This window comes from Cryobacterium zongtaii, from assembly GCF_002909375.1.
Taxonomy (GTDB): domain Bacteria; phylum Actinomycetota; class Actinomycetes; order Actinomycetales; family Microbacteriaceae; genus Cryobacterium; species Cryobacterium zongtaii.
On the sequence record NZ_PPXD01000024.1, the window covers coordinates 57,539 to 112,765 of the forward strand.

At 62.2% G+C, this 55,227-nt stretch carries 62 protein-coding genes and 6 pseudogenes (1 of these 68 running past the window's edge); 41 read left to right on the forward strand and 27 right to left on the reverse strand.

The features are described from left to right. The first annotated feature begins 119 nt into the window (after positions 1-119). The 6 genes from C3B61_RS14980 (at position 120) to C3B61_RS15005 (ending at position 6,524) form a co-directional block, all read left to right on the forward strand. The gene (locus C3B61_RS14980) at positions 120-398 is read left to right on the forward strand and encodes a hypothetical protein (RefSeq protein WP_103461392.1); all 279 of its coding nucleotides are present in this window, start codon (positions 120-122) and stop codon (positions 396-398) included. 6 nt (positions 399-404) lie between these two features. Further along, positions 405-1,535, forward strand: coding sequence for a M23 family metallopeptidase (locus C3B61_RS14985; protein WP_133160321.1), 1,131 nt, complete (start codon positions 405-407; stop codon positions 1,533-1,535). Between the two features lie 90 nt (positions 1,536-1,625). After that, positions 1,626-1,853, forward strand: a complete 228-nt coding sequence (locus tag C3B61_RS14990; protein WP_133160322.1) for a hypothetical protein — start codon at positions 1,626-1,628, stop codon at positions 1,851-1,853. Between the two features lie 117 nt (positions 1,854-1,970). After that, positions 1,971-3,983 carry a hypothetical protein gene (locus C3B61_RS14995; protein ID WP_244285955.1) on the forward strand — a complete coding sequence of 671 codons (2,013 nt, stop codon included), beginning with the start codon at positions 1,971-1,973 and terminating at the stop codon, positions 3,981-3,983. 245 nt (positions 3,984-4,228) lie between these two features. Beyond that, complete coding sequence (locus C3B61_RS15000; protein ID WP_103461396.1) at positions 4,229-5,638, forward strand: ParB/RepB/Spo0J family partition protein; 1,410 nt, start codon at positions 4,229-4,231, stop codon at positions 5,636-5,638. Positions 5,639-6,128: 490 nt separating this feature from the next. Beyond that, positions 6,129-6,524, forward strand: coding sequence for a hypothetical protein (locus tag C3B61_RS15005; protein ID WP_133160323.1), 396 nt, complete (start codon positions 6,129-6,131; stop codon positions 6,522-6,524). Between the two features lie 45 nt (positions 6,525-6,569). Here the strand turns inward: C3B61_RS15005 and C3B61_RS15010 are convergent, their stop codons facing one another. After that, a complete protein-coding gene (locus tag C3B61_RS15010; RefSeq protein ID WP_103461398.1) occupies positions 6,570-7,136 on the reverse strand; it encodes a DUF4232 domain-containing protein in 567 nt (188 codons plus the stop codon). Between the two features lie 533 nt (positions 7,137-7,669). Between C3B61_RS15010 and C3B61_RS19770 the strand changes: the two genes are divergently transcribed. From C3B61_RS19770 to C3B61_RS20300, 7 genes are all read left to right on the forward strand, one after another. After that, the gene (locus C3B61_RS19770; RefSeq protein WP_165791189.1) at positions 7,670-7,822 is read left to right on the forward strand and encodes a hypothetical protein; all 153 of its coding nucleotides are present in this window, start codon (positions 7,670-7,672) and stop codon (positions 7,820-7,822) included. A 15-nt stretch (positions 7,823-7,837) separates the two neighbouring features. Further along, on the forward strand, positions 7,838-8,026 hold the full coding sequence (locus C3B61_RS15015; RefSeq protein ID WP_103461399.1) for a hypothetical protein: 189 nt from the start codon (positions 7,838-7,840) through the stop codon (positions 8,024-8,026). Next, the gene (locus C3B61_RS15020) at positions 8,026-8,961 is read left to right on the forward strand and encodes a DUF3560 domain-containing protein (protein WP_103461400.1); all 936 of its coding nucleotides are present in this window, start codon (positions 8,026-8,028) and stop codon (positions 8,959-8,961) included. Before C3B61_RS15015 ends, C3B61_RS15020 begins: the two co-directional genes overlap by 1 nt. A 133-nt stretch (positions 8,962-9,094) precedes the next feature. Beyond that, positions 9,095-9,529: a hypothetical protein gene (locus C3B61_RS15025; protein ID WP_103461401.1), complete on the forward strand. Its 435-nt coding sequence runs from the start codon at positions 9,095-9,097 to the stop codon at positions 9,527-9,529. Between the two features lie 360 nt (positions 9,530-9,889). Further along, positions 9,890-10,309, forward strand: coding sequence for a DUF3846 domain-containing protein (locus C3B61_RS15030; protein WP_103461402.1), 420 nt, complete (start codon positions 9,890-9,892; stop codon positions 10,307-10,309). Between the two features lie 323 nt (positions 10,310-10,632). Next, positions 10,633-11,556 carry a ParA family protein gene (locus tag C3B61_RS15035; protein ID WP_103461403.1) on the forward strand — a complete coding sequence of 308 codons (924 nt, stop codon included), beginning with the start codon at positions 10,633-10,635 and terminating at the stop codon, positions 11,554-11,556. Between the two features lie 200 nt (positions 11,557-11,756). Further along, on the forward strand, positions 11,757-11,963 hold the full coding sequence (locus tag C3B61_RS20300; protein WP_425266425.1) for a ParB family protein: 207 nt from the start codon (positions 11,757-11,759) through the stop codon (positions 11,961-11,963). Positions 11,964-12,085: 122 nt separating this feature from the next. On the opposite strand, the gene C3B61_RS20375 is transcribed toward C3B61_RS20300, so the two are convergent. From C3B61_RS20375 to C3B61_RS15060, 6 genes are all read right to left on the reverse strand, one after another. Then, positions 12,086-12,538, reverse strand: a complete 453-nt coding sequence (locus C3B61_RS20375) for a hypothetical protein (protein WP_244285956.1) — start codon at positions 12,536-12,538, stop codon at positions 12,086-12,088. 116 nt (positions 12,539-12,654) lie between these two features. Further along, positions 12,655-12,876, reverse strand: a complete 222-nt coding sequence (locus C3B61_RS15045; RefSeq protein ID WP_103461405.1) for a hypothetical protein — start codon at positions 12,874-12,876, stop codon at positions 12,655-12,657. A gap of 226 nt (positions 12,877-13,102) precedes the next feature. After that, the gene (locus C3B61_RS15050; protein WP_103461406.1) at positions 13,103-13,759 is read right to left on the reverse strand and encodes a coiled-coil domain-containing protein; all 657 of its coding nucleotides are present in this window, start codon (positions 13,757-13,759) and stop codon (positions 13,103-13,105) included. A gap of 877 nt (positions 13,760-14,636) precedes the next feature. Beyond that, positions 14,637-15,110, reverse strand: a complete 474-nt coding sequence (locus tag C3B61_RS15055) for a hypothetical protein (protein WP_103461407.1) — start codon at positions 15,108-15,110, stop codon at positions 14,637-14,639. After that, positions 15,103-15,312, reverse strand: a complete 210-nt coding sequence (locus tag C3B61_RS19925) for a hypothetical protein (protein ID WP_208858835.1) — start codon at positions 15,310-15,312, stop codon at positions 15,103-15,105. The genes C3B61_RS15055 and C3B61_RS19925 overlap by 8 nt, the downstream gene beginning before the upstream one ends. Before the next feature lie 290 nt (positions 15,313-15,602). Continuing rightward, a complete protein-coding gene (locus tag C3B61_RS15060) occupies positions 15,603-16,229 on the reverse strand; it encodes a hypothetical protein (protein WP_133160325.1) in 627 nt (208 codons plus the stop codon). Between the two features lie 495 nt (positions 16,230-16,724). Between C3B61_RS15060 and C3B61_RS15065 the strand changes: the two genes are divergently transcribed. Continuing rightward, positions 16,725-17,942, forward strand: coding sequence for a hypothetical protein (locus C3B61_RS15065; protein WP_133160326.1), 1,218 nt, complete (start codon positions 16,725-16,727; stop codon positions 17,940-17,942). Between the two features lie 143 nt (positions 17,943-18,085). Here C3B61_RS15065 and C3B61_RS15070 read toward each other — a convergent pair whose 3' ends face one another. Beyond that, a complete protein-coding gene (locus C3B61_RS15070; RefSeq protein WP_103461410.1) occupies positions 18,086-18,451 on the reverse strand; it encodes a VOC family protein in 366 nt (121 codons plus the stop codon). A 92-nt stretch (positions 18,452-18,543) separates the two neighbouring features. Between C3B61_RS15070 and C3B61_RS15075 the strand changes: the two genes are divergently transcribed. Further along, positions 18,544-19,503, forward strand: a complete 960-nt coding sequence (locus C3B61_RS15075; protein WP_103461411.1) for a helix-turn-helix transcriptional regulator — start codon at positions 18,544-18,546, stop codon at positions 19,501-19,503. A gap of 235 nt (positions 19,504-19,738) precedes the next feature. On the opposite strand, the gene C3B61_RS15080 is transcribed toward C3B61_RS15075, so the two are convergent. Next, a complete protein-coding gene (locus tag C3B61_RS15080) occupies positions 19,739-20,263 on the reverse strand; it encodes a putative immunity protein (protein ID WP_103461412.1) in 525 nt (174 codons plus the stop codon). A gap of 257 nt (positions 20,264-20,520) precedes the next feature. Between C3B61_RS15080 and C3B61_RS15085 the strand changes: the two genes are divergently transcribed. Continuing rightward, positions 20,521-20,934: an NUDIX hydrolase gene (locus tag C3B61_RS15085; RefSeq protein WP_165791191.1), complete on the forward strand. Its 414-nt coding sequence runs from the start codon at positions 20,521-20,523 to the stop codon at positions 20,932-20,934. A 55-nt stretch (positions 20,935-20,989) separates the two neighbouring features. On the opposite strand, the gene C3B61_RS15090 is transcribed toward C3B61_RS15085, so the two are convergent. The 3 genes from C3B61_RS15090 to C3B61_RS15100 form a co-directional block, all read right to left on the reverse strand. After that, the gene (locus tag C3B61_RS15090) at positions 20,990-21,472 is read right to left on the reverse strand and encodes a GNAT family N-acetyltransferase (RefSeq protein WP_341866778.1); all 483 of its coding nucleotides are present in this window, start codon (positions 21,470-21,472) and stop codon (positions 20,990-20,992) included. After that, positions 21,423-21,893 (reverse strand): GNAT family N-acetyltransferase, encoded by a 471-nt coding sequence (locus C3B61_RS15095; protein WP_244285957.1) that lies wholly within the window; start codon positions 21,891-21,893, stop codon positions 21,423-21,425. Before C3B61_RS15095 ends, C3B61_RS15090 begins: the two co-directional genes overlap by 50 nt. 390 nt (positions 21,894-22,283) lie before the next feature. Next, on the reverse strand, positions 22,284-22,883 hold the full coding sequence (locus C3B61_RS15100; protein WP_103461416.1) for a TetR/AcrR family transcriptional regulator: 600 nt from the start codon (positions 22,881-22,883) through the stop codon (positions 22,284-22,286). A 109-nt stretch (positions 22,884-22,992) separates the two neighbouring features. On the opposite strand from C3B61_RS15100, the gene C3B61_RS15105 reads away from it, so the two are divergent. From C3B61_RS15105 to C3B61_RS15145, 9 genes are all read left to right on the forward strand, one after another. Continuing rightward, positions 22,993-24,033 carry an NAD-dependent epimerase/dehydratase family protein gene (locus C3B61_RS15105; protein WP_103461417.1) on the forward strand — a complete coding sequence of 347 codons (1,041 nt, stop codon included), beginning with the start codon at positions 22,993-22,995 and terminating at the stop codon, positions 24,031-24,033. Between the two features lie 47 nt (positions 24,034-24,080). Further along, complete coding sequence (locus tag C3B61_RS15110; RefSeq protein ID WP_103461418.1) at positions 24,081-24,488, forward strand: nuclear transport factor 2 family protein; 408 nt, start codon at positions 24,081-24,083, stop codon at positions 24,486-24,488. Positions 24,489-24,869: 381 nt separating this feature from the next. After that, positions 24,870-25,106, forward strand: a complete 237-nt coding sequence (locus C3B61_RS15115; RefSeq protein ID WP_103461419.1) for a hypothetical protein — start codon at positions 24,870-24,872, stop codon at positions 25,104-25,106. Next, positions 25,106-25,945, forward strand: a complete 840-nt coding sequence (locus C3B61_RS15120) for a Fic/DOC family protein (RefSeq protein ID WP_103461420.1) — start codon at positions 25,106-25,108, stop codon at positions 25,943-25,945. Before C3B61_RS15115 ends, C3B61_RS15120 begins: the two co-directional genes overlap by 1 nt. Beyond that, the gene (locus C3B61_RS15125) at positions 25,945-26,277 is read left to right on the forward strand and encodes a transcriptional regulator (protein WP_208858837.1); all 333 of its coding nucleotides are present in this window, start codon (positions 25,945-25,947) and stop codon (positions 26,275-26,277) included. Before C3B61_RS15120 ends, C3B61_RS15125 begins: the two co-directional genes overlap by 1 nt. Further along, a complete protein-coding gene (locus C3B61_RS15130) occupies positions 26,274-27,107 on the forward strand; it encodes a nucleotidyl transferase AbiEii/AbiGii toxin family protein (RefSeq protein WP_165791192.1) in 834 nt (277 codons plus the stop codon). Before C3B61_RS15125 ends, C3B61_RS15130 begins: the two co-directional genes overlap by 4 nt. A 6-nt stretch (positions 27,108-27,113) precedes the next feature. Beyond that, positions 27,114-27,695, forward strand: coding sequence for a recombinase family protein (locus C3B61_RS15135; RefSeq protein ID WP_103461422.1), 582 nt, complete (start codon positions 27,114-27,116; stop codon positions 27,693-27,695). Next, entirely contained in the window at positions 27,692-28,246 is a 555-nt protein-coding gene (locus C3B61_RS15140; RefSeq protein ID WP_103461423.1) for a hypothetical protein, read from the forward strand. The genes C3B61_RS15135 and C3B61_RS15140 overlap by 4 nt, the downstream gene beginning before the upstream one ends. 126 nt (positions 28,247-28,372) lie before the next feature. Further along, positions 28,373-28,954 (forward strand): uridine kinase family protein, encoded by a 582-nt coding sequence (locus C3B61_RS15145; RefSeq protein ID WP_244285960.1) that lies wholly within the window; start codon positions 28,373-28,375, stop codon positions 28,952-28,954. Between the two features lie 117 nt (positions 28,955-29,071). On the opposite strand, the gene C3B61_RS20310 is transcribed toward C3B61_RS15145, so the two are convergent. The 3 genes from C3B61_RS20310 to C3B61_RS19525 all read right to left on the reverse strand — a co-directional run bounded on the left by C3B61_RS20310 (position 29,072) and on the right by C3B61_RS19525 (position 30,249). Then, complete coding sequence (locus C3B61_RS20310; protein WP_103461425.1) at positions 29,072-29,305, reverse strand: helix-turn-helix transcriptional regulator; 234 nt, start codon at positions 29,303-29,305, stop codon at positions 29,072-29,074. Beyond that, complete coding sequence (locus C3B61_RS15155; protein ID WP_279628314.1) at positions 29,296-29,583, reverse strand: glutaredoxin domain-containing protein; 288 nt, start codon at positions 29,581-29,583, stop codon at positions 29,296-29,298. Before C3B61_RS15155 ends, C3B61_RS20310 begins: the two co-directional genes overlap by 10 nt. 327 nt (positions 29,584-29,910) lie before the next feature. Continuing rightward, positions 29,911-30,249 (reverse strand): hypothetical protein, encoded by a 339-nt coding sequence (locus C3B61_RS19525; RefSeq protein ID WP_133160327.1) that lies wholly within the window; start codon positions 30,247-30,249, stop codon positions 29,911-29,913. Positions 30,250-30,488: 239 nt separating this feature from the next. On the opposite strand from C3B61_RS19525, the gene C3B61_RS15160 reads away from it, so the two are divergent. The 4 genes and pseudogenes from C3B61_RS15160 to C3B61_RS20315 all read left to right on the forward strand — a co-directional run. Continuing rightward, a complete protein-coding gene (locus tag C3B61_RS15160; protein WP_103461427.1) occupies positions 30,489-30,881 on the forward strand; it encodes a plasmid mobilization protein in 393 nt (130 codons plus the stop codon). Then, positions 30,878-32,536: a relaxase/mobilization nuclease domain-containing protein gene (locus C3B61_RS15165; RefSeq protein WP_088458283.1), complete on the forward strand. Its 1,659-nt coding sequence runs from the start codon at positions 30,878-30,880 to the stop codon at positions 32,534-32,536. Before C3B61_RS15160 ends, C3B61_RS15165 begins: the two co-directional genes overlap by 4 nt. A gap of 15 nt (positions 32,537-32,551) precedes the next feature. After that, the gene (locus tag C3B61_RS15170) at positions 32,552-33,400 is read left to right on the forward strand and encodes a hypothetical protein (RefSeq protein WP_103461428.1); all 849 of its coding nucleotides are present in this window, start codon (positions 32,552-32,554) and stop codon (positions 33,398-33,400) included. Between the two features lie 1,925 nt (positions 33,401-35,325). Next, positions 35,326-35,413 (forward strand): annotated as a pseudogene (locus tag C3B61_RS20315) (DUF1232 domain-containing protein); the annotation flags it as partial. A gap of 139 nt (positions 35,414-35,552) precedes the next feature. Here the strand turns inward: C3B61_RS20315 and istB are convergent. Continuing rightward, positions 35,553-36,365: an IS21-like element helper ATPase IstB gene (istB, locus tag C3B61_RS15185; RefSeq protein WP_103461430.1), complete on the reverse strand. Its 813-nt coding sequence runs from the start codon at positions 36,363-36,365 to the stop codon at positions 35,553-35,555. A gap of 209 nt (positions 36,366-36,574) precedes the next feature. Here istB and C3B61_RS19530 point away from each other — a divergent pair, with 209 nt between their 5' ends. The 4 genes and pseudogenes from C3B61_RS19530 to C3B61_RS15205 all read left to right on the forward strand — a co-directional run bounded on the left by C3B61_RS19530 (position 36,575) and on the right by C3B61_RS15205 (position 40,338). Further along, entirely contained in the window at positions 36,575-37,360 is a 786-nt protein-coding gene (locus C3B61_RS19530) for a hypothetical protein (protein WP_133160328.1), read from the forward strand. Between the two features lie 65 nt (positions 37,361-37,425). Further along, positions 37,426-37,548: pseudogene (locus C3B61_RS20100) on the forward strand (recombinase family protein); the annotation flags it as partial. A 636-nt stretch (positions 37,549-38,184) separates the two neighbouring features. Further along, entirely contained in the window at positions 38,185-39,351 is a 1,167-nt protein-coding gene (locus C3B61_RS15200) for an LCP family glycopolymer transferase (protein ID WP_240632539.1), read from the forward strand. Between the two features lie 750 nt (positions 39,352-40,101). After that, complete coding sequence (locus C3B61_RS15205) at positions 40,102-40,338, forward strand: hypothetical protein (protein ID WP_133160329.1); 237 nt, start codon at positions 40,102-40,104, stop codon at positions 40,336-40,338. A gap of 185 nt (positions 40,339-40,523) precedes the next feature. Here C3B61_RS15205 and C3B61_RS20320 read toward each other — a convergent pair whose 3' ends face one another. Together C3B61_RS20320 and C3B61_RS15210 are read right to left on the reverse strand one after the other, a co-directional pair. Beyond that, entirely contained in the window at positions 40,524-40,709 is a 186-nt protein-coding gene (locus C3B61_RS20320; protein ID WP_370028327.1) for a hypothetical protein, read from the reverse strand. Then, a pseudogene (locus C3B61_RS15210) lies at positions 40,639-41,182 on the reverse strand (IS110 family transposase); the annotation flags it as partial. The pseudogene C3B61_RS15210 and the gene C3B61_RS20320, both read right to left, overlap by 71 nt. A 740-nt stretch (positions 41,183-41,922) precedes the next feature. Here C3B61_RS15210 and C3B61_RS15215 point away from each other — a divergent pair. After that, the gene (locus tag C3B61_RS15215) at positions 41,923-42,162 is read left to right on the forward strand and encodes a peptidoglycan-binding domain-containing protein (protein WP_088458276.1); all 240 of its coding nucleotides are present in this window, start codon (positions 41,923-41,925) and stop codon (positions 42,160-42,162) included. A gap of 169 nt (positions 42,163-42,331) precedes the next feature. On the opposite strand, the pseudogene C3B61_RS15220 reads toward C3B61_RS15215, so the two are convergent. Next, positions 42,332-42,727 (reverse strand): annotated as a pseudogene (locus C3B61_RS15220) (transposase family protein); the annotation flags it as partial. Positions 42,728-42,731: 4 nt separating this feature from the next. On the opposite strand from C3B61_RS15220, the pseudogene C3B61_RS20105 reads away from it, so the two are divergent. Together C3B61_RS20105 and C3B61_RS20380 are read left to right on the forward strand one after the other, a co-directional pair. Beyond that, a pseudogene (locus tag C3B61_RS20105) lies at positions 42,732-42,890 on the forward strand (ATP-binding protein); the annotation flags it as partial. Positions 42,891-43,109: 219 nt separating this feature from the next. Further along, a pseudogene (locus C3B61_RS20380) lies at positions 43,110-43,247 on the forward strand (thioredoxin domain-containing protein); the annotation flags it as partial. 142 nt (positions 43,248-43,389) lie between these two features. Here the strand turns inward: C3B61_RS20380 and C3B61_RS15230 are convergent. Genes C3B61_RS15230 through C3B61_RS15240 form a run of 4 tightly spaced genes read right to left on the reverse strand, consistent with a single transcriptional unit; the run spans position 43,390 to position 45,653 of the window. Continuing rightward, complete coding sequence (locus tag C3B61_RS15230) at positions 43,390-44,244, reverse strand: CPBP family intramembrane glutamic endopeptidase (protein WP_103461432.1); 855 nt, start codon at positions 44,242-44,244, stop codon at positions 43,390-43,392. Beyond that, a complete protein-coding gene (locus C3B61_RS20325; protein WP_425266424.1) occupies positions 44,199-44,717 on the reverse strand; it encodes a putative immunity protein in 519 nt (172 codons plus the stop codon). The genes C3B61_RS15230 and C3B61_RS20325 overlap by 46 nt, the downstream gene beginning before the upstream one ends. A gap of 46 nt (positions 44,718-44,763) precedes the next feature. Further along, complete coding sequence (locus C3B61_RS15235; protein ID WP_198415053.1) at positions 44,764-45,345, reverse strand: TetR/AcrR family transcriptional regulator; 582 nt, start codon at positions 45,343-45,345, stop codon at positions 44,764-44,766. 17 nt (positions 45,346-45,362) lie between these two features. Beyond that, a complete protein-coding gene (locus tag C3B61_RS15240; RefSeq protein ID WP_208858838.1) occupies positions 45,363-45,653 on the reverse strand; it encodes a VOC family protein in 291 nt (96 codons plus the stop codon). A 201-nt stretch (positions 45,654-45,854) separates the two neighbouring features. Between C3B61_RS15240 and C3B61_RS15245 the strand changes: the two genes are divergently transcribed. Beyond that, positions 45,855-46,742, forward strand: a complete 888-nt coding sequence (locus C3B61_RS15245) for an SDR family NAD(P)-dependent oxidoreductase (RefSeq protein ID WP_103461434.1) — start codon at positions 45,855-45,857, stop codon at positions 46,740-46,742. Positions 46,743-46,928: 186 nt separating this feature from the next. Then, positions 46,929-47,342, forward strand: coding sequence for a RidA family protein (locus C3B61_RS15250; RefSeq protein ID WP_103461435.1), 414 nt, complete (start codon positions 46,929-46,931; stop codon positions 47,340-47,342). A gap of 89 nt (positions 47,343-47,431) precedes the next feature. Here C3B61_RS15250 and C3B61_RS15255 read toward each other — a convergent pair whose 3' ends face one another. After that, positions 47,432-48,076 carry a recombinase family protein gene (locus tag C3B61_RS15255; RefSeq protein ID WP_103461448.1) on the reverse strand — a complete coding sequence of 215 codons (645 nt, stop codon included), beginning with the start codon at positions 48,074-48,076 and terminating at the stop codon, positions 47,432-47,434. A 318-nt stretch (positions 48,077-48,394) separates the two neighbouring features. Here C3B61_RS15255 and C3B61_RS15260 point away from each other — a divergent pair, with 318 nt between their 5' ends. Next, positions 48,395-48,970 (forward strand): DUF4232 domain-containing protein, encoded by a 576-nt coding sequence (locus C3B61_RS15260; protein WP_103461436.1) that lies wholly within the window; start codon positions 48,395-48,397, stop codon positions 48,968-48,970. Positions 48,971-49,295: 325 nt separating this feature from the next. Here C3B61_RS15260 and C3B61_RS19535 read toward each other — a convergent pair whose 3' ends face one another. Continuing rightward, a complete protein-coding gene (locus C3B61_RS19535; RefSeq protein WP_133160330.1) occupies positions 49,296-49,796 on the reverse strand; it encodes a hypothetical protein in 501 nt (166 codons plus the stop codon). 612 nt (positions 49,797-50,408) lie between these two features. Then, entirely contained in the window at positions 50,409-51,308 is a 900-nt protein-coding gene (locus C3B61_RS15270; RefSeq protein WP_103461438.1) for a hypothetical protein, read from the reverse strand. Positions 51,309-51,899: 591 nt separating this feature from the next. Here C3B61_RS15270 and C3B61_RS15275 point away from each other — a divergent pair. Both C3B61_RS15275 and C3B61_RS15280 read left to right on the forward strand, forming a co-directional pair. Next, positions 51,900-52,496, forward strand: coding sequence for a recombinase family protein (locus C3B61_RS15275; protein WP_088458267.1), 597 nt, complete (start codon positions 51,900-51,902; stop codon positions 52,494-52,496). Positions 52,497-52,503: 7 nt separating this feature from the next. After that, a complete protein-coding gene (locus C3B61_RS15280; RefSeq protein WP_244285958.1) occupies positions 52,504-52,812 on the forward strand; it encodes a helix-turn-helix domain-containing protein in 309 nt (102 codons plus the stop codon). 543 nt (positions 52,813-53,355) lie between these two features. Here C3B61_RS15280 and C3B61_RS15285 read toward each other — a convergent pair. Beyond that, positions 53,356-55,227: the 3' portion of a GH25 family lysozyme gene (locus C3B61_RS15285; protein ID WP_240632544.1), read on the reverse strand. 102 nt of this gene lie beyond the right edge of the window; the window shows 1,872 of its 1,974 coding nt (coding positions 103-1,974); its start codon lies beyond the right edge, outside the window; the stop codon is at positions 53,356-53,358.

Genomic DNA, 55,227 nt, shown 5'->3' on the forward strand with positions numbered 1-55,227 from the left:
GCGCGGCACCAACAGAGTCGGCACCAGTTGACGACCTACACGACGGAATCGAGATTGCCACGGCGGCGCCGGCTGACGAGACGAGCATTGCTGCCGCGGTGACCGTCGCAGAGAAACTAATGACTGCGTTCGCTCGCCCAGGCGTCGATGAAACGACGTGGATCAATGGCCTGTATCCATACCTCACCCAGGAAGCAGGCGCGGCATACGCCGGTACCAACCCCGCCAAGGTGCCCGTGACCGAAGTCACAGGCGTAGGATCCGTCGTTGACGGAGCCACCGAATACGCGCTGCTCGTGAGCGTCCCGACGAACATCGGGCCCTACGTCGTTTCACTCACCCGCCAGGCCCCGACCGACGCGTGGCTGGCCGACCGACTCACACCCCCAGCCAGGTAGATAACCGTGGGGGAAAAGAACGGCTCTGGGGGCGCAATCGTCTTGTTGCTAGTACCTGTCCTAGTAATCGGCGGGCTTTTCGGGATCTTGCTGCTCATCATGGGCGGTGGCAGCAGTGCCGCGGCCGCGTGCGGCGGCGGCACGGCCTCAACTGTCGACGTCTCCAAAATCCCTGCGGGACCGATAGCTGGCTACAACCACGACCAGCTTGTGGTCGCCGCGGGGATTATGAACGCGGCCCAGCAGCTCGGCCTAAACGCGCGGGCGCAGCAGCTCGGCGTCATGACGGCTATGGGTGAATCCAGCCTCCAATCGCTCACCTACGGTGACAACGCGATTAATCCAGACGGCTCAATTGCCGATTCAATCGGTCCTTTCCAGCAGCAAAGTAGCTGGGGAACCACCGAAGAGCGTCTCGACCCGTTCACATCCGCCACCAAGTTCTACGAGCGACTCCCTGCCGTCGAGAACTGGGAAACGATGGAACCGACGCTCGCGGCACATGCCGTCCAGGAAAACGCGGATCCCTACTTCTACACAACGTACTGGGACGGAGCTGGACAGATCACCGCCGCGCTCAACGGTGACACCACCGCTGCCCTAATCGGCGGCGGACTCGACCCCACACTGACTCTGGCCGTGGGCAACTGCGCCAACGGCCCCATCGGCTTTCCGCTGACCAAACCGTTCAACATGAGCGACAACTTCGGCCCCCGGCCGGGTCGCGTGGAAGGTGCCAGCACCTACCACCCCGCCGACGACCTAGTCGGCGCGTGCGGAACCCCTGTCTACGCAATCGCACCTGGCACAGTAACGGTCTCGGACCGGCTCACCCTTTCGGTCAAGAGCCCGGAGGGCTACACCGTGTCCTACCTCCACAGTCACGTCAGCGATCGAACCGTTGCAGAAGGCGATCCGGTCACCATGGGCCAGCAAATTACCGCCATCGGAAACGAATCGCCCAGCACCGGATGCCACCTCGATATCCGAGTCAACACCCTTGGAACCACCAACACTGACGTTGCAGCACTGGCAAATGACCCGTTCGCCCCGAACTGGGTCGACCCCGAAAAGTTCTACACCCTCTTCGGTCAGACCCTATGCGACGACACCTGTGCAAGAAGCTACGACGAATGAGCACCAAAAGCAGCGCATGACCAAACTTAGATCCCGACACACCGCGCCGAATATGGACACGTCTATACATGCAGCATTAACCTTCTCGGTATGACCCATCCACGCCTTCCGCGTAACACGCGCACGAAGCCCGTGCGGCTCGGCTACGCGATTGAAAAAGCCGACAAGCTTGAACTCGAGCGAATCGCGGCCAAAGGCGGCGTTTCAGCGGCTGTCTTTGTCGAGCTAATGATCCGGAACCTCCCGCTCACAGCCGAGGGCCTGCCCGAGTGGATGCCAACTTCGAGCAACGAGGAGTTGCCTATTAGCCCCGATTAACGCATAAGGCCCGTCGTTTTCACGACGGGCCTTGAAGCATTGGCGCTCAAACCCTCTTCTGCTTGCCGGCTACGAGGTTCGAGCTATTTCCACCAAAGATCCGGTTGAACCGGGCCTTTGAAGTACCACCATCCGGAGGAAGGTGATGACCTGATAGTACCTGATAACGCTGTTTTCGACCGCAAAAACACGCAAAATACTTTCGGCGTGTCCTCTAAAGAGTGGACGGCCTGGGATTTGACGCGACGAATCAGCCCCCGCGAGCAGGTGCGCGTGATGAAGCGAGATGCCTACGGCCGTCTCGATGAGAACAGTTACCCGAGCGTGCACCGCGTCGGGCCGCACTCCCCCACGACGCCGTGGGCGATGAACCTGGCTGACGAGCGCGGGTTCTTCCGCGTCCTCTGCTTCGACTTTGACGGCAAGATCAAGGGCGAGGTCGACGTCGACCTCATGGAACAGGCTCACGACGAGTGCGACGCTCTCTCCCGCGTCCTTGACAGCCTGTCGATCGCTCATGTTGTCTGCCAGTCCTCCGGCACCGGCGGCCGGCACATCTGGATAACCCTCCGCGACGGCGCGGCTGCTGAGCGCATGATTGCCCTCTCCGGCGCCGCGCACGCCAATTTCGGCACCCTCGACCATGGCATGCTCAACAACCCGCGTACCGGCGCCGCGCGTCCGCCTCTGTCGCCGCACCGCGACGGCAGCAGTTCCACTGTGCTCTGGGGCGATCTCGACGCCCTCACGGACCCCGCGACGACGCTTGACGACCTCGACGCCCTCACCGTGGCTCTCGACAAGCGCAAGCCGGCGCTACGCGCGGCCGACAGCGCGCCGGCCGGTCCAGTGAATGAGCATCACAGGGCGCACCGCGCCCTCAGCCGTGCGGGCACCGCTCACATGGCCACGGTCGGCGGCGGCAGCAACCCCAGTTGGACCGGGTTTGCGTGTCTGCTCTCCGCGGCCAACGCCGGATGGACGTTTGGCGACGTCGAGCACGCAGCGAAGAGTGCGCCGGGCATGGAGCACTACCGCACTAAGAACAACGGCCGAGGCAGCCGACACAGCCGCAGCAAGGGCGAGGCCCGCGCTCGGCTGGAACGTCAGTGGGCCAAGGCCCTGCAGTTCGCGGCTGTGCAACGTCCGCTGCCGGCTTCCCGTGAGCCCGCCGACCTGACGGAGCTGAACGCCCTCGTCACCGACGTAGACGTGCTCCTGAGCCGTCTGGCGGCTTCTCCCGGCCGTTGGGGTCGCACCGAGAAGGCAATCTCGCAGCGCACGATTCTGCTCTCCCTGGCCTACCTCACCTTGCAGACCGGGAAACGGGTCGTTGCGGCCTCCACCCGCGACCTGGCGCTCATGGGAGGGCTCGGCCGCACCACGGCCGCAGACGCGCTTACAGCGCTCGCTCGGGACGGGTTCATCGAACGAGTGACGCCCAGTGATGACGGCAACGCCGCCGAATGGCGCCTACTCCGGGAGTTTTCCACAACCCCCGGTACAGTCCGGCCACAACCACTCAATAACCCCCGCCCCCCTTCCGAACTCTTTAACCTCAGAGCCTCGTTGGTCACTGCGCTTGAGAACCAACTCACTGACCAGCGACACGACTTGTTCACCCGTGCTGGACTTGGACACCTCGCGGGGAAGGTCTACGCACTCTTACGTCAGATTCCCGCACTGACCGTTGAAACAGCTGCACGCCTACTAGGGGTCTCGACCAGGCACACCGCCACCATCCTCAGCCGGCTACGTCGTCACAAGCTCATCGTCAAACACCCCGAGGGCTGGGCCAGGTCCAAGAGGGATCTTCGGGACCATGCAGCTGTCAGCGAGGGAGTATCCGGCACCTTGGCTGATCGAGCTGAACGGTATCGAGCCGAACGTGAAGTGTGGGCGTGGTGGCACGCTGAAATCGACCGGATGACTACAGCGCCGAGAGCCCGTACGCGTCGACTCCATGTCACCAGCCGCACTCTTGAATTTACCGACGGCCGACCAGGTGAGCGTAGCTGGCCGCTCTACCCCCGTGACAGTGAAGGCCGGGGCGATCACCGTATGGCTCGCTATTGGGCCGTCAACGGAATGTTGGCCCCTGGGTCGCTCTGGTGGTCGAGCGCAGCCTAATCGGCAGACAAAACCACCTCCGGTGAGCCCTTTGGGCCTGGGACCGCTACGCGGCCGCTTTTTTCCCTTTTTTTCGTCTGTCTGGCCGGTCATCGTAGTTCGCTTGCGTGCCTTCGTTCCGGGCTTTCGCGGCATATCCTCGCTGCGCTTGCGGTATTCCACGTCCCTGCACTTCGGCACTCCCGCTCTCAATCGATTTCTCTTGCCAGACAGGCAAAAAAATCAGTTGATGGAGAGAGAACCCAATGACTATCACCACCGTAAGTGTCGGCACTATCGAGCACGTTGACCCGAACCTGATCGTTGTCGAAGCGAACGTGCGCACCGAAGCTCAGTTGGGCCGCGAGTTCGTGGCCAGCATTAAGGCAAACGGCGTCCTGACGCCGATCCTCGCCCGCCGCGACGGCCAGGGCAACATCATCGTGCGAGCCGGTCAGCGCCGCACCCTGGCCGCTCGGGAGGCCGGTTTGGCTACGATCCCGGTTTACGTGGTCGCCGCCGACGAAACCACCGTCGAGCGCATCGTGCAGCAAATGGCCGAGAACGATCACCGCGAGGCCGTCACCGACGCCGACCGGGTTACCGCGTTCCAGCAGTTGGCTTTCGAGGGCCTGACCCCCGCCGTGATCGCCAAAAGACTGGGCAGCAAGCCCGCCACAGTCAAGGCCGGAATCGCAGTCGCAGAGAACGCCGTCGCGGCATCCGCCATTCTCAGCCACTCGCTCACTCTCGACCAGGCTGCCGCGCTGATCGAGTTCGAGGGCGACGACGAAACCGTGTCCGTGCTCATCGACATCGCCACCACCAGCCCCGAGCAGTTCGCCCACGCCGCGCAGCGCGCACGCGACGACAAGCGCGTAGCGACAATGAAGGCCGACGCGACCGCCGACCTGATCGCGCGCGGCTTTGAGGTTCTGGACCGGGAGCGGGGATCCTACGAAAACGACTACACGAGCATCAGCTACCTGACCACCGCCGACGGCGAGACAGTCACCCCGGAGCACATCGCCGCGAGCGAAGGCCGCGCCGCGTACGTGTACGCGTACAGCACCAGCGACACCGCCACCGTGCGTTACTACCTGAAAGACCCCAGGGCCGCCGGATTCCGCAAGTCCAGCGGCAGCGGAGCCACCACCAGCGGTCCGATGACTGACGAGCAGAAGGACGAACGTAAGACCCTGATCGCCAACAACAAGGCGTGGGCCAGCGCTGAGGTCGTGCGCCGCGAATGGCTGGCAGAGTTCCTGAGCCGCAAGACGCTGCCGAAGGATGCCGCTACGGCCATCGCAGTTGGCCTGACCGTGCACCACAGCATGGTCGGCAAAGCCATCCAGAACGGCAACGTGCTCGCGCACACCCTGCTCGGATTGAAGCGGGCCGACTACTGGTCGCGTGACAAGCTCTCCGCGCTGGTGGAGCGCTCCCCCACCAAGGCGCAGCACGTCACCCTCGCAATCGTCCTGGCCGGTATCGAGGACAGCACCAGCAAGGAAACCTGGCGCTACCCGAACGCTACTAGCGCCCGTTACTTCGAGCAGCTGGCCGCGTGGGGCTACGGCCTGAGCGGCGTTGAGCAGATCGTGATCGACGCGGTTGCAGAGAAGGCCGCGACCAAGGCAGCCGAAGCCGTAGCTGCTAAGGGCACTCAGGAGTAGCTTCTGTCCCGGCCCGGCGTGACAGTACCCGAAACTGCCGCGCCGGGTTCTTCCGTCCCCGGCCCCGGCACGGAGGCCGGAACCTGCACCCAGGCACACGCTCCTGACGGGTCGTGACCGAACAGCGGCGCGGCTGCTGTACCCGTCCCCGATGTTGAGCCGCTGCGCGGCCGGGGAGAACAGAGCGACATCACCTGAAGGGTGACGAGAGATCACCCTTTCAGGGTGACAAGAGATCACCCCTTCAGGGTGATGCCCGCCGATGCCGTCGAAAGCAACTCGGAGCGGCTGCGCACAACCCCACGTACAGTCCGGCCACAATCACTACATAACCCCCGCCCCCCTTTGCCGCCGATCTGGCGCTGGAGCTCGTGGCTGCCGGCAACCTCAATCCCGAGAGCCGCTGGCAATACTTGGGAGATGCCGCCGAGCGGGCCAGTCCGTGCGGCGGAGATGCCCACGCGACGGCGAAGTTGGGTAGCGTGCTGAGATGACTGAATCGGCGCTTCCCACTGTGGGTCCCGGCCAAGATGCGGCAGTACCGGCGCCGATAACGAGGAGAGAATTCGTTAGACGCATTGTGCTGGTTGACGCGGTCGCAGTTTTTGTCGCGTTGCTGCCTCTTCTGTTTCTGGGGATAGGTATTCAATCGTTGGGAGCGCAGAACGGGTGGTGGGCGGGGGATCCAAACTCCAACGATGGCGAGGAGTTCTTTGCCACCGTCCTGGGCGGATTTGGTCTGTTCAGCGTGACTGTCCTTGCGGCGATCCCAGTGTCCGTGCTTGCTGGGCGCCACGGCTTTCCCGTGTGGCGTTCGGTCATGGTGAGCACGCTTGGAATCCTGGGGTCATGCCTGATTCTGGGCGTTACCGCCAGCATCTTCTAGGCGGCTCTCCCCTAACGCCTGCAGTGGCCGGATGACACATTTGTTTTAGGGGTGTGGCTTGATCGGGGTGTCGGCGAGGTTGTAGATGAGCCAGCCTGATGTCGCGGCGTCGCAGATGGTGAGGTCGATGACATCAATCAGGATCTCCGCGCTGGATTGTGGGAGTCCGATCCGTAATGATCCAGCCCCAAGCAGCGGACAGTCTGGATAGAGATTCTGGCCGGCCACTCTGACCAAGAGGTAAGCGGCGTCCTGGGGTGTGACGGTGATGGTGTGGGCGGGAATGGTGTCGCGTTTCGTGGCCGGGTTGTCGATGACTTGCCCTGCGGCGTCGAGAAGGGCGACCTCGGGGAATCCTGAGACGGTGCAGCTGGTCGCCCCGGTGTTGGTGAGCTTGACGTAGAACAGGGCCGTGTTATGGGGGTGGTTCGAATTAGAGGATTCCCGGGTGGCCGTGAACTCGCAGGTGCCAGAGTCAGCGTTCTTGTCCGCTGCCGGCGTTCGAGCGTTTCCTTCAGCCGGGCTCAGTGAACACCCCGTTAGCGCGCCCAGCATGAGCAGCACTGTCGCGGCCACCAGTGCCTTGGTGGATCTACGAGATCGAGTGTTCATTTATTGTTCCCCCCGGCACCGATGCTACTCGGCTGCACCGCACGTCTGATCGGCCAGAAAAGATCGACTGATCGGAATGTCAGCGTCGCTGCAGCTGACCAAATTTCCGGGCATGTCGCGCACGACGACGGGCCAGGCGGCCCGAACCCCGGAACGCACGTCTTGAACCGGCGATGACTAGGCACCCGCCCCTGACGGGTCGTGACGGAACAGCGACGCGGCCGCTGTACCCATCCCCCATTTTGAGCCGCTGCGCGGCCGGGGGATAACAGAGTGATGCCACTTTCGAATCCGTGACGGCGATGCCGTCACGAGCATATTGGAGCCGCTGCGCGGCACTGTTCAATGGGCCTTTTTGTCCTTTCTGGCGTTTCACCGTAGCTCCCTTCCGTGCCTTGCGTCACCCACATTCTCGGGCGCGCCCTGCGGGCTTATTTCGCCCGAGAATCCGTGCACTTTCGGCACTCCCGGTCGCTATCGATTTCTCTTGCCAGATAGGGCAAAAAAACAGTTGTTCACGAGGGAGAGAACCCATGGCTGAGTCAGATTTCGATTACGAGAACACCTATCCCCGGGAGCGCTACGGCAGCGGGTGCGCCTGCAGTGGTTGCCGGTCCGAAGGTGCCGCAGACACTCAGCCGGGCGAAACCTGCACCGCCAGCCGCTACGCCGACAGCTTCGCCTAGACCGAGGAAAAACTCATGCACACAACACCGATTCAGCCTCTGACTCCCGGAGTGCTCGGGGCCGAAAACCTGCTCAGCAGCGCCGACATGTCGACCCTCTGGAACAGCCAGAGCTACCCCAACCCCCGGAGCCGGTTCGTCATCGTCATGACCCCGCACGGCTCCCGCGTCAACAGCTACGCAACCCCGAGAGGAAACCGCTAATGCTCACCATCACCCACACCCACGAAGCCGGAACGATGATCGACGGAACCAGCCGAGGCGATGGAACCGCCGAAGTCCTTAAGTCCGCCGGATGGCGCTGGGGCCGCAGCATCAGCGCATGGTTCGTCCCCCAGTCCCGCGACCGCCTGCCCAAACTGCACACCATCACCCGCACCAAGTCGGCACTTGAAGCCGCCGGGTTCGAGGTCGAAACCGAAATCGACAGCACCCACCGTGCTACCGCCGACGTCGAGGCCGGAAAGATCGAGCGTCAGGCCGACCGGGTCGACGCCGTGGCTGCGAAGGCCGAGCGTAAGACCGGCGCAGAAGATGCCGCCTACGACAAGGCCCGCGCAGCGCTGGACCGGCTGCCCGAGGGCGGCGAGCCGATCAAGGTTGGCCACCACTCCGAAGGCCGACACCGCAACGCGATCGCCAAAGCAGACAACGCCATGCGCAAGTCAGTCGAAGCCAGCGCCGACGCCACCACCGACAAGGCCCGCGCCGACGCGGCCACCCACACCACCGACGCCCGCTACAACCCGGTCACCGTGGCCAACCGCATCGAAACGTTGGGCGCTGAGCTCCGCAAGCTCGAACGCCGCATAACCGCGCAGTGCTACGACGACACACGCGGATACATCGACGCCACCGCCGACCAGATCCAGGCCCGAGCAACACGCCTCGCTCCGCACATCGACGAGAAGCGCGACCAGATCGCCTATTGGGAAGCCGTGCGCGCCGCCCAGGTCGAGAGCGGCAAGGCCACCGGCTACGACCGCTCCACCGTCAAGAAGGGCGACCGGGTGAAGATCCGCGGCCAGTGGCGCATAGTCGTGCGCGCCAACCTCAAAACGGTCAGCGTCGCCACCGACTACACGTGGACCGACACCAGCCCCTACGCCGAGATTCAGCAGCTCGTGCGGCCCGAGTAATCACCGCAGCGGCCGGCCCACCCAGGGCCGGCCATGAGGGGCGACCCCCTCACACTCCCCCGCCAGGTCACGCCGGCCCACCCGGCACCCCGCCTCGAGCACGGCACCGCAGCAGGACCAAGGAGAACCGGCCATGATCATCACCTACCAGCGCCCCGACACCCTCGACGCACACCAGGTCGACCAGGACGCCCCTGCCGACCTCAGCCCCACCGGGGCAGAGTGTGGCACCGCGACCGTCGACGTTCTCGGGAACCCGTGGAGCTGCACCCGCAGCCCCCACCCCGGCGAGGACGAACACCGCGCTGCCATCACGGCAGCAGGCGATGGCCCGACCGGTACCGTCGCGGTCGCGTGGACGTACCAATACGCCACCGACGATCAGCCCGGCGCCGTCGACCACGCAGCGCCGACCCAGAGCATCACCGTGACCCTCTCGTTTCCCACCCGCGGTGCACACGGCATCGACGCGGCCGCGACGATCAGCAGCATGATCGACGCCGGACTAGGCCACTTCTGGGAAGGCGACCAAGACGACGTGCTCACCAGCTCCACCACGACCGCCTAACCGCAGCGGCCGGCCCACCCAAGGCCGGCCGTGAGGTGGCAGCCCCCTCACACTCCCCCAGGTGAAACCGGCACGGAGGCCCGCTCCACTCGGACCCGGCTGCGCCGGCCTCCCCCATCAGAACTTTTCTTCCCTTGGTGGCCGGTCATCGTAGTTCGCTCCGTGCCTACCTCACCCAAAATCTGACACGCGGTCGCAGGCTCCCTTATTCCGCGCCAGATTGCGTGCACTACGGCACTCCCGCTCTCAATCGATTTCTCTTGCCACCAAGGGCAGAAAAACGGTGGACGACTACACAACCACTGCCCACGAGAGCCCGGAACCCCGCGTATCTCACCCATCCTTGGAGAGGGAAACACCATGACCACCACCATCCGCAGCGTCAAGATCAACCCGACCGAAACCATCACCACACTCGACCTAGACGGCGCGAACAGCGGAACCGACATAGCCGCCGCCATCGACTGCCGCATGTTCGCCGTCGTCGACCTGGCCGACAGTATCGACCTGTTCGTGGACGATGAGGGACTCATCAACGGGGCGACCCTGAACCTGCCCGCAACAGTGCTCGCCCACCTGCTCGGCAACCCGACCGTGATCTTCGGAACTGCCATCGCAGTCGGCACCACCCCGGACGGCAAGACCGTCGGGCTGACGGACCGCCAGCTCACGCGGGTCCAGAAGTCGTTTGCCCAGAAGCCCGACCCGGGAACTGTCGACACCCTCGTGGAGAGCCTGTCGCCGTTCCCCACGATTGTGAGCATGCTCCGCAACATCTAGCCGCGACAGTCGGCTGGCCTTCGGGCCAGCCGGTGAGGGGCCGCCCCCCTCACACTCCCCCATCGGGCGCGGCGGCTGGACAGCTTCTGCCGTCGAAGGGCCCGCTGGAGCCGCTGTACACACCATCGTCAAAGACGTGAAGCGGCTCTCGAGGCGTCCCTTATTGCTGTTATTGCCAGTGATAGTGCTAATGCAATTAATACAGTCATTACTGCTATTAGCAGTGAGAACAGTAATAACATTTATAACAGTATTGCTGTCTACGCCATTAATGACAGCATTAGCTGTAATGTCATTAATAACGACAAGAGAAACGAGAACGTATGCCTCCGGCACTCAATCGCACCGCGTTGGAACGGGTCATCGCCGTTATCAACGGCAAGGGTGGCGTCCTCAAGACCACACTCACCGCAAACATCGGCGGGATGCTGGCGAACAACGGGTACCGCGTGCTGCTGGTTGATCTCGATCCCCAGGGCAATCTGGCCGAGGATCTCGGATACACGGACGACGACCGAGACGACACCGGCCGTGCGCTCGCGCAAGCACTTATGTTCGGTGGGGGAGCGGCCCCAATTCAAGAAGTCCGACCAAACCTCGACGTATTCGCTGGAGGCCCGGCCCTCGACCAGGCCACTGCCGGTCTTGCTGCCAAGGCGAACAAGGACCCAGACGGGGCCAAGCTCGCCGTTGCGCACCTCCTCGAGCCCCTCGCGGGCGACTACGACATGATCCTCATCGACTGCCCACCAGGTGATGAAACGCTGCAGACAGCGGCCGTAGCAGCCGCGAGATGGGCACTCGTACCTGTCAAGAGCGACAAATCAAGCCGCAAAGGACTTGGCGCCGTCGCAGCACGACTCGACGCCGTCCTGGGAGTGAACCCCACTCTCGATTTGCTTGGTGTGGTCCTGGTCGACGTGGGAACCTCTGCCCACGTCGTCCAACGGGAAGCACGAGAACACATCGCAGAGCTTTTCAACGCCGACAACAACGTCGTCTTCACCGCCACGGTTCGCCACAGCGAAGCGACCGCTCAAGCCACCCGAGAACGGGGGCTTCTGGTGCACGAACTCGACGCGCAAGTCCGTAAGGGCCCGAAGTGGTACGAAATCCGGCGGGGAGACGCACAGGCACAAACGTTTGCGCCACGAACAGCATCGTCGGTCGCCGATGACTTGCAGGCAATCACCCAAGAAGTTGTCGCCAGGATAACCGCAGCAGAGAACCAGGAGGCCTTGGCATGAGCGCCGAAACCCCCAACCGCCAGATCGGTGGCCTCACGCCACGCGCCGGGACTCATGACTTGAGCCGGCTCCAGGCCAGAAACCGCCCTGAACCCAAGCCAGAAACCGATCGGCAGCCCACAACCGCAGCCCCTGCGGCGGCGGTCAAGCCTTCGCGCACAGCCAAGTCGGCAACCGTTGTGGTCGACTCGACCGCGAGGATGACTACCTACCTGTCCGCGAACACGCGTGATCGGGCCCGAGCCACGTACAGGGCGACGAGCCACCTCGAGGGGGATAAGAGCTGGTCCGACTTCGTGGAGCGAGCCATATTGGCCGAGGTTGAACGCCGTGAACTGGCACATCATGCAGGGGAGAGGTATGAGGGCGACAGCTCGCCGCTACCCGTTGGACGACCACTGAGCTAGGTGTGTCTTCCATCCGTTTAGCACGACGGGTGATGGCACTGCAGGGGACAGGCACAGGCTCAGCTAGTCAGGATTCCAGCCCGAATTCATCACCGCACAGCCACCGAAGGAGCAGAACCATTTCAACATCGCGCACGATCACCGGGAACCTGGCCGCAGACGTCGAGGTAGTAAAGGCCGGCAGTATCAACATCACAAAATTTCGAGTCATCGAGAACACGGGGGAGTACCGCGCGGGCAGGTATATCGAGCACGTCGATCCGACGACGCATTTTGTTGAAGCTAAGTTCGAGCTGGGGGAGAACGCAGCGGCCACGCTGCACAAAGGAGACGCCGTGATCGTCGTCGGCCGCGAGCACACCAAAAGCTGGGGCGCCGAAGGGTCCAGGACTTTCGGTCGGGTCATCGACGCTGACCACATTGGCGCCGATCTCAGTCGCGCCGTTGCGCAGATCCGCCGCAACAGCAAGCCCGACGACCAGACTTAATCGACTACGCGGCGCCGCCCCATCCAGTGGCGAGGACTTCGCGCAGGTGACCCGCACCAGCGCAACAAACGCGCTGACAGCGCTCACGAGCACGATCGTCGAGCGGCACGCACCACCACGAATAACGCGGCACAGCCGCGCCCCACAAGCAACGCCCCGGGCCGTTCTCTCTCCCGGCCGGGGGCGTCTTCACTGCCAGCTGGCTACGGCCTCACGGAACGATTGCGCGCGACCACCACGAGGTGCAGCAAAAACCCGACCGCCAGGAGCCCGCCCATCTCGATGCAGGCAGGCAGCAAGAACGCCGCCCAGCCGTTACGCAGCAGGTACGCGACCACGAGTCCGCCGATCACGACGACGCCCGAGAGGGCGCCGACGCGCATAAACGACGCGACCCGGTAGAAGAACTCACCCCATGGAGACACCCAGTAGTGGCTCCGTGCGCGGCGTTGAGGGCGCATCAAGCCATTGTGAGCGGACTCATGACCAATCCGCCAGATCTCCACTCCGGCAAACCGTCCAACTAGCCGGACTGAAAGAAAATCTTGGTAGCCACGGAACGCCACGGTCGCCGGTGCTCCAGGCGATCAGGGGCACGTCCGGGTGGAAATCCGCGTCGCAACGCGGGGCGCAGGGGGGAGCGGTGGCGGCCTATTTCTGCTTGGGGCGTACGGGCTGTGCTTCGGCACGGTCGGCGCGGGTGCGTTGCTCGCGTTCGCTCGTGTGTGACTGGTCGAAGTCGGCGTGCAGCTGGGTGAGCTGCTGCTCGAGGGCGTCCCGCACGTCTGTGACGCGCTGTTCGGCGCAGGAGCGCTCCCGGGCGGCCTCGGCCATGGCGCTGTCGCGTTCGCTGGTGACCGTGGCCAGGCGCCCGGTGAGCACGAGCGCTTCCGCCCGGGCGCTCTCCCGCTCCACCCGGACTTGGTCGAGCAGCTCCCGGGTATTCGATGCGTCAGTTTCTGCCCGCTCGGCGCGCGCCGACGCAGCATCGCCCTGCGCGGCGGCGTCCCGTTCGGCCGCCACAGCCTCGTCCCTGGCCGCTGTGGCCGTTGTGAGGATCTCGCGGGCGTCGGTGAGCTGTGCGGCCGTAGCCGCGTTCTCGACCCTCAGGGCGGCGACCTGGTCCGTCAGGGCGGTGATCTCCGTGGCCGCGCGTGCGTTGTCCTCGCCCGCGGCGACCAGGTCGCCCTCGAGCGTGCCGGCCCGCTGCTCAAGCGCCTCTAGGACGGCGCGGAGTTCGTCCTCCACGGCCGCGGCTTCCTCAGCTGCGGCGTCCGCTTCGGCCCGCGCGGCCTCAGCCTTGCGCATGGCGGTCTCGGCCCGGTTGGCGCGGGCGGCCGCGGACGCGACCTGCTCGGCCGCGTCTGAGGTGACGGCCTCGATTCAAATGGACCGCGGCAATCCTGTTCGCAGCTCAAACCCTGGAAAGTCTCGTCGGCACCCTGGCGGGAGCTGTTGACGCTATCCCCTGTTGCTTCCACCGTTAGAAATCGCCCAGGTCTTCTATCCATCGCAGGATGACGGATTCTGCGACAGGAGCGTACTGACGAACGTCCCCCCCCAACGTTGAACTGTTGGCCGCGCTCGGCGAATATGTTATGGACGTGGCCGTGGATGATTGGCAGGCCCCGGTCGACGGGCCGATGTGGCAGGTATCTGTCGTGATCCTGTGAATCCCCGGCATACGGAAAATGGCAAACAACGACTCGGTGCGTTCCGATGGAGTGTTCGAACTCCTCGGGGAGGATGCTCCATCCGGCGTTCTCGTACATGCGCAAGAATCTGGCTGCGCTTCGACCCCCTTCAAACGATCCCGCTATTCGGTCGTGGTTTCCGGGAACGAGCCGTTTGTCGCCGCGAAGCTGCGCAGTGAGATCAATCTGGCGCTCAATGTCTTGCCCTCGAGCCAGGTAGCCAAGGTGATACACAACATCCTCGGCCGCTACTGCCGCATTCCAATTCTCGATGAGTGTCTCATTCATCTCCTGAACATCTCGAAACGGTCGATTGCAGTACTTATTAATGTTCGCGTGGGAGAAATGCGTGTCGCTCGTCCACCAGGTGGTCATGCTGTCACTTTGTCCTGCATTGAGGTCCTAGCAACTACTTGGCTTAAGAATGAGTTCATGAGTGCGACCTCGCTCTGTTCTGCACTCTCCCAGGCGGATCACTGGGCGGACTTTGGTCAGTCGGGTAACGCTACGTCGAGAAAATACTTTTCAAGGTCGCCCAAGTAACCCACCGACAAGGGGTCCACCTCGAAAGGTTCGTCGTACAAGTTGACCAAATCGTGCAGGTGGGTGAGCACGCCGCGGGTAGCCTTCTGGCGGAGCCACACATCGTTGAGCCGGCGAGTCGCGTCGAGCACGTTGTCGTTGCCATTCAGGATGTCGCTGGCAGATTCGGCGAGTTCTATTTCTGCAGCACGCACAGAGTCCATCCTGCCGATGCCACAGGCCACCAGTACGCGTTGGAGGGTCTCTTCGACTTCGATTGAATCTGGGCTAAGCATGATCGCCAGGTCAAGGACCCTGTCATCGCCTTCCGGCCGGGCAAGTTCCACCGAGGCCCATGCGGACAATGATTTCCAATCCACAATTCCCAACACGGCTTCGGCCGCGATGCGCTCCAAACTGCGCTCTAGCGGCACCTTAACCACCAATCTTTGTCTTTGGATCTACGCGCATCCCGGTCCTGACATTTTCCACCCAGTGAGTCGAATAGGTAACCTGATTGAATTCCCAGGACGTCGATGTCTTCTTGACCCAGTCGGCGGATACCCCACCGTATTGGCGCGCATACAACCAAGCATGAGCGGCTCTTGGATCTTCCATTTCCCGGTACTGCGGTTGGGTGTTCATCAAGTGATCCACACTGTGCAGTGCCCATTCGGCGTTTGCGTCGCTCCAGGACTTGACGTCCGGCAGGTGAATGATGTGGGCTCCGCGGCTTCGAGAGTGCTTCGAAGCAGCTGGTTAGATTCCACCACCACATCTTCGCCGTCGATTTCCGTGATGGAGTGCCCGACCAAAGCCGCGTCCGGGTGGAGGGATCTGAGAACGGGCCTGCCGAAAGAGCGAGCGCGGTCAATGTTGAGACGGGCCGCTTGGGTCTGTTGGAAAAGGTTCGAGTTGGACATAGTCATTAGACGCTATCGCGTGGCCCCCCGCTTGTGCAGGAGCCGAGGACCGTCCGTACAATCGACCCCGGCGACGCCATTGACGGTTGCTCCCGTGGCGGCTGCCCCCACGTTGTAGGAGAAGTTCGTTCCCCAGTTCTGAGCGCCCGGGAACGGAGGGAGGCCGTTGCGGTTGACGTACTGTGAGCCTGTCGAGGCTGACAGGTTGATTCCCCACTGGTGAGAGATCGCGCCGCCCAAAGAGCCGTTGAGGTTGTACGCCGTGTACCCCGAGGCCTTTATGTAGAGCGTGAGTGTGGAAGTGCCACACGAGCCAATGACCGTGTTGCGGGCTCCGTCGGCGGTTTTCACCTCGCCCGTCTCAGGATTGAATTTGGGTGTTGCGCCCTCTGCGCTCTCGGCGGGGGTGCCCGTCGGTACCGCATATTGCCAGCCATCGTCATCGGTACGAACGTCGTAGCCATAGGTGGCAGCCCGTTCGGCGTTGAACCCGTTGAACGTCAGCGTCATAGTGACTTGGTCATCCACCGCGTCTACCGTGTCAGCTTGGTCGGCGGTGCTCGCTGCAAGTGAGCTTCCCAGCGCGAGAGCGACTGCCAAGATCCCAGTGCCGATTTTGCCCATTCGTGTCTTCATCATTCTCCCCATCCAGGCCCTGTCCGAAATGCGCATCCCGCCCCCCCCGCAGAACCTTGACCCCATCAAATGCGCATCCTCGGCAAATATCAGTCCTCACTTTGACGGCCCCCCTTTGGGGGCCGCGCGGCCCTCAAGCCTTGGCGGCGGATGCGCCCGAGTTTGCAGCTGGCCAGCGTGAGCCTTTTTGCTCTTTCGTCGGGGGATCAAGCCGTCGTCACAGGTTCGGCAAAACTTTCCCCCCGCTGCGCTCCTCCAAAACGTCGCATGATGGGCACCGCCAGAACGGGTTGGTCGGTGACCCTGCGGGCAGCATTGACACGAGGCACCGCTCACAGTTCGAAGTGGCCAGGGGGTCAGAATCCATGGCGATACCAAACCGGCGCTTGTGCGAGCACAGTGCCCCATCTGCCGCGGAATGTAGCAACGCATCAAGAACTGCACTATCAGTTGCATCACTTGCAACACTAATTGCAGCTCGTGTGCTAGCTTTTCGGAATGGACTCACGAACTGAACTGGAATTGGTGCTCCTCCGAGGGGAGCGGGAGCGCATGTCGCAAGAACTGCGGCGGCTAGATGTGGAATTGGGGCGCCGGGCAGAGGCTGCGCTGGCGGCTGATCAATACACAACGAAATCCTCTTTGGGCCGGCTACTCGGCTTCTCACACACTCACGTTGGAAACCTGATCGAAGCGGCCAGGACAACCCCTCCGCGGGAACATGCGGAGCGCGTCCCCGTCATGGACAACACCATCGCTGGTGACTACGTAACGTCGATCGGTGCACGGATCGTCCGATCCGTGTCCGGCTTTGACGCCGGTGACGTGCTGGTGCAATCAGGCCTCGATCCGCGGCTCTTCGCAAGCGAAGACGATGACCGCGTGAGGGTGCCGTACATGCTGTGGCAGCTTGACTCCGGCGATTGGCTCGGGGTCGGGATGGCGACAGTCGGGTACGGCGGAACTGGATGCGGGTATTCGCGCAGCGCTTTGACCCGTGCCGGTGCTTCTGAACGAGTCGCTCACGAAATCGTCCGATGGCGTTTTTGCGATGCGGTCGACATTGACGATGAAGACACCTGGATCAAGACAAGTGAGTGGCCCGTACACAGCCGGAGCACTCCAATGGTCGTGGATGACCGCATGGTTGTGCTTTTTGGTGATGGTCTTCGATCCATCCGCTCGTTCCACGACAACATCTACTCGGATCGAGAGCGACGTAACGCGGCCGGGGAATCTTCTTACCCGTCCGTCACCCAGGAAGCGCACCTCGAGGCTTGGCTTCACTTCCTTGACGACGCTGAGAACCTTCCTGAATGGGCCCAGGGCCCCCGAACTGCTCGCGTGTTTCGCAATGAAAACGCTGCTGCCGAGGACGGATTTACCGCTACCTCAGCATCATGGGGACGCTGGGGGCAGGCCACGCATCCATGCGTTGTTATCGAACAGGGACATGTTCAGTTGTGGGGCTTCTATTACCGCCCGAGCGACACTACCGAATACCTGCCGGCGGAAGCGTACGCCGTTCTTAGTCTCGCCAATGTCTACCCCACATCTCTCGCTGAGCGAGACGAACGAGTGGCACGGCCCTGGTCGCGCTTCATCGCGAACTTCGTTACGCAGAAGGACGGCTTGCCTGACCGAATCGACATCTCCGCCACGGGCACGCAACAGGTGGCCTATCGGCCCTCCGTCCCCGTCACTTATGCAGGCTGAGCGCGTTGCGCTCAGCTGGCGGCGGCCAGTCAGCGGGCCACCCAGCCAGCGTTCCCGAATGACAGCGGGACGCTCGAAAACGATCAATTCCGGCAGCCCGCGCCACTATGGAGGGTTCCCACAAGCCGCGCGGGCCACGAGCATTAGTCCACGGGCGAGACGCGAATGAGATTCCCGTCCGGGTCTGCAATCACGAACGTCCGACCGAAGACGTCATCGTGTGGCTCCTCAACGATGGCGACGCCCTTGGCCTTCCACTCCTCAAACACCTTGTCTACTGCGCCCTCCGTCCCAGGAATCATCAGCCCTACCTCGGACGTGCGCGGGGTGCTGGGCACCGCGTGCTCGTTGCGCCCTGTCCACAGAGCAAAGAGCACGCCGGGGGCAACCGGGAAAGCCACGTACCTCGGGCTGGTGAAGTCGGGTTCGATCTTGAAGAGGTCGCTGTAGAACGCGGTGGCCGCCTCAGCGTCCTGGACCTGGATCAGAAAGAGGTTGGGTGCTGACATGGGCATCTCCTGTCGAGTGGTACTTACGGTGTGGTTCAAGCCAATCGTCTAATCACGCCACCTGCTGTCAGGTTTTGCGAGAGAGTTGTCCAATGAAAGCTGCCCGGCTGCTAAGCCTGCTTCTCGTGCTCCAAACCCGTCAGCGCGTGACGAGCATCGAGCTGGCGGAGCGCTTAGAGGTCTCGGTGCGGACGATCCTTCGCGACGTCGAAGCTCTCTCGACGGCCGGCGTACCTGTCTACGCCGAGCGAGGCAGACACGGTGGCATCGTCCTCCTCCCCGGCGCACGCCTGAATGCGTCACATCTGGAACCGGCCGAGATGGACTCACTCTCGCTCGCCGGCCTCGACAGTGCGCAGCGCGCGCAACTGGGGATAACGGCCGCTCACGACATGGCCATCCGGAAGATCGCGGCCCGCCGTCTTGCGGGCACAAACGGGGACACAAACCTGGCTGAGCTCGTCATCGTCGACAACTCCGGATGGCTCGCCGCCGAAGTCCGCGAAACGCGCGTTGCAGATCTGGCGTTGACGTTGCGCTCTCGCCCGCGGCTGCGCATCCACTACCGCCGAAGCGGTGCCGAGCACGCCACTCGCCGAGACGTCGACCCCTATGGGCTGGTTTCAAAGTCCGGCCGGTGGTACCTCGTGGCCGATGTCGACGAGACAGCTAAGCTCTTTAACCTCGAACGGCTTGAACGCTACGAAGCCCTCCGCGAACCCGCGACGACACGACCCGATGAAGACCTGCGATCGGTTTGGTCTGAACTCAAGCATCGCTCCGAGCGCCCCGGGCAAGTCGTCGTAACGGTCAAGTTGAGAGGAACGCGAATCGACCTCGCCCGACGCATCCTAGGCAGCCGCCTGCGAGAGGCCGGATCAAATGAAGACGGATGGCAACTGTTCACGGTCAGCTACCCCGATGTTGAATCTGTCCGCCAGCTCCTTCAGTTTGGCGATCACATTGAAGTTCTCGCCCCCGAACGCGCCCGCCAACGGATCGTCGAACTCGCTACAGGCCTCGCCAAAAGACACAACACACCGCCCGCATAACTGCGACCGAAAACGGTGTCAGAACCACCTACCGAAACGACGCTCTTTCGGCAGATTTGATTCCGAGCAGATTCTTGGACAGTAGTTCTGACACCTTTGCGGGCTGCCCCCGAGCGATGGATGTAGCGCAGCTCAGAAACGATCGAATTTGGTCCGAACGCATGAAACCGGTGAGCCGGCCACCGCAAACGTGGTCCGTATCGAAACCACCTTTCGGGAGGTTTGGTTTCGGTGCCTAGTTTCGGGTCCGAATCGCTGAGTCGAGTTCGCTCATGAGCTGCGTCACTCGTGAGCTGCCGGACGGCGCGGACGGGTATCGACGAAGTATTTCCGGCAGGGGCGAAATCGCCCGATCGGCCAGACTGCGAACCCCATCGCTATCCGTGATGCCTGTTCTTAGCTCGGCAACCCGCACGGCGCAGGCCGCGGCACGGAGAATATGTCCGACCTGCGATGCTTTCGCGATCGGGTGGAGGTAAGCGGCCGCTGCGGCGTCGCCGCAGGCCAGTGCTGCGAGCTGGGCGGTCTCCTCAGAGACGCTCTTGGCGGCACGGTGTGATGCGAAGGCGGCCGTTCGTTGCAGGTTTGAGCGTGGAGCACCGCCGGCAAACAGTCGGGCGGCGTCGATCGCATCGCGAGGTCGTGAGTCATTTGGGGCAGCGGCTTCGAAGTCGGGGAGTAGGGCCTGTGCGCAGTCGGTGGCGAACCGGACGACCGCTCGCAGTTCATCCATCGTCAGATCAAAGTCGCCGGTTCCCATCTGCCCATTGTCCCGCGGGTTTGTAGGAATCCTCAATCGCCCGAAACTGATCGTTTGCGAGCGCAAGTCACCGTGGCTTTGCCTACCTGCTCGCAAACGTTTCAGAACCGCTGTCCAGGAATCCGGTCACAATCAAATCTGCCGAAAGAGAGCCGTTTCGACAGTTGGTTCTGACACCGTTTTCGGAGGGTGCGGGAAGTACTGGCGAGATGACAAATGTCGCACCGCAACACTCGTTCGAGCGGTTGGATAGACGTATGGCTCACCATGTCGCAGTAGGCGCTCTCATCGGACCAAAAGGTGTCCTCCTTGCTCATCGCCGCAGCGACCTGCGGTACTACCCCGATTGTTGGGACTTTCCGGGCGGGCACATCGAGGACGGAGAGACGCCGGCCATGGCCTTGGTTAGAGAACTGAGTGAGGAAATTGGAGTCACGGCCCTTGTTGAAGGAGAGGCCGGTCTACGCATCCTGCAAGATGCCGAGAGCGCAGAGGGTTTGGTGCTTGACCTCTGGGCCATTTTTGACTGGGTGGGCAGCGTTGCGAACCATGCTCCTGAAGAGCACGACGATGTGCGTTGGTTCGATCTCGCAGCTGTCCAGAGCGTGCAACTCGCGCATCCCATGTATCGAGATTTCATCGCTGGACTTCTGAGCCCAGGGCATCGTTAACGACCCAGTTTGCGCCCTGTCGTCAGCGGAGGTCGAGTACATGAATGGGTTGCCGCTAAGAGTTCGGCTGATCGAGGCGTTCCATCCAGGATTCCGAGGTGGCTAGCGGGGTGAAGTCGAATTTGGCGTACAGGCCGTGTGCGTCGCTTGTGGAGAGAGCGATCCGGCGTAAACCGAGGGGACGGCAGTTCTCAACGATTCCGGCAATGAGCATCGCCCCGATGCCGTGGCCGCGCACGTCGGGGTCGACGAAGGCGTCGCAGAGCCAAGCGAATGTCACCCCATTCGTCACCATCCGCGCATATGCGACTTGCCTGTTCGACGCAGAGTCGTAGACGCCGAAGTTCCGTGAGCCGTCTATCGCGGCATCCTGTCGGGCGCGAGAGCGTCCGGGAGCCCAATACGTTTGCTCACTGATCCAGCGATGCACTCGTTCCCGGTCTATCTCTGCGGTGTTCCCAGAAAAGCGATATTGAGTGTCCATGGCTTCATCTAACAGCTTGGTGCAATTCAAGGCGGCGTGACCACGCGACCTCATGCCGTAGTTGTCCAGTCTCAGTGAACAGTCGCACCTGGTGGGTTTGCGCGAGGACTGCAGCCATTTCGTCTCGGTCTGCGGGCTCAAAACCCAGCTTCTGCCAAAAGGGACCTGACCGGCGCGAGAACAGCCACGCGTGACTGGCCCCGGAGCGAGCGGCATCCGAGATGGCGAACATTGCGAGGCGTGAGCCGGCTCCTGCCGCACGTCGCCCGGGAGCGACGGCGACGCTGCGGATCAATGCGTGTGTTCCGTTTGGGCTCAATTCGTAACCGGTGCTGCCGATAATTGAGCCGTCCGGATCGTGCTCGGTCCAGAGCTTTACCGTGGGGGCATCGAGACCGGACAGGGTCAGATCAACCTCACCTAAAAAGCGGCGAAGCCCTTCGATGTCAGCGACGGCTACCTGTTTGAACAACACGCGTCCATTCTCGTGGAAAGCAGATGACCTCAGGATCGGATACCGCCAGGCCTGCCTTGGTACAGAACTGTCGGAGTCCTCCAAATTGCGCCAGGCCGCCACAATTGATCGATATCGAGCAGGTCGGGAGTGCGATGTGGCTCCCAATGGTTTCCGCCTTGGCATTGTGTGTGACTTTCGGTGCTGTGTGGCGGCGTTCTGTTTTCGCTATTTGGCGCATCGACCTGGTTGCCGGCGCTGGCTTAGAACGGGCAGTCAGAGTCTTGTATCCCTTCGGCTAAGAGGAATCTCAGCGCGGGTCAATCGGACCCCAGGGGGCGTTTTGCGCACTCGTCTCGTGAGCGAGTGAAAGAAGAAGCCGAGTGCTCTCGAGTGCGTTCGGTCTAGGCGTCACGCGTTGGCCCTAGGCGCTCGCTGCGAGGAGACCGCCGCGCTGAGGACGCGGAGGAAGAGTGAAGTAGCACTGCTGAGACCCTTGCCACCGCCGCCAGCCTTGATTCCTTCGACGGTAGCGAGGATCAAAGCGGCGAGCTCGGCGGATGTTGCCTCTATCGCGGTCAAGTCGATTTCCGCCCTCGCGGCAGCTTCGTCCAAAGCCTCACCGATTCGAGTAGTCAAATGTTGTCGCGATTGTATGGTGATGTCGCGCGACAGGGCCAAGTTTGAGTCGAAGAGTTCCTGTCCGTGTGGGCTCGCGCTGATCTCGTCCATCAACCCCTGTAGGTACGAAGTCACCGCCCGATCTATCCGCTCTAGCGCTGGACCAGACTCCCCAAGCACCGCATCCACGTCAGCCATCACTGTCGCATGGGCTCGCCGCGACCCTGCCTGAAAGACAGCTTCCTTGTTGTTGAAGTGAAGGTACAAGGCGGCCCTAGAGACGCCCGCGGCCTCAGCGATATCCGTCATGGTCGTTTTGCTGAAGCCGTAGCGGCAAAACACCGGCAGCGAAGCGTCGAGAATCTGGTCTTTCTTAGTGTCGGAATCCACGTGGTTACCGTAGACATTCTAGACGCCAAACGTCAAATTGTACTTCTAGACGCTTTCCGTCAAGCTGTCCATCACGGGCGGCGGTGCCGCGATTGACAGGAACGGATTCATGACTTCAGAGAGAACTGACCCAGTGGAGAACACTGTGCTCGTAACAGGCGTTTCGGGGTTCCTTGGTGGATATATTGCACGGGCCCTGCTTCAAGTGGGATACCGAGTGCGGGGCACGGTCCGGGACGCTGCTCGCCATTCGGAGCTGAGTACACGCCTTGGGGTCGGAAGCTCACCGGACAACCGGGTGCACCTGTTCTCTGCGGATCTCACGGCTGACCGTGGCTGGGCGGCTGCGGCGGACGGTTGCAACTACGTCATCCACGCCGCGTCCCCGTTCCCTGCTGTAGAGCCTAAGGATGCTCAAGAGGTCATACGCCCGGCCCGGGAGGGAACCTTGCGCGTCTTGCGCGCGGCGCAGCGTGCCAGGGTCAGTCGTGTTGTGCTGACGTCGTCGGTGGCGGCGACCAATCATGGTTCGGGAGTCGCCCCCTATACGGAGAACGATTGGACCGACGTGAACGGGCGTCGCGCAACCGCCTACTACCAATCCAAAACACTTGCCGAGAGGGACGCGTGGGAATTCACCCGCTCTTCGGGTATGGAGTTGTCTGTAATCAACCCAGGGGTGATCCTGGGTCCTCTCTTTGACCCGAAGGTTGGATCGTCAGTGGGGCTCGTAGCTCAGCTGCTATCCGGTGGCTTCAAGGGGTTGCCCAGATTTGGCTTCGCCATTGCCGATGTTCGGGACGTGGCAGAAGCGCACGTTCGCGCATTGACCGCTCCGGGTGCAGCCGGGCGCCGCTTCCTCGTCGCAGGGGAGTTCAGATGGATACGGGAGGTGAGTGCTCAACTTGCTCGCGACTTCCCCGACTACGCCAGTCGACTACCGACGAAGATCACGCCCGACTGGATGGTGCGCATCATGGCTCTCGCCGATCCGCAGGCGCGCATGGTCGTCCCCGAACTCGGCCGTGACCTCAGCGTTGATACGACCCCTGCCCGCGAAATTCTCGAGTGGTCCGCACGCCCGGACTCGGCAACCCTTCGCGAAACAGCGCAATCCCTAATCGACTGGAGGATCGTTCCTCCCATGTAGAGATCCCAGGCCACGACCATCCCTATTCGCACGACGAAAGAACACTCATGTCCCTCAGTAATCCAGCCACCGAAGACATCATCCGCTCCACCGAAGACATCATCCGCTCCATCGAGGAGGCACGGCTCCGCGCACTAGTGGCCGGCGACGTCGAAGCCGCGCGTGTTCACCACGCGACCGACTTTCAACTGATCACCCCGATCGGGGTGGCGCTCTCGCGCGACGAATACCTGGGGGCGATCGCGTCGGGCCAAATCAACTATTTGAGTTGGGAAGCCGGGCCAATAGTCGTCCGTCTCCACGGCGATACGGCCTCCATCCGCTACGCCGCAACCTTGGAGGTCGTCTTCATCGAACAGCACGTACCAAAGTCTCGATACTGGCACACCGACACGTACGAATACTTGGACGACCGGTGGCAAATCGTTTGGTCTCAAGCCACACAGGTCCGCTAAACAGACACATGCGTGAAGCTTCCGATCCGTGTCTCACCGATTGTCTCGGTGGCTTCACATGGACGGTGCTGTCAGCGAGCCCTCTTCGGATCAGCTAGCTGGCAGCGCCCTTTGGTGAGCTGATCCTCTCAAGCGATCGACTCAAGATCGGTAGCGCCCAGCTTTGACTTGTCGTTTCGGGCTATGGCTGTCTGCAGTGCGATGTTCAAGGTGTCGCGTTGGCGCGGTGGCGACCATTGTTCTGGATCTCCGACGGCGAGCGTGCAACCACGGCCGTCACCTGTCCAAAACTCATTGCCGTAATCATAATTACCGAAAGCTAGCTATAGACGTTTTCGGCTAGATCCTGTAAAATGGGAGGAATCGTTGAAAGGGCTTCTGATGACCGCTGGCTATGACGTTCAAGCGCTTTACCCCGACCTGTTCGAGGGTGTCGACCCTGACACCACAATGCAGATTGCGAGCAACTTCGCGAGCGACGCTCAAGAAGGTTACGAAGCGTCCCGGCGCGACGTCGAGCTGATGGTCCTCCTGTCCACGGACCAGATTTCCACCGAGCAGTTCAAGGCACTGGCGCGAGCTGAAATCGGGCTGCCGGACGCGGACGTCGAAAGCTGATGCCCCGCGCGCGGCGGTTCGATGCGGCATACCCGGACTTTCAATCGACGCAGTATCCGATCACGGAAACAGGCGGCAAGCACGTCATGCGAAACACCGCGGGGATCCGCGACAGTGATCACCTGCAGCGGCTCGAGAATTCTCTCTCCGGTGCTGCCCGCGTCGACATTCTGCGCGGCACCATCCCGATCGACAAGACGTTTGACCTGGCTCACGCCAAGCAGCTGCACGCCGCGATGTTTTCAGAGCTTTACCCGAACTGGGCGGGCAAGGTGAGGCCGTTTGGCATGCAGAAAGGCGGAGGTCAACCGTTCGCCCAGCCGAACCAGATCGAGCACTACTGGCGAAACGCCACGGGGGCGATCCGCAGCGCGGATCTACCCGCCATCGGGCGCGATGACTTCGTGTCAACGCTCGCCACCGTCTACGCGAATATCAATCAGGCCCATTTCGGACGGGAGGGCAATGGGCGCACCGGCAAGCTGTTCCTTGACCAGGTTGCCGAGCAGTCGCCATTCAAACTGGATCACCGCCTAATCGACAAGGCCGTATGGAATGAGCAGTCAGAGCGATCACGCCCCCAGGGCGGCTACCTCGCCGTGCGCCCAGCGGAGCTGATGGCAGTGTTCGACAAAATCACGTTGGATCGAGTGCCGCCCACGCCTGTTCAGACGCTTCCACTTAGCCCGGAGCTGCAGCGAATCATCGACGTGAACAAGCGGAATTTCCCGACGAGCGCAACGGCGATCGGCCGCCCAGGCGAGGCAAGCCCGGCGGATGGCCGGGGCTACCAGGTGCGGGGCCAAGGGCACAGCAACGATCAAGGTTATGGGAGGTAATGATGAACGCACCAGTCGATAAGAGGGTCCGGTTCCAGGATGTGAAGCCCTACGACGCCCCTGCCCGGCTCGAGGAGCTGCAGGGGCCAGCGAGCGGCCACGTGCAGCTTCCGCCATGGGTCTACTGGGGTCCGAACCCGACCGTGAACCTCGACGTGGAGGGTGACGTGATCATGGCCTATCAGGCGACGATTCAGGAGGGCCGCACCGTCGACCAGGTTCAGATCCTCAACCGTGATCGTCTCGTGGCCATCTGGCCCAAGCTGAGCATGCCGCCTCGAGTACGCGAGCTGTGGGGGAATCGTTTCCCCGAGCTGACGGCAACAGAGTGAGTACCGACGAGGAACTGCAGCGCGACGTTACCCGGGCCGCCCTCCGGGCGCTCAACGGGACGCCGTTTGCTCTCGCCGGCTCGGGCGCGATCCGTGAGCACGGCATCATCGACCGTCCCACCCAGGACATAGACCTGTTCACCTCCGACGTCGATGCTGCGCGCTTCGACGTCGCCGTGGGATCCGTCGTCAACGAGTTGCGCGCATCCGGCAACATGGTCGACGAGCTGCGCCGCGTCGACCAGTACGCCCGCCTGCACGTCACGACGGCCGAGGGTCGGTTCGTGGAAATCGACATGGGCGTGGACTACCGCGAGGGTGAGCCGGTCACATTGTCGGTTGGCCCGGTGCTCAATCTCGACGACGCCGTAGCGAACAAGGTTGGCGCGCTCTATAGCCGTGCCGAGGCACGCGACTACCTCGACGTCGACGCAATCCGTTTGTCGGGCAAGTTCACTGACGTCCAACTCGTCAACGCTGCCAGTGAGCGAGATCTCGGATTCGAAGTCTCGATGTTCGCAACGCAGCTCGACGGAGTGCAGAACCTACGTGCCGAGCAGGTGGCACGGTACGGCGTAGAGCCGGTGCAGCTCGACGCGATCAAGGAGCGCCTTGGAGAGTGGGCGGCCGAACTTCGTACCACCCAGGCCGAGCAGCCGGCTACGCCGCAACTCAATCCGGAACTGCAGCGGATCGTCGACGTGAATAGGCGGAATTTCCCGACGAGCGCGACGGAGATTGGCCAATCGACGCAGGTCAGTCCCCCCGAAGGGCGGGGCTACCAGGCACCAGGCCAGGGCCACAGCGCTGGGCAAGGTTATGGAAGGTAGCGGGTTGTGAGCGTAGTTGGATATACCCGCGTATCGACGCAGGATCAGAGTCTCAATTCGCAGAGCGACTCGCTCCGCGCGGCGGGTGCCGAGTTCATCTACTCGGACAAGCAGACGGGCAAGAACGCGGCCCGGCCGGGTCTGGCCGATTGTATGAAGTTCTTGCGCCGTGGCGACACTCTGCTGGTCTACAGCACCGACCGACTGGGCCGGTCGATGACCGACGTCGTGACGATAGTCGCTGACCTGGGGGAGCGCGGCGTGGAGTTCACATCGCTCACGGAACCGTTCGACACCACCACCCCCGGCGGTGAGTTGTTCTTCCACATCTGTGCCGCGTTCGCGCAGATGAATGGCCGCATCATTTCCGACCGCACCCGCGCCGGCCTCGCGTCCGCGAAGGCACGCGGCCGGCTCGGTGGCCGGCCAAGCGTAATGACTGTCGAACGCGTCGACGTCGCCCGGCGCATGCGCGCCGAGAAAGCGACCTGGGCGACCATCGCCCAAACCCTGCAGGTCGGGGCATCGAGCGTGCGGCGCGCACTCGCTGACGATACCGACGAGCACCGATCGAAGGAGACACAGTGACGGACGCTGCAGCCAGCAACGATGATGGGTTTGACGCCATCGCGGGCGGGATGCTTGCGGATGAGTTTCGCGCCAGCGAGCAAGATCGCAAGTTCAATCAGATGCTTGATGACCATATCGACGGCGTGACTTACGTCGAGGTCGACGGGGTGACCTACACCGATGACGGTCGGCTCTACGAGCCGATGGATGACACCCCGCGACCAGGTGCGGCCGAGGGTCATTTCGCGGAGGAACGCGCGAGAGCGACCTACGCCGGGGAGATGCCACCAGCGTCGATCGACGAGCTGCACGCGCGGTCGGCGCTGCCCGTGGTCGAGCCGGCCCCGGCCACGCTGGATCCCGAGCTGCAGCGCATCGTGGACTTGAACGCACGCAGCTACCCGACGAGCGCGACGGAGATTCACGCGCCGGGGAAGCACGCCGATCCGGCCGGGGCTACCAATCTTGCGCCGAGCCCGCCACGAACGAATGGGCAGCCGATGAAGGCCGTAAATCAGATTCAGCAGGCACTCATCGCCCTGCCGACATTGGTTCGGACGCGCTCGTGACGGCGAGTCAACGCGATCAACCTGGGCCGATGTCTGGATGCCCGAAGAGGACCGCTACCGCGACATGTGTCGCCCGGACCGGTACGCGGGTATCACAATGAATACCGCTCAGGAGACCTCGTGATTATGCAAGACCAGAACGCAGCGATCGCAGCTATTCTCGACCTTCCCGGCCGGACTATCGTTGCTGTGGACGGACATAGTGCGTCCGGAAAGACAACCTTTGCTCAAGCCTTAGCCGCTCGTGCCGGGTCTTCGACGGTACTTCAACTGGACGACTTCTACAAGCCAATGCCCTCTGAGGAACGGGCAGTGCTGACCCCGGCTGAGGGGGCAGCGCAATTCTTTGACATAGACCGTCTCGCCACGCAAGCACTTGCACCCCTGCGAGCTGGCCGCGACGCGCGCTTCCGAGCGTATGACTGGGCGACTGACCGGCTTGGCGAGTGGCGAGACGCCCCGGTGACCCAGTTGGTCATCGTGGAGGGGGTGCATGCCGCCGATTTGCGCCTCCGGAAGTTCCTGGACGTAGTTGTCTTCGTGACGACTGCGCCCGGGGCGCGCTGGGAACGGATGATTGCCCGCGGTCAAAATGATCCCGATCAGATCCGGCGCTGGCTGGCTGCGGAAGACTGGTACTTCGCTCAGCATGGTCTGCCAATGGCAACCGACTGGGTTGTCTCAGGCGGCGGCCACTTACCGGAATGAAGATCCACTGGCTTCATGTGGATCGTCTGCGATTGCATAAGCCAGCGGACATCCTGGACGCCCTTGACGAAGCGGGACTACCCACGGCAGACCGGAGCCACGACACCGGGCGGTGATCTACGCGGGATGGTCGCCGTTCCAGGCGGTGTGTCGGGCCTCCCAGTCGTCGACGCTTGACCGTAGGTAGCGCACGGTCTTTCGCGACAGTGCGACGAAGGCCGGCCCCTCGCCGCGGTGCCTGAGTCGTGCCAGGTCCCGGTTGCTCAGTCGCAGCCGCTCCGCGGTTTCTGCGGGCGTGAGTGCGCGTCGCTTTGGCTCCGCGACCTGCGGCCGGCTCTTGGCTACTCCCATGAGTCGGTCCCCAGCTCATCGGTCGAGGTGGCCGGCACGGTGGCCCGTGCCGTGGCCACGGCCTTGATCCGGTCCGGGCGGAATCCCGACCAGCTTGCGGCGCCAACTACGACGACCGGTGCGGATGCGTAGCCGAGCTGTTTCACGGCGTCGACCGCGTGCGGGTTCGTGGCCAGGTCGACCACAATGTAGGGCAGTCCCGCGCCGTCAAGCACTCGCTTGGTCATGTCGCACTGCGTGCACCCCGGCAGCGTGTAAACGGTCAGTGAGTCATTCACGGTTGTTCCCCTCTCAGTCCCGGAAGTCCATCGACGTCAGATCACAGGTGGCCTGAACTATTTCGATTTATCGGCTATCAGCCGATGGCTTGCCATCTGCTGGTACCTGAGCCCGTTGTACGCAGCGGAGCGGGTGTCAAGGGCGACCGGAGGTCGGATTCCGTAGGAATCTGCGGAGCACCCTTTACTCCCGTGGGAGCGGAGTGCAACCCGTTCCACTGCAGAGCACTTCTTGGTTAATGCGAAACTCCGGGGGGGGTACGACAAAGCCCCGCCGAGCTGAATGCTCGGGCGGGGCCTACTGTGTCGCTATGTCCTACGAGATTGTCACTCGCTAGGTGCGTCCGTCACTGCTGGCACAGCACGGCGCTTTCGTACCTTGGGGGTCGAGGTGCCGGGAGCGCGGACGCCCGTGGCGCGCAGTTCCTTCTCAGTCCAGCCAGCACTCAGCGCGGCCTTCCACGCCGCAGCGTGTGCGTTGCTGGACTCTTTCAGAGCCACCTCCGCATCCTTGATTGCCTGCTTGAGTCGAGCATCTGCAGCGTCGTTCTGCTTCGCCGCCTCAGCTATGGCCACAACCGCATTCACACGGGCTGATACGTCGGCTTCAATCAAGGCGCGTGCTCGCACGGCCACTTCGTCGTTAGTCACATTTGCATTGCTCATACAGTCGACAGTACCGGGGGACTAGCATTCCCGGCCATACAAGTGCGAGCACTTGCTTTAGTCCACTCTCACCCTCGCATTCGCGCCGATTAGGTGAAGCCTTTTTGGAGCAAGCTATAGAGTTACCGGTGGTAACTTGCTTTGAATCTGGACGCGGGGCGTCAGATTCGGCATACTTGTCGTATGGTCCCCCCGAAATTCGGGGGTTCACTGCGCTGGGCCAGGGGAGTGGATGGAACATGAGCGACACGAATGAGGGTCGCCTGTTCGGCCGGAAGCGCCGCAAGAATGCGGACACTCCCAGGAAGAAGCACTACAGCGTTTACGTCTCCGACGCGGAGGACATTCAGCTGCAGACCCGTGCCGCTCTTCGAGATGTCACCGTGCCGCGGTTGTTGTTCGAGTCGGCCATGGATTCTCAGGTCCAGACCTCGACAGACCGCAAGCTGGCAATCGTCGAGTTGTTCGCCGTTCGTAAGCTGATGGCCAGCGTCGCGAACAACGCCAACCAGCTCGCCAAGTTCGCGAACACCGAGAGCCAGTTTCCCGTTGAGGCCGAGTCGATCATTGCGGAATACCGCGCGATGGTCCCTCGCCTTTCAGCCGCGATAGATACGTTGGCCGACTCATGATGCCCAACATCACCCGAGGCGGCCAAATGGGTGGACTCATGGTCTACCTGGCCGGCGCCGGTAAGTCGAACGAGCACGAGGAACAGCACCTCGTCGCCGGAAACTCAGCCGTTGTTACCATGCACGGGTACGGCGTTCTCGACCGCGATACGGCCCTGGCCATTGCAAAGGACTTGGACGAACCGCGGGTGAAACTCGGAGTCGAGGTCACACGCCAGGCGCGCATCACTGATCCAGATACCGGAGAGTCGATCACGACGCGAGTCGCCGCCGACGTCTGGCATTGCTCGCTGTCGCTGCGCGCAGAAGAGGGGCAGCTCTCGGACGAGAAGTGGGGCGCCATCTCCCAAGACTTCGTGGATCGAATGGGCTTCACCGAGGCCAGCGGCAAGGCCGACTGCCGATGGGTTGCTGTGCGTCACGGCCTCTCGACGAACGGCAACGATCACGTGCACATCGCTGTCTCGCTAGTCCGCGAGGACGGCACCAAGGCACCGACACACAACGACTTCAAGCAAGCTCAGGGCATCTGCCGTGACCTGGAACGCGACTACGGCCTGGAACAATTGGAGTCGCGGGAACGCGGCATCGGTGAGCGCGGGATCAAGCCCGCCGAGCAGGCCCGGGCGCACCGCACCGGCACTGAGGTTGAGGCCCACAAGCTGGAACGCATCGTGCGTTCAGCATCGGTGGCCTCCCTCGACGAGGGGGAGTTTGTGCGCCGCATGCGCCACGGTGGAGCACTCGTGCGGCCCCGCTTCGCCGCTGGACGCGACGACGTTGTGGCCGGCTACTCCGTTGCATTGCGACCGGAGAAGGGCGCGCAGCCCGTTTGGTACGGCGGTGGCCGACTCGCCCGCGACCTGACCCTCCCGCGCATGCGCGAGGGATGGCCGGACAGCCCCCAGAGTGCCCAAGGCGCAGTGGACGAGTGGAGGGCCACGAGCAAGAACCCGTGGCAGTACCGCCCGGTCGCTCCGGGCCGGGAAGAGACGACGCCAGATCCGAAACTGTGGAAGCAGTACACCGACGAAATCAAGCAGCTCCGCGTGCAGATGCGAGAGATTCCGTTCGAGGACCGCGCCGGCTGGGCGCACCTGGCCCGCGACACCGCCGGGGCATTCGCGGCGTGGTCACAGCGCGTCGAGGCGACGCCCGGACCGCTGGCCCAAACCGCACGGGACCTGTCCCGTACAGCGCAGATCCGCGCCCACGAATCCAAGCCGAAGCCCGCCGGCCGGGTGTCGGTCGCCGGGGCCACGATGATGCTGCTGCAGGCATCGACCCAGGGCCAGGGAACGATGGCCGAGGCGATCATGCTGCGCCAGCTCGCATCGACCGTCAAAGCGGTCATGGACATGCACACAGCTATCGGTGATGCCCAGCGCGCATCGCAGCTCGACCGCACGTTGCGGGAGCAGTACTCGCAGGTGCGTGACCGTCTGCCGGCTATCGTGCGCGCCGAAACTGGACAGACCAACAACGCCATGCCGACGCCGGCCGAAGGACTTGACCCGGAGCTAGCGAAGATCGTCCAGGCTGCACAGCGCGGCCAGGTCGTCCCCGGAACGGGCTCGCCCGTGCCGACGCGAATCGAGTCCCACAAGCCACAGACCACCGTCACGCCGAACGAGCGCGACGGTCACGAGAGATAACGAGGGGGCATCACCATGGCCGAAGAAGCAGACGGCATCGGCGACGCGTTCGACGGGCAGATGCGGGTCGCTCTGACCGTGGCCACGCAGATGGCCGAGCGTTTCGCCCGGCTCCGTGAGGAGCTAGCCAGGAACGCCCAGGCGCGCACCGAGCAGCAGACCAAGGAGCTACAGGCACGGTTCGATGCGGAGCGGAACGCAGCACGAGCCAGCCTGGCTCCCGTGCAGCAGCAAGAGTGGTGGAACACCGCCGGGGTCGACGACATTGCCACGGCTTACGAGACGGCCAACGCTTGGCGCACCGTGGATCCCGACATTGCGCGTACGTCCGATCGCATGAGCGAGGAACTGCGTGGCCAGTACGGCATCGACGTCAACAACCTGGACGCCGATCCCCTCGCAGTGCGAGAGGCACTAGCCCGGGCTCAGCAGGACCGCAGCGCTGCCCCGGAGAGCCGAGGCGAGAGCGGCAAGGACTACGCCGAAGCGGGATCGCTGCTCACGGTAGCCGACCAGCTGGACCGCAAAGCCGAAGAACGCGACCGCGACCAGAAGCGCGCCGAGAACACCCACGACGAGCCCACGGAGGGGCTGTCACGGAAGGAACTGACCGGCAAGGCAGACGTCACTCGCGACAACGCCGCGAACGCCTACGACAGCGCCGGGCGCCGCGAATCCTTCGCAGCCGACATGGAGAAGTCGGGTGTCGACCCTCAGCTGGAGAAGGTTCGCCTGGTTGCCGATCGAGAGAACGGCACCCACGCCAGCGCAGCCGTGGCGACCAAGCCAGGCAAGCAGCCCAAGTCCCGCACCAACATCAAGGCTGCCGGCCTGCAGCGCGAACGCGGCGGCCTTAGCCGATAGCGGGTGACTGAATCGCTGCATGGTTTGTGTTACGGCTTGTGCCAGCAGTTCACGTAGAACCCGTCCACCGCATTTTTTTAGGGCGGGTCTATCGGACATTGTCCTGTCCCGAGGATCCGGGCGTATCGATAGTCGGGGGAGTGCCAGCCGGCCGATCCCTCATCGGACTGCTGCAGGGATGTCCGTCCTATCCCGCTGAGGTCGACTCTAAACAGGTTGGGCGCGTCTTCATCTGGTGGACCGCTCTGCGCCGGTTGGGCTATGCGCCGCGGGCTGGATGCCGGCGGTGGGACGCTCAAATTGGAGTTCTGTCACTAATTCTCGGTCACTCAACCAGGTGCCGGCCGCAGGCGAACGCATTGAGACGAGTTCAGTGATCGCGCTGAAGTCATCGTTGAGATTTCGAGAGAAGATCGGCTCGTGGTGAGCGACTCGGTTACGAAAGTTCCGGATGAGTTCGAGGTGGTCGTAGATCTTCTGACGGACGTCTGATGGTGACGAGCCTGACGCATTGGGGAACAGGCTTAGGATCTGTTGGTCCCAGAGCCGCTGATCGTAGCGAGCGGTGAACATCTTTTGCCAGAAGACAAACTTGACCTCGGGGATGACCTTGCCAGCGGTCGGTTTCCCAGTGCGAGTGTTCCTGAGATCGCGGCGAGGATTGTAACTGCGCGACCTTGGCGGAGGGCTTTGAAGACTTTGTTCGAAGCCCTGCGACCAAGGCCAGCGCGCTCCGTATACGGTCTCGATTCCTTCCGCCGCTGCGTTTCGGGTTAGCACCTCAACAAAGTGGAGGGGGGAGCATGAAAGCGGCCGAAACCTGCGCATTCCAGGTGTAGAGCTCAAGGGCGTTAGCGGGGTTCCCCGGGATAGCTGCGTCATTAGTACTGATTCGGGGAATCGAGATAGCAGCTCTTATCTGGGAAATCTCAGCTGCCTCCATAGTTTGAGCGTATACTGGCCGCAACGAGTCGTGAGACATGTTGGCTTAGGCCTCCCTCGCGGACATACGAAACGAACGGCCCTTCGGCAACGAAGGGCTGTTTTTCGTTTATCAGTGACTGTTGTTGAGGACGACGAGTGTCGCCCTACGGGGGAATGCGCGACAGGGGATCGGCTATTGAGGCGCGTCTTCATCAGCCAGGCCAGAGGTTGCTTTCAAGACGCGCCCGGAAAGATGCTGCTCGGCTGGACACGCGTCGGGGTTAGGGCACAGCAAGAGAGCCAGGACTCGAAGCCCAAGGTATAGGTGATAAAAACGAGATCAGCTGCCCCGGTGGGCGCCAACGCATCTTCGTCGCTCTGCTTAAAGATGTCCGTGCCGCGAGGTCCCGACGGTTTCGAGGAAGTGCAGGGCATAGCCTTGAGGCGCCTTGTATCCCTAGAGATAGGGGATGGAATAATAGATTGATTGAGCTACGAGGACGTGGTCATGTCAACCCAAATGGGACCCACGAGGGCAATCTAGGTCGGACCCGCTTCGGTATGACGGGGTTTCACGGGCAATCTAAACGAGACCCACCGTGGCTGCTTGGGTCAACGATTGGTCGGAGTTCACTGCGACAATTGGTTTATGACGTCTCTCAATGATCGCGGCGCGGCTCTCTTTTCGGGCCCGGCGCTTCTTCGGCGGGGGTGGACCCGGTGGCGGGATTCATTATCGCCTATTACGCACTCCGAGAAGTGATTCACATTCTCCGTCCGGCCGCGCAGTAGTCATGTCCGAGTGGTGGCAGATTCTCCTCAGCATCGTCCTCGGGCTCGTGCTCATTTGGTTAATCCTCGTGCTGTTGCTCTGGTTCGAGCAGCGGAAGCATCCTGCCCGGGCATCGTTGCTGGACCTGTTGCGTCTGGCGCCGGACGTGGCGCGATTGTTGAAACGTCTCACGAGCGATCGGACCGTGCCCGTGGGTGTGCGGATCTGGCTCGCCGTCGTACTGGTGTATCTGCTGTCCCTGATCGATCTCATTCCCGACTTCATCCCGGTCCTTGGCTATGCCGACGACGCGCTCGTCGTCGCGATTGCTCTTCGCTTCGCGACCCGCCGGGCTGGAAGCGCTGCGATCGAGCAGCACTGGCCCGGGACCCCTGCCGGCCTGCAAGCGGTTCTTCGTCTGGCCGTTCTGACTTCTTCCTCTTAACCGTCACTGGTTCAGGCGCTCGAGTGCTGTTGCCTTTGGGTGTGGGCGAGACGGTAGGAGTCGGTCCCGGTCTCGATGATGGTGCCGTTGAACATTAACCGGTCGACAATTGCCGCGCAGAGCCTCGGGTCGGTGAAGGTCTTCGTCCAGCGGGAGAACGACTCGTTTGAGGCGATCGCGATCGAGTTGTTCTCCTCCCGTTCGGTGAGGACCTGGGACAGCAGCTCGGCGCCTCGGCGGTCCGATTCCATGTAGCCGAGTTCGTCGGTCATCAGCAGATCGACTCGCCCGTAGCGGGCGATGGTCCGGGCGAGGTTCTTCTCGTCGGCCGCCTCGACGAGTTCGTTCACCAGCCTGGTGGCGAGCGTGCATTTGACCCGGAACCCTTTCTCCGCCGCCGCGGTGCCCAGAGCGATGAGCAGGTGGGACTTCCCGGTGCCGGAATCGCCGATCAAACACAGCGGCTGACCTCGACGGACCCAGTCGCCGGTGGCCAACGTGTTGATGGTCGCGGGGTTGATGTTCGGGTTGGCATCGAAGTCGAAGTCCCCGAGCCACTTGTCCCGGGGAAACCCTGCCGCCTTCACCCGGCGGACCCAAGACCGCCGGTCGCGGTCGTCGCACTCCGCCAGCAGCAGCTCTGCCAAGAACCCCTGATAGCTGAGCTGCTCCTTCTGCGCGACGGTCGTGGCCTCGTCGACAACGGCTCGGATCGTTGGCAGCCGAAGCCGCCGGCATGCCTGGTTGATCGCAGCGTTCGCCGGTTCCGCTGTCAAGCCTCGCCGCCGTCTCAAGGTGGTGGTGATGCTGGTCGTGGTGGTCATGAAGCTGTTCCCTTCTTGATGCTGGGGAGCATCCGATACCGGCATCAGTTACTCGCATGCGGCGTTGCAAGGGCCTCGGAAAGCACAAATTCGAAACAATCGAAACCGAGCCGCTACGGCTCGAGCAACTCGGGATCCGGAGTTCGCGAACCAACCGCATTCAGCCGTTCGCCGGCTCGCAATAGCGGGCGAGCCTTCGCAGTTCATTCATGGCCGGCCACACCACAACAAGCACGAAGATGATAGACGAAGTGGCCAATGGAGTGAGTGCCAACTTGATCCGCAACTACAAGAAAGCTCAGCGACCGCTCCGCGCGGCCGAACGGGCCAAATTCCCCCACCTCCGTGTTGCGGTGCTCGACTCAGCTACCATCGACATGGTGGAGGTCGAACTAGACCGCGACGAAACGCGGATCCAACGCGTTTTGGATGCGCTCTCGACTCGTGGACGCCAATTCCCTTCTTCGGGAAAGTCCCTTTCACCTGCGGGGTGGGCGGGTGCGACCGATGTCCTCAACTGGTTACTGAAATCTTTCCCGAAGCTCGACGCACCTATATCAGCAGCCGTGCAGCAAAACCGTAGCTTCCGCTGGTCACCACCGGTGAGGACCCACCATCCGACGACAGTGCTGAAGAAGAACAATCGGGAGCCGGCCAAATTTGCGTACGGCCAGTTCTTGAAGAGCATTCAGTACGCTCTCGACGGACGCTCAAACGCTGAGTACACCGCTGATATGGCCGCAAAATTCGTTCTCGACAGCCTAAGCGGCCAAACGACAGTTCACTCCGCACAGCTCGCCGTCGGAATTCTCACCTGCCTGCGCCACGTCGATGACATCGCTTACCTCCGCTGCGCGGTGATGGTTAAGAATCTGCGTAGCGTCACGCTGATCGCTGAGGAAGTATACGGCCTGATGCGGACACCATCACCTCGTCTACAATTTGAGCGCCCGGCTCCGCGCTCTATACAGACGGGGGAGCCAATGGTCTCCTGAACTGACAATTGTCTCCGAAGAGACATCAACGCTGATTGTTCCCGCGGCTTGTCAGAAAAATCCAGAACCCTGCCGTCATCGCTGAAAAACTCGCGATCGCAAACGACGCCCGTGCAAAGGGGCGCACCGCTGAGGATGCGGCACGCCTTGTGGGCTGGAGTCGAGCGACTCTCTACCGCCGCCAGTAGGCATTATCCAGCGAGAGCGCCTCGACATAGCGAGATGGTAGATGGTGGATATCACGGTCAATCGCCGCCGCCCCTCCTCGATTGCGTCGTTCAAGTTGCAGGGTCGTGAAGAAAACGTCGTCGGTTAACCGGCGACTCTTTCTTTCGTAATGGTTCCGAACGCCTTACAGTCTCACAACCAAGCCCTCATCGCCCTCGCCCGGCGACGCCCCGACGTCCTCTACGCCATGCTCCGCGACGGCACCCTCTACCAAACCGACCATCCACTCGCCGCTTGACAAAAACATGGGGGCGCCCCCTTGCCGGATCTGTTTTCAGCAATGAGTCTTGGGCACGAAGAACCATTACGGATCGGGAGACGTAGCCGTCGAGCGACGAAGTAATTCACCAGCACGATCAGCGACCCATGAAGAGGCTGCGCGCACTGCTGAACCATGCTGGGTGTCGAGCGCATTTCCGTTGGCGGACCAGGCGCTACGCTCGACAGTACTGCCGAGACAGATCAACCACGGTGGAGAACTGTTTAATCAGCAATCAGTCGCATTGGGGAGGGTCGTCGTGGCGGATAGCAGCAGGCGAAGCACACGGGTAGTGGGAATCGCACGTCATGGACGTCTGAAGCGATCCAATCCCTACGTGAACGTCCTCAAGCTGGTTGCGGTGGGGCTGACTGTGGCTCTCGTCAGCACGGCCTCGGTGGCCGCCATTGCCGTGTCGAGCTTCAGTCAGAAGGTCGATGACAATGCCATCGACATCGGCGTCGGACAGACCAATGCTCCAGCGCCCCAGCTCGGAAGCTACCGAGATGGGTTCAACATCCTCATGGTCGGCGTCGACAACGATGCCGCCCAAGGTGCCGCGTATGGTGAACGAGACGCGACTCTGAACGATGTGAACATTCTCGTGCACGTGTCTGCAGACCACACGAACGCGGTCGTGGTGAGCATCCCTCGTGACCTCATCGTGGCGCACCCCGAGTGCACAGACGCCGAAACCGAAGAGACTTTTGACGCCATGTCGGCGCGCCCCATCAATGAGGCCATGTCTCGCGGCGGATTACCCTGCGTGGTCCAGACGGTGTCCGAGCTGACAGGACTAGACATCCCCTACGCCGGCGTCATTACCTTCAGCGGTGTTGTGGAGATGAGCGACGCCGTGGGTGGCGTACCCATCTGTCTGAGCGCGCCTATCAACGATCCTGACGCGGGCCTCAACCTGCCTGAAGGGCCGAGCATCGTCGCCGGGGAGAACGCTCTGGCATTCCTGCGCAGCCGCGAAGGCGTCGGCGACCGCAGCGACCTGGCGAGAATCTCCTCGCAACAGATGTACATGGCCTCACTCATGCGCACCGTCAAGAGCAACGGCACGCTCACCAACATCCCCACTCTGATCAACCTGGCCAACGCTGCCGCGACCAATATCCGGCTCTCGACCAACCTGGCCGACATCGACACCATGGTCTCCATGGCCCTGGCACTCAAAGACATCAACCTGGATCGACTCCTGTTCGTGCAATACCCCGGCACGACCGACGATCCCGACTTCCCGAACAAAGTGGTACCGATACAGGATGTGGCTGATGAGCTGTTCGCCAAACTCGCAGCCGATGAGCCCTTCGCTCTCCCCGAGGCCACGGCAGGAACACCCACGGTTGAGCCTCTGCCCCCAGCAACGGATGAGCCCGCGCCGGAGACACCCAACGAAACCGCCGCACCTGCTCCGGAGACAAGCGCCCAACCCTTGGACGGGTTGGCCGGACAAACTGCTCAGGACGAATCCTGCGCCCAGGCTTTCACCGGGTGACACTAACTGGATCCGGGGCCCTGACTATTGAGAAGCGCGGTAGCAGCGGGGCCCTGGCGATCCCGTAGAACATCGCTTCACCAGCGCAGAGAGGCTTGTCGCCACTGCCGCCAAAGGAGATGTTCACTGGCGAGAACCACGGGGCGCATCCCGTCAGATCTGAGACCCGAGTCCGTCCATGCGGCTCTCGGTGCGAATCAGCGGTTGAGCGGCGTGACCTTCTTGCGAAACGACGACGGCTCGGCCGTCCTGCCGTCTGCGAATCGCAGCCCTCCGGTCGACTCGTAACTTTGTCCGACCGGCTCACTCGTCACCAGCCCCACTAAAGGGTCTTGCCGAGTGATAGCGCGTGGAGAAAAAGGTGACGCATAGAGGATGCTTCGCCCTAGCATTCTTCGAAATTGGGGAAATAGCTTTGGAAAAAGTGAATATGTCGCGACTCGCCATCATCATCATCGGGGGTTCCTCGCCGTCGGCGCGCTCTTCATTTCAACGGCAGTCCCGGTCTCGGCGGCAACGCTCACCCCATCGGCCGCGGTACCTGTTCAGGTGGCCGTGACGGCCCCCCTTGTTCGCAACGGCGAAGTCTGTCCAACAGGCGGCCGGGCTGTTCAGGGCAAACATTGTTTCGGGGTATTGCCAGTCCAATAACGTCGGCAGCACGAGCTTCACCGGGTCCCTCCAATGCCGACTTCAGGAGGGTCCAGCTGCACGCAAGGATATACCGGCCGTGTCGATGAGGTCATGGGTGTGAACAGCTGGCAGGGGGTGCAGCGTTTTTTGGCCAAGTCATACGGGTACAAGGGCCCCATTGCCGGAGCGCCGGGAACCCACACCTACAAGGCGTTGCAGCGGTGGGCCGCAGACGATGGCCACAGGGGAACCTACACCGTGCCGATCGACGGGGTCATGGGCACTAAGAGCTGGACCGGCCTTGACCGCGCTACCGAGTACGACTTCTATTACCCGGGCGTCCGGCGGCAATAGGCGCTTTCAATCACAGAAGTGACGCCCGGGTTAGTTGGGACTATATGGTCCCTCTAGACCCGGCGTCTTTTCGTCTTTCTGGAAACGTGGTGGCGCCATCGCCAACGGGGAGATCCCCGCTGCATGCGCCCCCCCCGCTTCGGCCTCAACGAGGCCCCATTGGGTGGGGTGCCCCTATGTTTTTGTCAAGCGGCGAGTGGATGGTCGGTTTGGTAGAGGGTGCCGTCGCGGAGCATGACGTAGAGGACGGCGCAGCGTCGCCGGGCGCGGGCGATGAGGGCTTGGTTGTGGCGTATGCCTTGGGCGATCTTGCGGTCGTAGCAGGCGCGTGAGAGCGGGTTGCGGAGCGCGGCGAATGCAGAGAGAAACAAGGATCCGGTTGCTCGTGGCAGTGGTCTGACCGACGACGTCGTCGTCGAAGCCGCAGAGCATGGAGAGCTCGGCGACCTGTTCGTCGGCGAGTTGCAGCGACCGGAGCGCGTACGGGAGGCTTCGGGCTGCTTGGGCGCTGATCGCGGCGTCGCGGGCGTCGGTCTTGACCTCACTCGCGTGCAAGTCAGCGGTGCGCCGCATGGCCAGGCCCGGCAGGTAGCCGACCAGCACGTTCTCAGCCTGGGCGACGGCGATCGGCAGTGGCCCCGATTGTCGCGGGTTGATCCACGACGAACAGTACCTGGCCGTGTCGTTTCAGCCGCCCGATCAGGTCCCGCAGCTTCAACTCATCGTTGGGCAAGGCCTTGTCGAAGAGTTGCTTGCCCGCCCGGTCGAGGGCGACCGAATGGTGTTCTCCCTGGCCAACATCCACGCCGATGAAGACGTCAACGCTGTCGTAGTTCTCGATCATGATGCTCCGTTCAGGTATCGTTTCGTCGGACTGAACCGCGGCAGCCACGTTGCGAATGGCCTGGAACACGTCCCGGTCCAGCCCCTATCAGCGAATACTCAATGCCAGTCAGTCCCGGTGACAACACCCCCCCCCGGATCATGGACAACGGGGGGGGGGGGGGGGAAAANGGCCAACACCCTCACAGGACTACACGCCCAAGGGCTATGAAGAAAGTAACGGGACTCTGTGACCGCCTTGTCCCCTCGGGAATGTCACACCGCTCCGGACAGCATGGCTTGGCTCGCCCTCCGGTCGATTCGAAATCCTGCCAGATTGGCCAGCTCGCTGCAAGCCCCACTAGAGGGTCTTGCCGAGCCCTTTGAGGGTGGAGAAATATGTGACAAATAGAGGATGCTCATTCCGAGCATGTCTTCGACATTGGGGGAATGGTTTTGCAAAAATCAAATATGTCGCGGTTCAGTGCAGCTGCTTGGGGAGTCCTCACGGTCGGCGTGCTTGCCGTTTCAACAGCAGTACCCGCGTCGGCGGCGACGCTCACTCCGGTCGCGGCGACCTCGCCGGTATCCACGACTATCAGTGCGGTCCAACCGGCTGCCGGACTCATCAAGATGAACCCTGTTTCGGCGTATTGCCAGTCCTCAAACGGCGGTAGCACGAGCTTCTCCGGGTACCTGCAGTGTCGACTCCAGGAGGGCCCCGCTGCACGCAACGGCTACACTGGACCCGTCGACGGGGCCATGGGTACCGCAAGCTGGCAGGGGGTGCAGCGTTTCCTGGCCAAGTACTACGGCTACACCGGACCTATTGACGGGGCACCGGGCTCCAACACCTACAAGGCGCTGCAGCGTTGGGCGGCTGACGGTAGCCACGGAGGCAGGTACACCGGACCAATCGACGGAGTCATGGGCACGAACAGCTGGTCGAACCTCGACCGCGCTGTCGGCTACGACTTTTATAGCCCCGGTGCGCGGTTCTAGGCGCTTACTGGCATAGAACAGACGCCCAGGTCGGGCGGAGCTACATGCTCCACTCGACAAGGGCGTTTTTTCGTGTTCCTGGAGCGCGCGGTGGCGCCTAGCTGAATGAGTCCTAATGGTCCTAGGCGATGAGGGATCGCTTGTTGGCTGTTCCGATTAGCCAGTTGTGTCAGATACCTGCGGCGAGGGCGAGTAAGCGGCCAGCAACGCGGGAGTAGAGCCCGGGGACGGGGCGGCCGCCCTGGTCTTCGAGGGTGAGTTAGCCCACTAGGGTGTCGAACACGGACTTGACCGATTGGCGGATGATGCCGAGCTTCCCGAAGCGTTTCTTCTCGTCTTTGCGGTCGGGAGGGATCAGGTGCGCGCCGAGGTTGTCGGTGATGAACGTCTCGAATTCGCGGCCGGCGAAGCCTTTGTCGCCGATGATGACTTGGTCGAGGTGGAGCAGGTGTCGGTCATGGCGGAGCATTGTTTCGGCGGGTTCGTGTTCACCGATTTTCGGGTTAGCCAGGCCCCAGATTTCGGGCATTCCGTCGGGAGTGCAGATCAGATAGAGCCGGATTCCCCCGACAGTGTTCTGCACCCAGTGCTCGCAGAAAGGCTGGCACCAGCGGCTGGGCTCGGGAGTCCACGCGAACGCCCTCATGGACCGGATCATCCACAACACGATATGGATCGAGACCGGCGACACCAATATGCGTGAACACACCGCGGACAACGCGGCGTGATCCAGGTCGGTGAGCGCGAGCTGAACCGCTGGCGCTCACCGGCAATACTCAGTGGGCGCTGAAGGGCAATCTCCACGCCGACATCGCCAAGGACCTCGGCGTCTCGGTCCCCACGCTCTACCGCTGGGTTCCAGCCCGCCAACAATGACGTTCACCCAACTAGGGAAGAGCGGATTCAACTCTTACCGTGTTATTCATTCCGTTTCGTGAGCTGACCCCGAGTACGTCACGCAGGAACTCGGCTACAGCCAGGCCCCGGTGGTGGTGGTCGATGAGCACGACCACTGGTCAGGCTTTCGGCCCGACAAGATCGCCCAGCACGGCAAACGAGCGGTATTTCCGTCTGATGCAACATGAGAGATCGCAGTTCTTGGGCCGCCCGCCGCACGAAGTCGCCAACCGCAGTGTTACTGCTGCACGGTACCGCCGAGCGCGAGGCGTGGGTAGAACGCTCTGCAACTACCTGGCCTGTCGCCGCCGGTTACGCATGGGGACTTCGTCATCCGCGATGCGACCGGTGGAGGGATGCCGCCTTTCGGGCGCCCTTTCCTTCGTCATTCCGCGCTACTGGGCGGGCTCCTCGCGTTGGGGCTGCGATAGCCATCACCGTCGCGATGGTGCCGAGGAGGACGAAGAGCCCGGTGTCACCCGCTAGGTACTCGTTGACGAGCACTGTCTGGTTGGTCAGCACGATAGCAGAGCCGATCCACGCGAACGCGACGTTGTGTGCGACGTGAGCGAGCACTACCGGCCAGACGCTGCCGGACAGAGTCCGAAGCTGGCCGAACAGGAAGGAGAACGCGATGACGGTGGCGGAGAACAGCGTGAGCACGATCCATCGGTCTCCGTCAGCGTGGTAGAAGGGCGTGAATAGGATGTACATGAGGTGCCAAATGACCCACACCACACCGATACCGAGATAGGCAAATTTCTCACCCAGCCACGGCACCACGCGCGGTTGTAGGTACCCTCGCCATCCGACCTCCTCAGCAAAAGCGAGGACCGTGCCGGTGATGCAGAGCGAGAGGAGGTCCTGCAAGGCGGCCGCGGTGGGTGCCGCGATCTGCGAGAAGCCGAGCACGACGGTCATACCCGCTGCCGTGACCGAGACGCCCGCGGTCGCGGCAAGCGCTACCGGCCACCAGCGGAGACCGAGGCGGGTGATTCCCAGTCGGCGCCAACCTTCCGCGCGGTATCCGTCCCGAGTGACCACGAACATCATCAGGGCGGTCACGAGCAGCGGCGAGATGGCGAGGACGAGCCCGCCGGCGAACGAGGCAGTGGACGCGGCGACTGAGGCGACGAGGACTACGTAGAGGATCGAACTCGTGCGGTCCGAGAGATTCTTGAACATGATTCCTTCGGTATTCGGATGCGTGGCGCTGGACGCGCTGCGCCGGACAAGAGAATGCAGTACCGTGCACCATGGCGCCTTCCTAATCTGCCGAGCCGAGTCGGTCGCGAGCGTCCGGCGAAGGGATGACGTTCGGGACGGAACGTCATCCCTTCGGCGATCGCTACGCGCGGCCGGTCATCACCTGGTCGCTGCTCCCCGAAGATCGGCAGAGCGCGGTCGGCGCAGCTCGCCGCCCACAACACGAGCGCGTGATGGAATGCTACGACCCCTTGAAGCCGCCCCCGTTCACCGGAACCTATTTCGGACGGGTCTACCGGACGCGGCGCGGCCGTGTCATTCCGGGCGTGTTTGTCAATGCTCGCGATTGGGTGCACAAATATCCGGTGTTTTGTGCACACCTTGGTATCCGAGGCTACGTGCGGAAACGTGTGGTTGTACCCTGTGCCAGGTCTTTTCTCGACTCGCGACATCCGCCTTTAGAGCCGGATCCGTCTAAGGAGATGGGTTGAGTTACGCTCACCGAGCATCGGTCAGCGATCGGCAGAGGTTTGTGACGATGCGATCAAGGAGTGCTGGGTCGATGTGTTGGCGTGAGAACCAGCGGCGGTAGTAGAGCGGTCCCAGGGCTTCTGCAGCGACGACGTCGGCATCCGTTCCGGGGCGGATCTCTCCACGGGCGACGGCGTCCTCGACGATCCGCACCACCGGCGCGGCCCAAATGGTCTGGAGCAGGGTTTGCACCTTCGCCACGTCGGGATCTCGTTCGCTGGCGTCCATGATCGAGGGCAGCACTTTCGCCCAGCCGGCGTTCTCCAGCCGCTGCGCGACGTCTGTGAGGACTTGTCGGAGGTCGGTTTCGAAGGTGCCCTGAGTGGGGATTTCGAGGTTGACGCCCAACTTTGAGCAGGCGTCGAGGAGCAGTCGTGTGCGGGTTGGCCAGTGACGGTAGATGGTCGTCTTTGCCACGCCGGACCGGCGAGCTATCTCGTCGATGCTCACTCCTGAAAAGCCGTCCTGGACGAGGAGGTCGTAGGTGTGCGCAAGGACCGTTGTTCGCGTCCGTTCGACGCGAGTGTCGACTCGTTCTTTGTTCGCCACCGAAGTTCCTTTCGCGGTCAGTTTTGGGATGGCCATGCCCGGTCGGCGTCGGGGACGGGTGTGTAGAAGTTTACGAGGGTGCCGTCCGCCGTCCGGAGGATCATGGAACGGTTGCCCCAGGGCTGGACTGTTGGCGCCTGGATCATCTGTACGGAATCATCGAGCTCTTTTCGGACTTCATCGAGGTCGCCGACTTCGAACTCGAGGATTTGAGTACCCGGCGCGCTTCCGGCTAGCGCCGTCGTCGCCGCGGCCAACCCGGCCGGCGTGCAAAACGCCAATACGGCGCCGTCGGTCGGAACTTCCATGTACTCCGGGTACCCGCTTGCTTCTCGACCGAGGAGCCGAGCGAAGACGCCGGCCGAGGTGGGTACGTCAGTCGTGACGATACGGACAGATCGCAAATTCATGATTGTCTCCTTCAATGAGCTACGCGACGGTAGCGTAGCGTTAAATCGTCGGGTCGGCAAGGTTGCGCGGTCCCTAATGGAGGAGATTCATTGACATTCATGGAGCTGCGCGAGGACGCGTCGCGTCTTGCAGGCAAACGGGTCGTTGTCACCGGGGGGAGTTCGGGCCTCGGTGAAGTCGTTGCAGCGACCTTGTCTCGAGGAGGTGCCCATGTCACTTTGGCCGTCCGTGACCTCCAGCGAGGACAGGCTGCGGCTGCGAAAACGCCGGGTCGGGTAGACGTTGCAACCCTTGAGCTGGGCAGCTTGTCCTCCATCAAGCAGTTCGCCGATTCGCGAACGGAACCCATCGATGTCCTGATCAATAACGCCGGGATCATGATGCCGCCGTTGGGTCGGACCGAGGACGGGTTCGAGACTCAGTTCGGTGTGAACTACCTGGGCCACTTCGCCCTAACGATGCGGCTGTTGCCGCTGATCAGGGATCGCGTGGTGACGGTCACGTCGGATTACTACCGATCGGGTTCGATCGACCTCGACGACCCTAACTACGACCGGCGGCGCTTCAATTCCGGCAAGGCGTACTCGCAATCGAAGCTCGCTGACTTGATGTTCGCGCGCGAACTTGGTCGCCGACTGACCGGGACGGGATCCCGCGTTCGTTCGCTTTCTGCCCACCCTGGTTACGCCCGTACGAGCCTGACCTCGCATGTGGGCAGTGTCGCTTTCCGGGATATCGACAAGGTTCTGGGCCCGGTGATCGCTCAGGATGCCGCGGGCGGGGCACGGTCCTTGATTGCAGCAGCGGTCTCGGATCTGCCCAGTGGCACTCTCGTGGGGCCGGGGGGTCTTTTCCATCTGAAAGGCAACCCTGTCGTTGCTCCGGTCGCCAAAGTCGCCCTCGATGAACACATGGCGCGAAAGCTGTGGATGCTGTCGGCAGAAATGACCCGAGTCCCGATTAATGCGCCTCTGGCCGCCAGCTGAAAAACCTGCCTCCCTCAGCTGCCACCGGTCGGTGTGATGGAGGGCCTCGGAGTCAGCAACGGAAGGGAGCGTCCTACCTAACCCAGGTCGAACCGATAGTGGAACGGCCGAGAAAGCCGTGCCTGTTCCAGCAATGTCCTCCTGACCAAAGCACTGACCACCCTCCTGAAGGCAGTACCGTCAATCATGAGCCTCGTCCAGCGCAGCAACCCTCCCTCCGATGTTGCCCCCGCCGGCAAGTACAGCCACCTCAGCATCGTGGGCCAAGACACCCCCGTGGCCACGTTTGCGGGACAAATCGGTGCCACGTCCACTGGCACAGTCCCCGGGAGTGCGGCCGAGCAGACCCGCCTGGTTTTCACGGCCATCCGTGCCCTGCTGGACTCCCAGCACGCCGCCCCTGCGGACCTCGTAAAGCTGACGACCTACATTGTCGGGCGCGACAACCTTCCTGACTTCAACGCCATTCGTGACGAGGTGTACGCCGACTGGTTCCCGGCTGGCGAGTTCCCACCCAACACCGTGCTTATCGTTGCCGGCCTCGCCGCCCCACCCCTGCTTGTCGAAATTGAAGGCAGTTTCGTGTGTGGGCGACCGTGATCTTATCTGCCGTCGGCACCTGGTCACGAGGGGAAGAGGTTACATCGCCGTCGAATTCGAGACAGACCCCTGCGCTGTAATCCGGTGTGTCACGGCTTTCGTGATGTCCGTCGAACGGAAGCAGGACGGTTCAAGATCCGAGTTCCATCCGCTCGGATCTCGCCGGTTGGCGACACGTGTCGGTAGAGGGTTTGTCGGGAGATGCCAAGCTCGTCGCAGAGTTCGCCGACGTTCGTCTCCGGGTTGCCCATTGCCGCCATCGCTGTGCGCACCTTTGTAGGGGTCATCGTGAAGGGCCGGCCCCCGACGCGACCCCTGGCTCGGGCGGATGCGAGGCCGGCGACGGTACGTTCGGAGATCAGTTCCCGTTCGAATTCGGCCAGGGCGGCGAAGATCCCGAACACGAGCTTTCCCGCCGCGGTGGTCGTATCGATCGCGGCGCCCTGCCCGGTGAGGACCTTGAGCCCGACGCCTCGGGCAGTGAGGTCATGAACAGTGTTGACCAAGTGGTGCAGGTCGCGGCCGAGCCGATCAAGTTTCCAGACAACGAGAGTGTCACCGTCTCGAAGAGACTTCAGGCAGGCGACGAGTCCCGGCCGGTCGTCTTTCTTTCCCGAAGCGTGATCCTGATAAAGCAGCTCCGCGTCGATCCCGGCTTCGAGAAGTGCGGCGCGTTGCAGGTCGGTCGTTTGAGTGCCGTCAGATTTTGAGACGCGCATGTACCCCATGAGCACGGTCAAGACTCCTGTCACATATACGTTCGAATATGTGACTGTTAGCGCTTTGTGGCGGCGTTCTGTGATCGCTCTTTGGCGCATCGACCTGGTAACCCTCGTTGTCTCAGAGCGGGTGGGCAGCGTCTTGTATCCGATGGGGTTTGACACTCTGAGGTTGCGAGACACTTCACCCCGTCGGAGGTCAAGTCTGCGATAAGGTCCGAATCTTCACAGCGGTCGGACGGCTGCCACACCGTCGGCCCGCCATATACTGCACACACAGCAAGGCTCAAACCGGGGGGGGGGGGGGGGCCAGATGAACGTTCNATCCAAGTAATGGGACTGCTGACGCTGCTCCTGGCGGCAGTTGGACTCACGGCTTGCGCGGACGCGGCACCCGACGCCACGAACTTAGCTTCCCCGGCGTCGCCGACATCAAGCGAGACGCCGGCGGCAATCGCTTCGACGACGCCCGATGTCCCAGCAGCGGGCTGCGATTTCACGTCGACAAGGGAAATCTTCAAACAGGACTATCCGGAGAGCGATGGCCTCTTCTACATAAAGCTGACCAACACGACCTCGACGGGCTGCGAGCTGTCGGGGTATCCGGACGCTGACTTGATCGACTCATCCGGTCTAACCGTGGGAGGCCCTGTTTCACAACTCAACGACATCCCGGACCAGGTAGTCTCCGTGGAACCCGGGGGCGCCGCCTATGTGCTGATTGGATTCAGCGGGCGCACCCGCTTCCCGAATTGCAACCTCGTCGGCGCAGATGCAATCCGGATCCGAATTCCTCAGACCGGCCAGGAAATCCTGACAGATGTGAAGGATCTCTTAATTTGCGACCCAGACACCGCGGGGTTCTTGACGTTCAACATCGCGCCGACGAAGGACAATGTCATCTCCTAATTGGATGATTGATCCGAGATGACCTCGGGGTCGATGGAATCATCCCCTTTTTCGGCCGCGCCGAGGGCGGCCCGCCCGCCGCCATCGTCTTAACGGTTTAGTTGGCGAAAACGCTGACGGACCCGTGGCCATGCGACCGGCGATCGGTTTGCGTTCGTGAGCACGGCGTGAAGCAGGCTGCGCAAGCCGTTTCGGTTGCGAGACACCGCTCGCTCTCCAGCGTCAGATTTCCGAGCGCCAACCTTCACATGCTGCGGGTGATACCTGTACCCGCGGCGCGATCATCCAGGCTCGCTCTGCGAGACGCAGACTCTAGTCACAGCTATCAGCCCTGGAGTGCCTCCACAGATCCGAGGAACGCTGAGTAACTGGCGTAGTAAGTAACACCATCACGATGGGCCATCGCGGGTATCTCATTATTGTCCGGGTGGGTGGAAGCTTGGATGGAGCCATCCACGGGGGCGTTAATATCAGTCCAGCCCGACGCGAGAAGCTGCTGCTTGTGCACATCCCAGTCCTCAGCGGTTTGTGCTGCTTGGGCAAACCACACTCGAACGTCACCGCCCCCGCGGGTCCAGTAGCAGCCGAAGCCATCATCCATGATCGACTGCATCTCATCGTCGAGCACGAAGATGTCAGGTTCCAGCTTGAAGCCGTCGGCTTCAAGACTGCTGTACTCCTCGGCGGTGAAAACTGTCTCGCACGTTGCGGCCGCGGTCGGATCAGTCGGCTGAGATGTCGGCGTTGATGATGATGTCATTGAAACTGTGGGCATGGGTGGCTGGGCGGGTGGTGAGCAGGATGCCAGCAGCATGCTGGTTGCCACTGCGCCGACTATCCCGCCGATTGCTCGATTCATTCATTCCCCCAGTTATTGAAATCGTCCCAATGATATGGGACCAGAATCAGTACTTCCTGACGCCGGGCACGACAGAGCCTTCCGTGATACTGCGCGATCATGTCAGCGACTGCGCTTGTACGCGGCGCGGGCATATCGATGACGGGCTCGGGTTTCACCCGATCGAACAGTCCATGAAGTCGGGTAGCGACCGACCAGGGTGCAATGGGCGACCCCAACGGTTTTCGTCCCATACTGCGATTAGAAATCGCGTCTCATATCCCTAGGCATGCGAGACATGTCCGGATACGAGACACGCCACCTGCCCGCTCGTCGCGTGAAGAGGAGACCTCCTACGTCTCGTATTCCATCGCTTATGAGCCGTGCAGGCGACCTTGGGTGACGCCGCGATTTTCCGCGGGTGTGTAGTTGTTCAAAAGTCGTTGCCTGTGATTTTTGCCGCTATGTCACGGCGTTCTGTGATCGCTAATTGGCGCATAGACCTGGTTGCTGACTGGGAGTCAGCGTCTTGTATTTCATGCGTTGTGAGGCACCCAGGTTATGAGATGCGGCGGACCGTAGGCGATGAATGGGCGAGCATCATTTGCCGTCGAGGGTGAACTCCACTTTCTGTATGTCATTGAGGCAAGAGAGTCGTGCTTTGGACAATTCCGAGTCCGCCGCCTGCAGATCGACAGTAGAGCTCCAGAATTCACTGGCGGGAGCGAAGTCATATCCCATGACGCCAGGGTCAACCGCCACCTGGTCGACGCACTGCAATGTCGCATCCGAGGGAGGCTCTGAAACGAACGAAGTGAGAGATCGATATTTCGTTTCGAACCCGCTCGAGTAGGAGGCGAGGTCGCTGTCGATGACGGTAACGAAAGAGGATTCCGGGGGCAGAAACGCCTGATAGGCCTCCATGCTCGCTGCGAAGGCGGTGGAAGTAAACCCTTCCGCTGGCAGCGACGAAACGAGCTGGAGGTTGGTCCCGTTATCGGAGTTGCGAGGGTCTTCCAGCCAAGGTGCCCTAAGCCACGCATGATCTACTGCGCTACTGGCAACTGCACGGTCCACGATCTGTATACGAGCCCAATTTGACGCGTCGTCTGCGGTAAGACTTACCGCGTTACCCGCTGTAAACAGGGTGACGTACACAGTGACGTCGGCTTTAGGATCGACTCGGGTGCGCACCCATTCGGTAATGAGCCGGGCCGTGGAATCCACCTCCGCAGAATCGCTCTCGTCACCCAAGGTCACGTCAAAGACAACCATCGTTCCTGGCTCGAGGAACCCCGACAGCCAGTTTCTCGTGCGAACGCTCTTGACTCCCTCAACCGAACCGACGAAGTCGATAAACGCAGCCTTCACGGTCGAGGAACCAACCAGCTCGGGCGCCTGGGCCGTGCAACCAACCGTGAGAATGATGGCCGGCAGAAGCGCGATCATCGCGAACCGTTTAGAGCCTGCCAGCCACCGATGTGCGCTGTTGATCGCCACGGTGTTGTTTCTCACAATTGGCACTTCTCATTCCCTGGGATCGAGTTCACGATCCGACTATAGGAGGAACCCGAACTCGATCGACTGATCAAGTCTCATAAACGGCTTGGCACTGGCCTTATCATGACCAGTCGGCATCCCGATGTTTCGCATGCCACGGACTCAGATTGACGAGAGGATGCCCTCACTCGCGCAGTTCTAATCCTGGGCAGACTTCCTCATCGCTCACGACGAGCCCGGCTCAGAGGAGAGGGGAGTCTCGAATCCCTAGGGGTATGAGGCGTCTCACCGATACGATCGGGGCCCTCCAAGGACCTTAGGGATTTCGGTGCGCGGAGAATCTCGCAACCGCGTTGCATAACCTCCTGGTCGGTTACCCGCACTCACTGTCAGTTATGAGACGCCGACGGCGTGCAGGGCGACCGCGACGTGCAGTCTCAGAAAGGTAAAGCATTTCGAGACATGTGAACTCTCTCCAACCGACGCGTCGAAGTGGCGGATTTCCGGGAGGCAATTTGTCTTGGAAAGATGTCTCACCGTGAAATGTCTTTGTTCCACCGCTTCTAGTAATTTCTAAGGCAGAATGGATACGTGAGACATCTTGGATATACACGGGTCAGCACCAGAAGCCAAGACGCGAAGTTGCAGGTCGACGCTCTGGTCAAGTCGGGCGTGCAAGAACGGGACATCTTCGCCGACGTCACCTCCGGCAGCCGGACCGCGATCTCACGCCCCGGGATAAAGAAGCTACTCGAGTACGCCCAGCCCGGCGACACCGTCGTGGTGTGGAGGGTCGATCGCCTCGGACGGTCCCTGATCGATGTGCTCAACACCGTGAAGCTGCTCCGTGAGCGTGACATACAGGTGAAGAGCATCTCGGACGGTATCGACCCGTCGACGACGTCGGGCCGACTGATGCTGAACATGCTCGCAACCCTCGCCGAATACGAACGCGAGCTGATCACCGAGCGCGTGAACGCAGGCATCACAGCTGCCCGAAATGGCGGCACCAAGTTTGGTCGGCCCTTGTCCGATCCCGCGGTCGTGGCCGACAAACTCAAGCTCGTCACCGAGGCCCGGGCGAAGGGCCGCACGGCGGAGGATGCGGCAAAGCTCGTCGGGTGGAGTCGTGCCACTTTGTACCGGCATCAGCAGGCCTTAGCGGCCCGCGAAAGCACCACTGTGTAGGTGCTTTGTGGACGCGGCCGAGCGGTGGCGTGTTCTTCGACTGCATGTCGAAGACCAGATCCCTCTCGCCGCCCTCGCCCGTGAGACGGGGATCTCCGCTCGGACTTTGCAGCGCTGGCACCAGCTCTACCGGGCAGGCGGCAGTACATCCCTCGACCCGCGTGACCGCAAAGACAAGAGTGTTCGCCGAACTTCGGCCGAGACGGTCGCGTTCATCGAACAACTTGCACTCTGCCGGCCGCGCCCGAGTCTCGCCACGCTGCATCGTCTCGCCGTCACCGATGCTCAGGCGCGTGAGCTGCCGGCGCCGAGCTAGCCAGCATCCTCGTCATCGGCAACTAGCGACACGGAACGATCAAAGAACACCGCCAAAGAGCGGCAAACTCCACACGCGTCATTCCGGGCGTGTTGCTCAGCCAGGGGAGTGATCGCTAGACGATCCTCAAGATGACAGACCCAACCGGCAGTGATGCCGCGCTGGAGTACGTCAGCAGAACTCGGCTGTAGCCAAGCCCCGGTGAACATGGCGTCTGGTCGGGCTTCCACGCTAGACCAGCTCCCTAGTCACGCCCTGGCTAAAGAAGTCAAGACGCGTGGGACAACGGGCATGCAGCGGACGCTCGCGTGTTAGAAATCCAAACCGAACTCATGAAGGTCTCGAACTGGCTGGATCAAATGTTTACCGATTCAACTCCGCTCGGGCTGCCCGATGCGAGCCCTGCTGCGGTGAGATTTACCGGGCTATTGCGTTGGTCACAGGTGCCTGATCTGACGAGAACCGGCGTTGCGCGGCCGACACACGTGGAAATGTGAGTGCCCGTTGTCGGGCACTCACATTCACCAACGATTCAGCAACCCACTACGCGAGCAGCTCCTGCAGTCCGCCGTACGTAAGTGGGCCAGGGATCCCATCGATCAGGCCCTGGTAGCCACCGCGACTGGCCATGCTCTGCATCGCCTTGTAGGTGTTGGTGCCCGGAACCCCGTCCAGCGGTCCCGTGTATCCGACACCGTAGAGGAAGGTCTGAAGACCCGCCCAGCTGCGCGGACCCATGACCCCGTCGAGGGGGCCGCGATAGCCGCCCAGCTTGGCGATGCGCTGCAGGGCGCGGTAAGTGTTCGTTCCCGGCGCACCGTCAGCTGCGCCGCCGTAGCCGAAGTTGGCCAGAACGACCTGGACGCCCGCCCACGAATTCGTGCCCATCACGCCGTCGGCGATGCCGGTGTAGCCGCCCTTGGCAGCGAACCGCTGAAGCGCCGCCCAGGACATCGTGCCCATCGCGCCGTCGATCGGTCCTCGATACTTGTAGCCAGCAAGAACCTGCTGAACACCCTTCCAGGTGTTCGTGCCCGGGGCACCATCGACCGCGCCCGTGTACCCGCCCGCTTTTGCCAGGCGCTGCAGGATGGTGCCTGCGTAGCTGTCGGGCGCTCCGCCGGCCGTGTCGCTGAGGTACTTCGCGATTCCTGCCCACGTCGCCGGCCCCGGGATCCCGTCTACGGCACCGGAGTAGTCGCCGACCTTGGCCACCAGCTGCAGACCGATGTAGGTGTTGCGACCGGGGACCCCATCGACGGGGCCGGAGTAGTACTCGAGGTCGGTCAGGACGTTCTGCACGCCCTTCCAGGTGTTGGTGCCGGGGATGCCGTCGATCTCACCGCCGTAGTTGCCCCGCTTGGCGAGGGTCTGGAGGATCTTCCCCTCAGCGATGGAGATGGAGATCGTCGGGGTCGCACCGCCAGAACCACCGTTGCCGGGAATTGCGCCAGCAGGTGGGCCGGTGACACCGTTCGGCGGCTGGGTGAGGCCGGCAAATGCGCTCAGCTTGGCCACGTTCAGATCGACATCGGTGCCATTCTGGTTGCCCGTCCACGAATACTGGTGGATCGCCCAGTCAGAGAACGCGGTGATGTTCACCGTCCCTGGGACGCCATCCGGCGCGGCGATCCACAGCTTGGCGCCCAGCGCCCGAACCTCGGGCCACGAGCTCCCCGAAAGATCCGCACGGTTGATGTACATGAACGGCACGTACCCGAGCCGAGTCTTGACGGCCCGCATGAACACCGCTGCTTCTGCGTCGGTCCACTTGCGGCCGGTGTTGATCGCTTCGTTGTCCAGCGCCAGGATATCGCCGGCGCGGTAGTCGAATAGATTGTCCAGGAAGTACGCGGCGTCGACGGCGGGCGTGTTTGAGCCCACCATCCAGTAGTGGCCCACGAGCAGGCCCGCGGCGCGGACTCGCGAGACCTCGGTCACGTAATGAGGTGCGACGTAGGTGGGAACGACGTTGGATCCGCCTGCTTTGACGATTGCGAACTGGTAGCCCGCCGCGCGGAGCGCCTGGAAATCGAATCCACGCTGACTGGTTCCGACATCGACCCCGTAGACGCCCTGGAAGCCGGCGGGCGGCGGGGTTGTGGTGGGCGAGGAGTTCAGCCAGTTCTCGAGTCCCTGATAGGTGTAGGTGCCGGGGAACCCGTCCACCAGTCCGCCGTAGCCTCCGAGCTGGGCCAGCCGCTGAACACCCTTCCAGGTGTTCGGACCCACGATTCCGTCGATGGGACCCGAGTAGAAGTTCTTCGCCGTGAGGACCGTCTGGATACCCTTCCAGGTGTTCACTCCGGGGACTCCGTCGATGTCGCCCTGGTAGTTGCCCTTCTGGGCCACCCGCTGCAGAATCTTTCCCTGAGCGATGCTTATCTGGATCCCGCCGGAACCGCCACCGGTGTT

Coding starts and splice junctions, on each gene's coding strand:
- C3B61_RS14980 (WP_103461392.1), top strand. CDS start 120: ATGACTGCGTTCGCTCGCCCAGGCGTCGATGAAACGACGTGGATCAAT.
- C3B61_RS14990 (WP_133160322.1), top strand. CDS start 1,626: ATGACCCATCCACGCCTTCCGCGTAACACGCGCACGAAGCCCGTGCGG.
- C3B61_RS15000 (WP_103461396.1), top strand. CDS start 4,229: ATGACTATCACCACCGTAAGTGTCGGCACTATCGAGCACGTTGACCCG.
- C3B61_RS15005 (WP_133160323.1), top strand. CDS start 6,129: ATGACTGAATCGGCGCTTCCCACTGTGGGTCCCGGCCAAGATGCGGCA.
- C3B61_RS15010 (WP_103461398.1), bottom strand. CDS start 7,136: ATGAACACTCGATCTCGTAGATCCACCAAGGCACTGGTGGCCGCGACA.
- C3B61_RS19770 (WP_165791189.1), top strand. CDS start 7,670: ATGGCTGAGTCAGATTTCGATTACGAGAACACCTATCCCCGGGAGCGC.
- C3B61_RS15015 (WP_103461399.1), top strand. CDS start 7,838: ATGCACACAACACCGATTCAGCCTCTGACTCCCGGAGTGCTCGGGGCC.
- C3B61_RS15020 (WP_103461400.1), top strand. CDS start 8,026: ATGCTCACCATCACCCACACCCACGAAGCCGGAACGATGATCGACGGA.
- C3B61_RS15025 (WP_103461401.1), top strand. CDS start 9,095: ATGATCATCACCTACCAGCGCCCCGACACCCTCGACGCACACCAGGTC.
- C3B61_RS15030 (WP_103461402.1), top strand. CDS start 9,890: ATGACCACCACCATCCGCAGCGTCAAGATCAACCCGACCGAAACCATC.
- C3B61_RS15035 (WP_103461403.1), top strand. CDS start 10,633: ATGCCTCCGGCACTCAATCGCACCGCGTTGGAACGGGTCATCGCCGTT.
- C3B61_RS20300 (WP_425266425.1), top strand. CDS start 11,757: ATGACTACCTACCTGTCCGCGAACACGCGTGATCGGGCCCGAGCCACG.
- C3B61_RS15050 (WP_103461406.1), bottom strand. CDS start 13,759: ATGCGCAAGGCTGAGGCCGCGCGGGCCGAAGCGGACGCCGCAGCTGAG.
- C3B61_RS19925 (WP_208858835.1), bottom strand. CDS start 15,312: ATGAACACCCAACCGCAGTACCGGGAAATGGAAGATCCAAGAGCCGCT.
- C3B61_RS15060 (WP_133160325.1), bottom strand. CDS start 16,229: ATGATGAAGACACGAATGGGCAAAATCGGCACTGGGATCTTGGCAGTC.
- C3B61_RS15065 (WP_133160326.1), top strand. CDS start 16,725: ATGGACTCACGAACTGAACTGGAATTGGTGCTCCTCCGAGGGGAGCGG.
- C3B61_RS15070 (WP_103461410.1), bottom strand. CDS start 18,451: ATGTCAGCACCCAACCTCTTTCTGATCCAGGTCCAGGACGCTGAGGCG.
- C3B61_RS15075 (WP_103461411.1), top strand. CDS start 18,544: ATGAAAGCTGCCCGGCTGCTAAGCCTGCTTCTCGTGCTCCAAACCCGT.
- C3B61_RS15080 (WP_103461412.1), bottom strand. CDS start 20,263: ATGGGAACCGGCGACTTTGATCTGACGATGGATGAACTGCGAGCGGTC.
- C3B61_RS15085 (WP_165791191.1), top strand. CDS start 20,521: ATGGCTCACCATGTCGCAGTAGGCGCTCTCATCGGACCAAAAGGTGTC.
- C3B61_RS15090 (WP_341866778.1), bottom strand. CDS start 21,472: ATGAGGTCGCGTGGTCACGCCGCCTTGAATTGCACCAAGCTGTTAGAT.
- C3B61_RS15105 (WP_103461417.1), top strand. CDS start 22,993: ATGACTTCAGAGAGAACTGACCCAGTGGAGAACACTGTGCTCGTAACA.
- C3B61_RS15110 (WP_103461418.1), top strand. CDS start 24,081: ATGTCCCTCAGTAATCCAGCCACCGAAGACATCATCCGCTCCACCGAA.
- C3B61_RS15115 (WP_103461419.1), top strand. CDS start 24,870: ATGACCGCTGGCTATGACGTTCAAGCGCTTTACCCCGACCTGTTCGAG.
- C3B61_RS15120 (WP_103461420.1), top strand. CDS start 25,106: ATGCCCCGCGCGCGGCGGTTCGATGCGGCATACCCGGACTTTCAATCG.
- C3B61_RS15125 (WP_208858837.1), top strand. CDS start 25,945: ATGATGAACGCACCAGTCGATAAGAGGGTCCGGTTCCAGGATGTGAAG.
- C3B61_RS15145 (WP_244285960.1), top strand. CDS start 28,373: ATGCAAGACCAGAACGCAGCGATCGCAGCTATTCTCGACCTTCCCGGC.
- C3B61_RS20310 (WP_103461425.1), bottom strand. CDS start 29,305: ATGGGAGTAGCCAAGAGCCGGCCGCAGGTCGCGGAGCCAAAGCGACGC.
- C3B61_RS19525 (WP_133160327.1), bottom strand. CDS start 30,249: ATGAGCAATGCAAATGTGACTAACGACGAAGTGGCCGTGCGAGCACGC.
- C3B61_RS15160 (WP_103461427.1), top strand. CDS start 30,489: ATGAGCGACACGAATGAGGGTCGCCTGTTCGGCCGGAAGCGCCGCAAG.
- C3B61_RS15165 (WP_088458283.1), top strand. CDS start 30,878: ATGATGCCCAACATCACCCGAGGCGGCCAAATGGGTGGACTCATGGTC.
- C3B61_RS15170 (WP_103461428.1), top strand. CDS start 32,552: ATGGCCGAAGAAGCAGACGGCATCGGCGACGCGTTCGACGGGCAGATG.
- istB (WP_103461430.1), bottom strand. CDS start 36,365: ATGACCACCACGACCAGCATCACCACCACCTTGAGACGGCGGCGAGGC.
- C3B61_RS19530 (WP_133160328.1), top strand. CDS start 36,575: ATGGCCGGCCACACCACAACAAGCACGAAGATGATAGACGAAGTGGCC.
- C3B61_RS15215 (WP_088458276.1), top strand. CDS start 41,923: ATGGGTACCGCAAGCTGGCAGGGGGTGCAGCGTTTCCTGGCCAAGTAC.
- C3B61_RS15230 (WP_103461432.1), bottom strand. CDS start 44,244: ATGTTCAAGAATCTCTCGGACCGCACGAGTTCGATCCTCTACGTAGTC.
- C3B61_RS20325 (WP_425266424.1), bottom strand. CDS start 44,717: ATGTCGCGAGTCGAGAAAAGACCTGGCACAGGGTACAACCACACGTTT.
- C3B61_RS15240 (WP_208858838.1), bottom strand. CDS start 45,653: ATGGAAGTTCCGACCGACGGCGCCGTATTGGCGTTTTGCACGCCGGCC.
- C3B61_RS15245 (WP_103461434.1), top strand. CDS start 45,855: ATGGAGCTGCGCGAGGACGCGTCGCGTCTTGCAGGCAAACGGGTCGTT.
- C3B61_RS15250 (WP_103461435.1), top strand. CDS start 46,929: ATGAGCCTCGTCCAGCGCAGCAACCCTCCCTCCGATGTTGCCCCCGCC.
- C3B61_RS15260 (WP_103461436.1), top strand. CDS start 48,395: ATGGGACTGCTGACGCTGCTCCTGGCGGCAGTTGGACTCACGGCTTGC.